Below are 56,008 nucleotides of genomic sequence, written 5' to 3' on the forward strand. Positions count from 1 at the left end.
ACGCCGAGCGCGCGCGGATGCCGGCGCACCAGCGTACGGGCGTAGCGGCGCACCTGGCGCGCGTCGGCGACCGGCAGTGCGGTGGCCATCAGTCCTCCCCCCGGCTGACCGTCGCCCGGTAGCGCGGCTCGCCGTCGAGCAGCGCGGTGTGCGCCCCCTCGGCCACCACCTTGCCGTCCTCCACGAAGATCACATGGTCGGCGCGGTTCAGCACGAGCGGGCTGGTGGTGCAGACCAGGGTGGTCCGGCCGGCCCGAGCCGCGCCGAGCCGCTCGGCGATGCGGGCCTCGGTGTGCGCGTCCACGGCGCTGGTCGGCTCGACCAACAGCAGGGTCTCCGGGTCGGCGACGAGCGCCCGGGCCAGCCGCAGCCGCTGCTGCTGGCCGCCGGAGAACTCCCGCCCCCGCTCGGCCACGGCGCTGGCCAGCCCGTCGGGCAGTGCCTCCACGATGTCCGCCGCGCTCCCCGCCGCCAGCGCCGCCGCGATCGCCGCCTCGTCGGCCCGGTCGTGCGGGTCCAGCTCCGCGCGCAGCGGGCCGGTGAACAGGTGCGCGTTGTTGTCGGCCACCAGGATCCGCTCCCGCACCGTCGCCAGCGGCAGCGCCCGCAGCGGTACGCCGTGCAGCGTCGCGTCCGAGTCGACGTACCGGCCGAGGCGGTCAACGATCGCCGCCGCGTCCTCGGGCGCGGTCGCGGCGAGCGCGGTGAACCGGCCGGGCCGCAGGGTCACGCCCGACTCCACGTCGACCAACTCACCGGGGCCGTCCGGCAGCGCCGCCGGCCGGGGCGGGTCCACGAGTTCCGGGTCGAGCCGCAGCAGCCGCACCACGCGCCGGGCGGCGACGTGCCCCCGGGTCAGCTTGTCCACCGCCTCGGTGAGCTGCCGCAGCGGGCTGACCAGGAACGCGGTGTAGCCGTAGAACGCCACGAGCTGGCCGGCGCTGATCTCGCCACGCAGCGCGAACCGGGCGCCGAGCCAGGTGACCAGCACCAGGAACGCGCCGGGGAGCAGCACCTGCGCCGCCTCCAGCAGCGACTCGACCCGGGCCACCCGGAGGCCGTCGGCGCGCAGCGCCTGGGACCGCGCGCGGTAGCGGGCGGAGAGCATCGGCTCGCCGCCGACGCCACGCAGCACCCGCAGCGCGGAGACGATGTCGCCGGCCCGGGTGGTCAGCGCCCCCTCGGAGTCCCGGTAGGCCTGCTGCTGCCGGTGCAGGGGCCGGATGAGCAGCCCGACCACCGCCATCAGCAGCGGCACGCCGAGCACCACGACCAGCCCGAGCGGCAGGGAGGCGCCGAGCAGGATCACCCCGACGGTCACGATCGCGACGACGGCGCCGGTGCCCCGGGCGGTGATGTCGATCGCCGAGCCGATCTGGTTGATGTCGGCCGTGCCGATGCTCACCACCTCGCCGGCGGCCACCCGGCGCGGCAGCGCGGCGCCGAGCCGGTTGGCCGCGCCCACGGTCAGCTGCACCGTCCGGTACGCCCCGGCGAGGAAGTTGTGCACCGCGCAGCGGTGCCGCAGGATCCCGGCGACCGCCTGGAGCACGCCCAGGCCCAGCAGCACCAGCCCCCAGGTGAGCAGCGCGTCCTCGTCCCCGCGGGTGAGCCCGTCGACGGCCCGGCCGACGGCCGCCGGCACCAGCGCCTGGGCGACCATCCAGACGACGCCGAGCAGGATGCCGACGGTGAACAGCACCTTGTGCCGCCCGGCCAGCCACACCAGGTAGCGGGTCGCCGAGCGGGTGTCGGGTGCGCCGGGGTCGCCGGCCGGTGAGAAACGCATGACCCACCGACGCTAGGCGGGGCATGGGCAGCGCCGCCAACCAATTACCAGTGCGACGTGCCCCGGCTCACGTCGAACGGCGGCGCCCCGACCCACGTCGAACGGCGGCGCGCGCCGGTCAGCGGTCGACCTGGGTGAAGTCCCACGAGTGCGGCGGGCGGGCGAGCAGCATCGCCGGCGGCTCCGGCAGCGGGCGGGGATTGCTGCGCCACTTGGAGATGACCACCACCCGGTGGTCCGTGGAGGAAAACACCTCGCTGGACAGGTGCATCGGGTCGTGCTCGAACTCCGGCAGCGCCGCGTCGCAGACCCAGGTGATCAGGTCGGCGACGCCGTACGGCTCGGCCCGCGCCTCCCACATCCGCACGATCACGTCATCCGTCCCTGAGTTCACACGCTGACGGTGGTCAGCGGCATGGCCGAGTCGGCGGGCAGGTCCAGCCGGCTCGGCGCGACACCCGAGGCGACCAGGTGCGAGCCGAGGGCGGCGACCATCGCGCCGTTGTCCGTGCAGAGCTTCGGTCGGGGCACCCGGACCCGGATGCCGTCCTTGGCGGCGCGGTGCTCGGCCATCGCCCGCAGCCGCGAGTTGGCCGCCACGCCACCGCCGATCACCAGCGTCTCGACACCGTTGGCCCGGCAGGCGTCCAGCGCCTTGCGCACCAGCACGTCGCAGACCGCCTCCTGGAAGGACGCCGCCACGTCGGCGACCGGCACCGGCTCGCCCGCCCGCTGCCGCGCCTCGACCCAGCGGGCCACCGCCGTCTTCAGTCCGGAGAAGGAGAAGTCGTAGCGGTGGGCGGCGAGGTCCTTGGCGGCGGTCAGGCCGCGCGGGAAGCCGATGGCGGCCGGGTCGCCGGCCCGGGCCTCCCGGTCGATGTACGGCCCGCCGGGGAACGGCAGGCCCAGCAGCCGGGCCACCTTGTCGAACGCCTCGCCGGCCGCGTCGTCGATCGTGGCGCCGAGCGGGGTGACGCCCCGGGCCAGGTCGTCGACGAGGAGCAGGGAGGAGTGTCCACCGGAGACCAGCAGGGCGATCGCCGGCTCGGGCAGCGGCCCGTGCTCCAGGGTGTCCACGGCGACGTGCGCGGCCAGGTGGTTGACGCCGTAGACCGGCTTCTCGGCGGCGAGCGCGTAGCCCTTGGCGGCGGCCACCCCGACCAGCAGCGCGCCGGCCAGCCCCGGGCCGGAGGTGACCGCGATCGCGTCGATGTCGGCGAGGGTCACCCCCGCCTCCTTCAGCGCCCGGTCCATGGTCGGCACGATGGCCTCCAGGTGCGCCCGGCTCGCCACCTCGGGCACCACCCCGCCGAACCGGGCGTGCTGCTCGACGCTGGACGCGAGCGCGTCGGCCAGCAGCGTGTGCCCCCGCACGATGCCGACGCCGGTCTCGTCGCAGGACGTCTCGATGCCGAGGACCAGGGGTTCGTCAGTCATCGCCCACCTCCCGGGTGCGCTGCATGACCAGCGCGTCGGTGTTGCTCGGTTGGTAGTAGCCGCGCCGCACGCCGATCGGCTCGAAGCCGTACGCCGCGTAGAGCAGTTGGGCCGGGGCGTTGTCCGCCGCGACCTCCAGCAGGGTGCTGCGGGCCCCGAGCCGGGCCGCCTCGGCGAGCAGCGCCTCCAGCAGCAGCCGGCCGACGCCGCGCCGCTGGGCGTCCCGGCGCACCGCGATGTTCTGCACCCACGCCTCGTCGGGCGGGGCCGCGGTGAGCCCGGCGTAGCCCAGCACGGTGCCGTCATCGTCGGTGGCGACCAGGTAGAAGTGCCCGTTGGCCAGCTCGTTCCAGAACATCGCCGCCGACCACTGCTCGGCGCCGAACAGGTCCGCCTCGATCGGCAGCACCTCGTCGATGTGCCACCACCGGAACCGTTGGAGGCGCACCCCGGTCATGGCAGGACCGGCTTGCGGGCCGTCGCCGCCACGGCGTCCGGCCGGCGCAGGTAGAGCGGGGTGAGCGCCTCGCCGGGGGCCCCGGCCCGGATCCGCTCGGCGGCCAGGGTCGCCAGCACGCCGGCGTCCGGGTAGCGCGGCTCGGCCCGCACGGGCAGGCCCAGGGTGTCCGCGTACCGGTGCGCGCCGTCGCCGACCGCGACCGTGACGGCCAAGCCGCGGGCGCGCTCGGCGGCGACCGCCGGGGCCGACACCTCCGGCCCGGCGATCCGCTGGCCCGCGCCGTCGTAGACCGCCCAGTAGATCTCCCGGCGCCGCGCGTCGCTCGCCGCCAGCACCGGCTCGCCGACGGCCGCCGGGTGGCCGACGGCGTCCAGCGAGCAGACGCCGTACGTCGGCACGCCCAGCACCTGGCCCATGGTGGCGGCGGTGACCAGCCCCACCCGGAGCCCGGTGAACGGGCCGGGGCCGAGCCCGGCGACGATCGCGCCCAGGTCGGCCGGGCGGGCGTCGACGTCGGCGAGCACCGCGTCGACCTGCGGGGCGAGCAGTTCGCCGTGGGCGCGGGCGTCGACCGTGCAGCGGTGCGCCCGGGTCGCGACGCCGTCCGCCGTGACCTCCACCAGCGCCGCCGTCACCGCGGGCGTCGAGCTGTCCACCACCAGTACGAGCACGGTAAGCCAGCCTAGCCGGCCCCCTCGTCGGCCCCGGCGACGCGGGTCAGCTCGGGGTACGGAACTTGCGCAGGAAGGCGGGCAGGAGCCAGGGGCGCCGCCCGCTGACGCGCACCTTGCCGGTGAGCACCGCCCGGGCCCGGCTGATCCGGCCGAACATCATCAGGTTGAGCGTGGCGGGGTCGTGGTCGACCACGGCGTCGGGCCGGGCGTCCGGCTCGGCGAACGACACCCGGCCCCGGTGCAGCAGCAGCCGGACCGGGGCCGCGTACGCCGAGCGGAACTCGACCACGATCCGGCGCTCACTCGGCGGCGGCCCGCCGTCGATCAGCCGCCCGTAGCCGTGCCGGACCACGCCGGCCAGGAACAGCTCCAGGAAGAGCACGGCGTGTGGGCTGGGCACCTCCCACGGCAGCCCGGTGGCGCGGGCGACGTCGTGGCCGTGGATGAGCACCTCGTTGACCAGGTGGGCGCAGAGACCGGCGAGGGGGACCTGCGCCCCGCCGAGCCACGACACCGTCTCGTCGGGGCGCCGCTCCTCGCAGGCGGCCAGGAACTGCTTCACGTCGGTCTGGAACCGGTCGAGCAGGACCTGCGGGTCGCGCTCGGTGAGGTGGCCGAGCAGCACGTCGTTGAAGCCCGCCACCGTGTCGACGCTGGTCTCGGGGAGCAGCCCGTCGAAGCCCGGCACCGGCGGGAGCGGGCGCTCCGGATCCACCAGGCAGACGTACAACCAGGCGATGGTGCCGACATGGGCGAGCGTGTCCGCCACCGACCAGTGGGCCGTGGCCATGGCCTGTGGCGGGGCGGCGCGGACCAGATCGACGAAGCGGTCGCTCTGGTCCGCCAGGGCCGTCCGCGCCACCCGCCACCGTTCGTCGCTGACCGTCGCCGTCATCCGCCGCCTCCCGGCTCGCCGACCGCTGGAGGCAACAGGCTACAGCGCACGGTCACCGCCCGGTGACGCGCAGCTTGCGGACTTCGTCAGCCGGCCGAGCGCTCCCAGTCGACCGTGGGCAGGCCCGCGTCGGCGAGGGCCTTGTTGGCCGCGCTGAACGGCCGGCTGCCCAGGAAGCCGCGCGGGTTCATCGGGCTGGGGTGCCCGGCCTCCAACACCACGTGCTGCGAGTTGGTGACCAGCGCGGCCTTCTTGCGCGCGTAGCCGCCCCAGAGCAGGAAGACCACCCGGGAGTCCAGCGCGTCGAGCGCCCGGATGGTGGCGTCGGTGAACTCCTCCCAGCCGCGGTTCGCGTGCGAACCGGGCGTGGCCTCGCGGACGGTGAGCACCGAGTTGAGCAGCAGGACGCCCTGCGCCGCCCAACCGCTCAGGTTGCCGCTGCGCGGCTTCGGCACGCCGACGTCCTCGCCGAGCTCCTTGAAGACGTTGCGCAGCGACGGCGGCACGCTCACGCCCTCCCGCACGCTGAAGCTGAGCCCGTGCGCCTGCCCCGCCTTGTGGTAGGGGTCCTGCCCGAGGATCAGCACCCGGCAGTCGGCCGGCGCGCAGAGCCGGTAGGCCGAGAAGAGGTCCTCGACCGGCGGGAAGACGGTGCTTGTCGCGTATTCCCCGGCGACGAACGCGGCCAGCTCGGCGGTGCGGGCCGGGTCGAGGTGCGGGGTGAGCACGGCACGCCAGTCCTCCGGCAGCAGCGCCAGCAGGTCCAGGGTGGGGGCGTCGTCGGGCATCGGCAACCTTTCGCCTGTCGAATCCGTCCCGCGCACTCTAGGCAGACAGTACGACAGCGCTCACCCGAGGGCGGCGAGGCGCTGCGCCCAGTCGCCGCCGACCGGCTCCAGCTCGACCACCCGGGTGTCGTCGTCGCGCCGGTTGACGCGCACCCGCAGGTGCGCCTCGACCAGTTGCTCGACCAGGCCCTCGCCCCACTCGACCACGGTCACCGACTCGTCCACCGAGGCGTCCAGGTCGAGGTCGTCGATCTCGGCGCGCGGATCTGCCGCGTCGCCCAGCCGGTACGCGTCGGCGTGCACCAGCGCCACCGTGCCGCCCCGGGCCGGGTCCGGCCGGTGCAACCGGGCGATCACGAAGGTGGGCGAGGTGATGTCGCCGAGCACCCCGAGCCCGGCCCCGATGCCCTGGGTCAACGCGGTCTTGCCGGCGCCCAGCGGCCCGGTCAGCAGCAGCAGGTCGCCGGCGCGCAGCAGCCCGGCCAGCCTCCGCCCGAACCCGTGGGTGTCGTCGACCGTCGGCAGCTCGACGACATGCGTCACAGCTCCTCCAGGAAGCGCGTCAGTGCCGCGTTGACCTCGTCGGCGTGCTCCAGCATCACCACGTGCCCGCTGTCGGAGATCTTGACGAACTCGGCGTGCGGCAGCCGCCGGACGATCTCCTCCGAGTGGGTCACCGGGGTGATCATGTCCTTGTCGCCGACGACCACCAGCACGGGGGTGTCCGCCAGCGCGGCGAGCGCCGGGAAGCGGGAGTGCGTCGCCAGCGTCCGCAGGTAGCGCGTCACCGTGTCGGCCGACGTGCGCGAGTTCATCGTCTCGACGTACGACACCAGGGCCGGGCTGGGGTGGCGGGTGCCGAAGCCGTACCTGCGGGTGAGCAGCCAGGCCACGTTGGTGGTGGACCTGCGGGCGCGGTCGATCACCGTGCCGCCGTAGCGGGTGACGTTGCCGACCATGTAGAGCACGGGCGCGCCGACCCGGCCGAGCAGAGCCGGCGCCACCAGCTTGGTCTCGGCGAGCAGGCCGCCCGAGGTGGCCATCAGCACGGTGCCGACGACCCGGTCGCCGAACAGCTCCGGGAACAGCTCGGCGAAGGCCATGATCGTCATGCCGCCCATCGAGTGGCCGACGAGCACCAGCGGCCCCTCCGGGGCGACGCGGTCGATCACCTCGCGCAGCGTCCGGCCGAGCGCGGTGAGGTCGTACTCGCCCGTCTCCAGCCGCCCGGACCGGCCGTGCCCCGGCTGGTCGTACGCGACGATCCGGAGCTCGCCCCGCTCGGCGAGCACCTTGCGCTGGAAGTGGAAGGTGCCCATGTCCAGGCAGAAGCCGTGCACCAGCACCACGGTCGGGTTGCCGGGCGTCGGCCGGGTCGGCTCGACCACCTCGACGTGGATGTCGGTGCCGTCGGGCATCTCCAGCCGGAACGCCTCGTCGTACCGCTGCTCGCCGAAGACCTCGTCGGCGTACCGGTCGGTGGGGTCGGACTTGAGCTTGCGGACCAGGGCGCGTTCGGTGGCGACGCCGGCCGCGAGCCCGGCGGCGGCGACCCCGACGGCGGCCAGCGCGCCCACGGCGGCCCGGGCGTGCCCGGAGCGGGGCAGCGGAATCCGGGAACGGGACGTCACGGGCGCTCGCCGTCGTAGACGCGGGGCACCCGGCTGCTGCCGAACCGGGTGACGATCTCGTAGTTGATGGTGCCGGCTGCCTCGGCCCAGTCGTCGGCCGTGGGCTCGCCGCCGGCGCCGCTGCCGAAGAGCGTGGCCACGTCGCCGGCGGCCACCGGGTCGTCGCCGCAGTCGAGCACGAACTGGTCCATGCAGACCCGGCCCGAGATCCGCCGCCACCGGCCGCCGAGCTGCACCGGCCCGCTGTTGGAGGTGTGCCGGGGCACCCCGTCGGCGTAGCCGAGCGGCACCACTGCCAGGTTCGCCTCCCGCTCGGTGGTGTAGGTGTGCCCGTACGAGACGCCGGAACCGGCGGGGACGCGCTTGGCGAGCATCACCCGGGCCCGCGCGGTCATCGCCGGGCGCAGCCCGTAGCTCTCGCCGACCACCGGGGAGAGCCCATAGACGGCGAGCCCGGGCCGGACCAGGTCGAAGTGCGCGTCCGGTCGGGTCAGCGTGGCGGCGGAGTTGGCCAGGTGCCGGTAGCGGGGCCGCAGGCCGGCCTGCTCGGCCATGCCGATGCCCTCGTGGAAGACGGCGAGCTGACGGTCGATGGTCGGGTGGCCGGGCGAGTCCGCGTAGACGAAGTGGCTCCACACCCCGACCACCTCGACCAGGCCGTCGGCCTGCGCCTTGGCGGCGGCGTCGAGCAGGGCCGGCCAGTCGGCGACGGTCGCGCCACCCCGGGACAGCCCGGTGTCGATCTTGAGATGCAGCCGGGCCGGTCGGCCGGCCGCGCGGCCCGCCTCGACCATCTCGTCGAGCTGGGGCAGGCTGGCGGCGCCGAGGTCGACCCCGGCGGCGACCCCCTCGTGCAGCGGCAGCCCGGGCGCGAGGAGCCAGGCCAGCACCGGCACGGTGATCCCGGCCCGGCGCAGCGTCAGCGCCTCGTCCAGCGTGCAGACGCCCAGCCAGTCCGCCCCGGCGTCCAGCGCGGCGCGGGCGGCCGGGACCATGCCGTGGCCGTAGCCGTCGCCCTTGACCACCGCCATCAGCTCGGCGGCGGTGCCGGCCCGCAGCCGGCTCACGTTCTCCCGGATCGCGTCCAGATCCACCCGCACCTCGGCCTGCCACATGCCCCCAGCCTACTTTCCGCGCTGATCTCCCCGGCCCAGGCCGGCGGAGCCAATGCGGTCAGCCGAGACGGGCGAGAACCGGGCGGAGGGCGTCGGCCACGTCGGGCGCGGTCACCGGCCCGCCCCGGGCCGCCTCCCGACCGGCCAGCCCGTGCAGGTACGCGGCCGAGGCCGCCGCGCGCTCCGGCGCCAGCCCCGCCGCGAGCAACGAACCGAGCAGCCCGGCCAGGACGTCGCCGGTGCCCCCGGTGGCCAACGCCGGGGTGCCGGTCGGGTTGACGTACGCCCGGCCGTCCGGCGTGCCGATCACCGTGCGGTCGCCCTTGAGCAGCACCACGGCGTTCATCCAGGCGGCCAGCCGCAGCGTGGCCGCCACCCGGTCGGCGCCCGGCGTCTCCCCGCAGAGCCGGGTGAACTCGCGGTCGTGCGGGGTGACCACGATCGGGGCGTCCCGCTTGCGCAGCCGGTCGGCGAGCGAGCCGTCGACCAGCAGGGTCAGCGCGTCGGCGTCGAGCACCACGGGCACCGGGGCGGCGAGCACCGCGCGCAGTTCCCGGGCCGCCTCCTCGCCGGTGCCCAGCCCGGAGCCGCAGACCCAGGCCTGCACCCGCCCCGCGTCGGCGACCCGGCCGGCCGCGATCACCGAGGGGTGCCGGTGCAGCACGTCGGCCCGGGCGGAGCCGGCGTAGCGGACCATGCCGGTCGGGCCGGCCAGCGCCCCGGCGACCGAGAGCACCGCCGCGCCGGGGTAGGTGGCCGAGCCGGTGGCGACGCCCACCACGCCCCGGGTGTACTTCTCCGACGCCGCGCCGAGCCGGGGCCACCAGTCCACGACGTCCGACCACTCGATCACGCGCAGCGTGGGGCTGCCGCGCAGCCACGGCTCCAGCCCGATGTCGACCAGTTCCACCTGACCGGCGAGCGGGGCGGCCGGGCCCACCACCAGCGCGGGCTTCAGCGCGCCGAACGCGACCGTCACGTCGGCGCGGACGGCGCTCGGCCGCCCGGTGGCGGTCAGCGGCACGTCCCCGGTGTCGACCGCGACACCGCTGGGCACGTCCACCGCGACCACGGTGGCGGGGGCGCCGTCGCGCCCGCAGTGCCGCACCAGGCTGGCGGCGAGCTGGTCGGCGGTGTCACGGAGCCCGCCCCGCCCGCCGATCCCGACGATGCCGTCCAGCACCATGTCGACCGTCGCCGGCGGCCGGTCCACGATCCGCCCGCCGGCGGCCCGCAGCGCGGCCAGCCCCTCGGCGTGCGCCCGGCCGGGGCTGAGCAGCAGCGCCGACACGGCCGCGCCGCGACGGGCCAGGTGCGCGCCGGCCAGGAGCGTGTCACCGCCGTTGTCGCCGGAGCCGACCAGCAGCAGCACCCGGGCGGCGTAGACCCCGCCCCGGTCGGCGAGCAGCAGCGCGCAGCGGCGGGCCAGCCCGGCGGCGGCCCGCTTCATCAGCGTCCCGGGCGGAAGGGCGGCCATCAGCGCCGCCTCCGCCGCGCGTACGTCCGCGACCCGCCACACCGGTCTCACGCCACCGCCCCCGTCCGAGCTTCCCGGCGCGCCAGGTCGGCGCGCTCCGATCACCGTTCCGCGACCACCATGGCCGAGGCGATCCCGCCGTCGTGGGACAACGAGAGATGCCAGCGGTTGACCCCGCGCTCGGTGGCCGCCGCCGCGACCGTGCCGGAGACGGTCAGCCAGGGACGGCCGTCCGGGTCCGGCACGATCTCGCAGTCGTGCCAGCTCAGCCCGGCCGGCGCGCCGAGCGCCTTGGCGACCGCCTCCTTGGCCGCGAACCGGGCGGCCAGCGACTCCGGCGAACGTGGGTTGCCGGAGCTGGTGTAGCGCTCGGCCTCCGTGAAGAGCCGGTCGGCGAGCAGCGGCGTCCGCGCCAGGGCCCGGGCGAACCGCTCGACCAGGACGACGTCGATGCCGACAGCGACGATCACGGGCTCACCCTACCGGCGCGGGCGGCCGCACATTAGCCGCCGGCTCGGGGCCGGGCAATGCCTGTGGACGACGGGTGTCCGTCCGCCGGGGCCGTCGTCCACAGGGTGCCTGCCGGGGTGTGGACGCCGCCTAGCGTTCCGGTCGTCGATGTTCCGCGAGGCACGGGGGCCGAGGATGACCGAGGAGCCGATCACCGTACGACCCGACGCGCTGCGCCGGGCGGCGAGCGCGCTCGGCGACGACGCGTACCGGCTGGGGCACGGGCTGGCCGGGGTGGCCGGGCTGGTGGTGCCGGCCCCGGAGTGGGCGGCCGGGGCGGCCCTGACCGGGCTGGAGTCGGCCGTGCACGCCTGGTTCGGTGCGCTCGGCGCCCGGGTGGCCGCGACGGCCGGTGCGGTGCGGGCGGCGGCCGAGGCGTACGAGTCGGTGGACGACCGGGCGGCCGGCCGGCTCGCCGCCCTCCCCCGGTGACCGCGCCGGCCCGACCGGCGGCGGGCGGAGCCGGGTCGGCACCACTGGCGGCCGGATCCGCGCCGGCACCACCAGCGGTGGGCCGAGCGGGCCCGACCGGCCGGCCGGCGCATCCCGCCGAGCGGGCAACGGGCCGAGCCGGGCCGTCCGGGCGGCCGGCGCACCCCGCCGAGCGGGCGCCGGCCGTGGGATACCGGCAGCTCTGGGCGGTCGACCCGGGTGCCTGGCGGGCCGCCGGGGCGGCCTGGCGGGGGTTGACCGACCGGGTCGGGCGCCGGGCCGACGAGTTGTCCGCCGGGGCGGCGGCGCTGCGCGCCGACTGGTCGGGCGGCGCCGGCGGGGCCGCCGACGCCCGGCTCGCGGCGCTGCGCACCGAGCTGACCACGGTCTGCCCCGCCCTGATCGAGGCCGATCAGGTGCTGGCCGAGTTCGCCGGTCGGCTGGGGGCGGCGAAGGCCCGGCTCGCCGCCGCGGTGACGCGCGCGGACGGCGCCGGGCTGCTGGTCGACCGACGGGGGCGGGTCGCCGCCGATCCCGCCCGCGCGCCGGCCTCCCCACGGTCGGGGCAGGTCGCGGCCGGGGTGGGCGCGGCGATCCGGGAGGCGCTGGCGCTGGCCGGGGCGGCCGACAGGGAGGCGGCCGACCGGCTGGGAGCCCTGTCCGCCGCCGCCCGGTCGACGTGGGTCGCCCCGCCGCCACCCGGCCGGCCTCCGCCCGGCGCCACCCCGGCCGCGGTGCGGGCGTGGTGGGCCGGGCTCACCCCCACGCAGCGGCGGTGGCTGGTGGCGCACGAGGCGGCGCTCGTCGGGCGCCTCGACGGGGTGCCGGTGGCCGCCCGCGACCAGGCCAACCGCCTGCTGCTCGGGGCGCGGCGGGAGGAGTTGCTCGCCGCGCGGCGCCGGCTGCTGGAGCGGGTGCCGCGCAGGCCGGTCGAGCTGGCCGGGCTGCTGCGGGTCGAGCGGGCACTGGCGGGGCTGGACGCGCTGACCGGGCGCCTGGCCGCCGGCGAGGCGCCCCGGGCGTACCTGCTGGGGCTGGGCACCGCCGGCGAGGGCCGCGCGGTCGTGGCGCTGGGCAACCCGGACCGGGCGGCGCGGACGCTGACGTACGTGCCGGGGATGACCGCCGGCCTGGGCGACGTGCCCGGCGAGCTGGGCCGGGCGGCGCGGGTGCTGTCCCGCTGCGCCGCCATCGCGCCGGAGGAGGAGACCGCCGCGGTGCTCTGGCTGGACTACGACGCCCCCGACTTCCTGCACGAGGCGGCCTGGCCGGGGCAGGCCCGGGACGCGGGCCCGGCGCTGCACCGGTTCCAGGAGGGGCTGCGGGCGACCCACGACGGGCCGCCGGGCCGGCAGACCGTGCTGGGCCACAGCTATGGCTCGCTGGTGGTCGGCACGGCCGCCCGCGACCACGGGCTGGCCGCCGACGCGCTGGTCTTCGTCGGCTCGCCCGGGGTGGGCGTCGCGCACGCCGCCGAGCTGGGCCTGCCACCCGGGCAGGTCTGGGCGAGCACCGCGCCGGACGACGTGATCCGGCTCGCCCGGCCGCCGGACGAGCTGGCCCGGCAGGCCCTGCTCGCCGCGTCGCCGCTCGGTGTGGCCGCCCGGCTGGCCGGCGGACCGGAACGCGAGCTGTGGTTCGGCCAGGACCCGGCCCACCCGGGCTTCGGCGGGCGCACCTTCCCCAGCGGCCGGCACGGGCACACCGGCTACTGGGCGGCCGACAACCCGGCGCTGGACGGCATGGCCCGCGTGGTGCTCGGCCGTTGACGTGGCGACGCCACGCGGGACCTCCGCGACGAACGGACCCCGGACGGGCGGCGGGTCCCCGGGATTCCGGGATTGGCCGGCGGCGCGGCGGGCGCCCCGCCGCCGGCCGGCGTCACTCGACCGTCACCGACTTGGCCAGGTTGCGGGGCTGGTCCACGTCGTGCCCCCTGGCGGCGGCGATCTCGGCGGCGAGGACCTGCAACGGCACGGTGGTGACCAGCGGCGCGAGCAGCGTCGGCGTACGCGGCACGTAGATCAGGTGGTCGGCGTAGCGGACGACCGCCTCGTCGCCCTCCTCCGCGATCACGATGGTCCGGGCGCCGCGCGCCCGCACCTCCTGGATGTTGGAGACCACCTTGTCGTGCAGCATGCCCCGGCCGACGGGCGACGGCACGATGCAGATCACCGGGGTGCCCTTGTCGATCAGGGCGATCGGGCCGTGCTTCAGCTCGCCGGCGGCGAAGCCCTCGGCGTGCATGTACGCCAGCTCCTTGAGCTTGAGCGCACCTTCCAGGGCCACCGGGTAGCCGACGTGCCGGCCGATGAACAGCACGGTCGGCTCGGTCTTGAGGTCGCGGGCCAGCTCGCGGACCGGCTCGATGCGGTCCAGCAGCTCGCGCAGCTTGCCCGGCATCCGGTGGAGCTGCTCGACGACGGCGGCCACCTCGTCGGCGAACTTGATCCCCCGCACCTGGGCCAGGTGCAGGCCGATCAGGTAGCACGCGACGAGCTGGGTCAGGAACGCCTTGGTCGAGGCGACGGCGATCTCGGGGCCACCGTGGGTGTAGAGGACGGCGTCGGACTCGCGGGGAATCGTGGAGCCGTTGGTGTTGCAGATGGCCAGGACGCGGGCCTTCTGCTCCTTGGCGTGCCGCAGCGCCATCAGCGTGTCCATCGTCTCGCCGGACTGCGAGATCACGACGATCAGCGTGGACCGGTCGAGAACCGGGTCGCGGTAGCGGAACTCGCTGGCCAGCTCCACCTCGCAGGGGATCCGGGTCCAGTGCTCGATGGCGTACTTGGCGACCAGGCCGGAGTGGTAGGCGGTGCCGCAGGCGACGATGAAGATCTTGTCGACGTCGCGCAGGTCCTGGTCGCTGAGGCGGACCTCGTCGAGCATGATCTCGCCGGTCTCGGTGAGCCGACCGAGCAGGGTGTCGGCGATGGCCTGGGGCTGCTCCTCGATCTCCTTGAGCATGAACCAGTCGTAGCCGCCCTTCTCGGCGGCCGAGGAGTCCCAGTCGATGTGGAAGTCCTTGCCGCTGGCGGGCTGGCCCGAGAAGTCGGTGATCTCGATGGTGTCGCCGGTGATGAGGACGATCTGGTCCTGGCCCAGCTCCACCGCGTCCCGGGTGTGCTCGATGAACGCGGCCACGTCGCTGGCGAGGTAGTTCTCCCCGTCGCCCCGGCCGACGACCAGCGGCGAGTTGCGGCGGGCGCCGACGACGGCGCCGGGCACCGCGGCGTCGACGGCGAGCAGGGTGAACGCGCCCTCCAGACGCTGGCAGACCACCCGCATGCCGGCGGCGAGCAGCTGCGGGCCCTCGGGGTGCCCGGCGGCGCGCAGGTCGGCCAGTGCGGCGGAGAGCAGGTGCGCCGCGCACTCGGTGTCGGTGTCGCTGCTGAACTGGACGCCGTCGGCCTCCAGCTCGGCGCGGAGCTTCGCGAAGTTCTCGATGATGCCGTTGTGGATCACGGCGACGCGGCCGTCGGGGGCGAGGTGCGGGTGGGCGTTGCGGTCGGTCGGGCCGCCGTGGGTGGCCCACCGGGTGTGCCCGATGCCGGTGGTGCCGTCCCCGATGCCGATGGGGCTGGCCGCGCAGGACGTCGGGTCCTCGGCGGCCCGCTCGGAGAGCACCTTCTCCAGGTTGGCCAGCTTGCCCGCCTTCTTCTCGGTCAGCAGCTCGCCGTCGCAGACGATGGCGACGCCGGCCGAGTCGTAGCCGCGGTACTCCAGCCGCCGTAGTCCGTCGAGCACGATTCCGAGCGCCGGGCGCGCGCCGGCGTAACCCACGATTCCACACATGTCCCGCAGCCTAACCCAGTTTCGCTCATCGCGTGTGCGCGAAAGCCGGGTAAACGATCACCGAATTTGAGCGATCGGGTAACGGCCGGGATCCGGGAGGACAAATGGCCGCCCCCCGTACGCCGGGGGCGAAACCGGCACGAGAAGTGGCTTGCCCGCGTCGGCCGCGTACGGCACCCTGACGGCCGCGCGCGGCCGAAGACACCATCACCGGCGGCGCGTGGCGACTGACCTGCGCCCCATGAGGACGTACCCGCCCGCGCCGTGAGGACCGACCGGCAGCCGGCATCGGATCGACGCCTGCCCGTCTAGAGTGAGCCGCCGGTCCACAGCGTGATCAACCGGCGACCAACCTGGACCCTTCGCGGCCGCCCCGCCCGCCTTCCCGGAGCACAGCCATGTCCCACGCCACGCCGTCGCCCGAGCCGACCCCGCCGGCAGGCCCGTCCGCACCCGATGCGGCCCCCGCCGGCCCGCGTGCGTCGGGCAAGCGCTCTCCCACGGTGGACCTCGGCGTCGCCGCCGGCGCCGTCGTCGTCTTCGGCATCTGCGCCTGCCTCGGCCTCGCCGACCGCCTTGTCAGCACCGTCGACGAGGGCGACCCGGACCGCCCGCTCGCCCACCTGCCCTACCCGTACCAGCAACCGCCTGGCGGCGGGTGGCCGACGGCCGAGCCGGCCCCGACGACCCCGCCAGCCACGCCGGCACGGACCGTCGCACCGGCACGGACGCCCTCCGACGGGCCGGGCACGGTCACCGTCGTCTACGAGGTGACCGGCCGCGGGCCAGCCGACGTGGAGTACTACGACGCCAACGGTGACTTCGTCCAGACCGAAGGGGTCACCCTGCCCTGGCGGATGCGGTTGCGCGCACACGACGCCGAGCGGGTGATGGTGCTGGCCACCGGCCCCGACCGGAACAGCGCGATCGGCTGCCGCATCACCGTCGACGGCCGGGCCGCAGCCGAGGACGGCGGCCGGTGGCAGGTCACCTGCAACAAGGGGACGACGGGTTGAACCCGGGCCGGGAGTCCGTAGGCTGGCGGGCGTGACCACCACCGCCGATGTCGACCCGCTGGTGGCGCGGATGCGCGCGTTCGGGACGACCGTCTTCGCCGAGATGTCCGCCCTGGCCGTCCGTACCGGCGCGGTCAACCTCGGCCAGGGCTTCCCGGACACCGACGGGCCGGCGGAGATGCTCGCCGCGGCGGCCGAGGCGCTGCGCACCGGGCAGAACCAGTACCCGCCGGGGCCGGGCGTCCCGGCGTTGCGCGCGGCGCTGGCCGCGCACCAGCGCCGGTTCTGGGGGCTGGAGTACGACCCGGACGGCGAGATCGTGGTGACGGCGGGCGCCACCGAGGCGATCGCGGCGGCGGTCCTCGGGCTCTGCGAGCCGGGCGACGAGGTGATCTGCTTCGAGCCGTACTACGACTCGTACGCCGCCTCGATCGCGCTTGCCGGCGCGGTCCGGCGCCTGGTCACGCTGCGTCCCGCCGCCGACGGCCGGTACGCCTTCGACCCGGCGGCCCTGCGCGCCGCGTTCGGCCCACGCACCCGGCTGGTGCTGTTGAACTCGCCGCACAACCCGACCGGCAAGGTGTTCACCCCCGACGAGCTGGCCCTGGTCGCCGAGCTGTGCCGGGAGCACGGCGCGTACGCGGTGACCGACGAGGTGTACGAGCACCTGGTCTTCACCGACGCCGCCGCCGGCCACGTGCCGCTGGCGACCCTGCCCGGCATGCGCGAGCGGACGCTGCGCATCTCCTCGGCCGGCAAGACGTTCTCCTGCACCGGCTGGAAGGTCGGCTGGGTGAGCGGGCCGGCGGCGCTGGTCTCGGCGGTGCTGCGGGTGAAGCAGTTCCTCACCTTCGTCAACGCCGCGCCGTTGCAGCCGGCGGTCGCGGTGGCGCTGGCCCTGCCGGACGACTACTTCACCGGCTTCCGGGACGGCATGCAGGCCCGCCGGGACCAGCTCGTCGGCGGGCTGACCGACGCCGGGTTCGAGGTGCTGGCACCGGAGGGCACGTACTTCGTCACCGCCGACGTCACCGCCCTGGGCGGGCGCGACGGCGTGGAGTTCTGCCGGTCGCTGCCCGAGCGGTGCGGGGTGGTCGCCGTCCCGACCCAGGTCTTCTACGACGACGCCGACGCCGGTCGCCGGCTGGTCCGCTTCGCCTTCTGCAAGCGCCCGGAGGTCCTGACCGAGGCCGTCACCCGGCTGCGTCGGCTCACCGACACGCGGTGACCGGCGCCTGCGCCTGACCGTCAGCCGGCGGCGCGGGTCGGGCCGCTCCCCCGCTTCGCCGACGTCCCCTCCGAGCGGGGCGCCCGGAGCCTGGCGACCATCGCGCCGCCGTCGGCGAGCAGCACCCCCTCGGCGTCGTCGACGAAGGCCAGGTCGGCCTCGACGTGCCGACTCGCCGCCGAGAGCAGCAGGCCGACCACCGGATCGTCGGCCCGGCGGCGCAGCCCGTCGAGGTTGCGCAGCTCCCGCATCAGGTGACCGCGTTGGTTGCCGAGCACCGTCCGCACGGTGGCCGGGTCGCCGGACCGGGCCGCGGCGGTCACCTTGAGGAAGAAGTCGTCCCGGAACCCGCCGCTGCGCGGGCTGGGCTCGGCGAGCCAGCGGTCCAGCTCGGCCCGGCCGTCCGGGGTGATCTCGTAGACCACCCGGTCGGGCTTGACCGGCTGGGGATGCCGTTCGGCCACCACCAGGCCGTCCCGGGAGAGCCGGTCGAGGATCTGGTAGAGGTGCCCGATGTTGAGCGGGCCCCACTGCGGGCCGACCGCCTCCTCAAAGGCGCCCTTCAGCTCGTAGCCGTAGCTGGGGCCGCCGGCGAGCAGGGCCAGGACCGCGTGCTGTATCGCCACCGTCTCCTCCGATCCGATCCGGACTGGCCCACCCCGGCGGGCCTTGCATTGTCACAATGTATCGCGCACAGTGTGTTCAGCACACGGGGAGGCGCGACATGCTCAACATCGTCTGGAAGCAGCTTCGCGGCCGTGCGGGACGGTCGGTGGCGCTGCTGGTCGGCGTGCTGGTGGCGACCACCGGCTTCGTCGTCCTGACCGGCGCCACCACCACCTCACGACTCGACGTCACCGGGGCCGTCGAACGGAACACCGAGGCCGCCTACGACATCCTGGTCCGCCCGAAGGGCGCCCGCACCCCGCTGGAGGCCGAGCGCCGGCTGGTCCAACCCAACTACCTCTCCGGCCTCTTCGGCGGCATCACCGCCGCGCAGTACGACCAGGTGAAGGCGGTAACCGGGGTGGACGTCGCCGCCCCCATCGCCATGCTCGGCTACTCCACCGCCCCCGTGCCGACCCCGCTGGACCTGACCGGGGCGGTGGACCGGTCGCTCGACCGGCAGGTCATCCGCGTCGATCCCCGGTTCGTCGCCGAACGCGGCCTCTCCGGCGCGCCGGGCCGGCCCCGCTACGTGTACGTCACCACCCACCCGTTGATCTACCCCCGCACGGACGTATCCCTCTCCAGCGACTCCACGCCGTACACCGACGGGCGCAGCTATCCGTGGGCCGACACCTGCGGTCCCTCGCCGCGCGAGGTGCTGCCCGACGGCCGCACCCGGCCCGTCTGCGACCCCCGGTACGCCCTGGGCAGCCCCGGCGCGTACTCCGAGCGCGAGGAGTGGTCGCTGGTGGCCGTGCGGCTGCTCCCCGACGGCCGGTTCGAGGCCGGCCGGGGCGTCTTCCCCGACAGGGGGATGGGGCCTTCCTCCACCTCGGACCGGCTGCGGATCGCGGTCAGCCTGACGGTGCCGCTCCTGCTCGCCGCCGTGGACCCGGCCGCCGAGGACCGCCTCGTCGGCCTGGGCGGGGCGGTGGTCGACGGGCGGACGCTGGGCCCGGACGACACCACGACCGTCAAGCGGACCGGCTCGGCGGAGATGCTCAACGTGCCGGTGCTCGCGACCAGCACCCCCTTCGTCGATGAGGAGCTGCGCGCCAGCTTCACGCGGCTGCCCGCAGCCCGACCGGCCGGCGTCGAACTCGACGAGCTGGAGCGGGCCCTCCGGCGCGGCCCCGAGCTCGCCGCCGGCGAAGCCCGGCACGACGTGGCCGCCGGCTGGCGTACCCAGCTCGCCACGGGCCTCTCCCCGGCCGGCTGCTGCTTCGGCCAGCTCCAGGCGATGGTCCAGGCGGGGCCGACGCGGTACGACCGGCTGCCCGACGGCACGCTGCGGGTCGGCGCGCTCCCGGCGGCCGATCCGGAGGTGTACGGCGACCAGGTCACGTTCAACCCCTTCCCGCGCCCCTGGCTTGCCGAGGACACGGGGGCGCGGTCGCTGCGCAAGCTCCCGCTGACGGAGGGCGCACCGGGTAACTTGTACCGGGGCTGGCGGGCCGTGGGGGTCTTCGACCCGGAGAAGCTGACCGGCTTCAGCGACCTCGGGCGGGTGCCGCTGGAGACGTACGAGCCGCCGTCGGCGCAGGGCGCGGACGCCCGCAGCCGGGACGCCCTGGGCGGTCGTCCGCTGGAGCCGGGCGGCAACCCCGCCGGTCATTTCTCCGCCCCGCCGCTGCTGCTGACCAGCCTGGACAGCGTGCCGACGCTGCTGGCGGGGGGCGGCAGTCCACAGGCGAAGGCCCCGATCAGCGCGATCCGGGTCCGGGTCGCCGACGTGGGCGGCTACAACGAACGCGCCGCCGAACAGGTCCGGCTGGTCGCCGAGCGGATCGCCCAGGTCACCGGGCTCGACGTCGACATCACGCTCGGTTCGTCCCCCACCCCGCAGGCCGTGGAGCTGCCCGCCGGGTCGTTCGGCCGGCCGGCGCTGCGGCTGACCGAGAACTGGTCGGCACTCGGGGTCGCCTCGGTGATCACGAAGGCGGTGGACCGCAAGAGCGTCGCACTCTTCGTGCTGGTGCTGGTGGTCTGCGCGCTCTTCCTCGGCAACGCGGTCGCCGCCGCCGTCCGGGACCGGCGGGGCGAGCTGGCGGTGCTCGCCTGCCTGGGCTGGCCGGCCCGGCGGATCGGCGCGCTGATCCTCGGCGAGGTCGCCGCCCTCGGGCTGGCGGCCGGGCTGCTCTCGCTGGCGCTGGCGGTCCCGCTCGGGGCCGGGCTCGGCATCGACGTGGGGTGGCGGCGGGCGGCGCTGGCCGTACCGGTGGCGCTGCTGCTGGCGCTGGTCGCGGGCCTGACGCCGGCCCTGCGGGCCGCGCGTGCCCACCCGGCCGCCGCGCTGCGCCCGGCGGTGGCGACGGCGCGCTGGGTACGCCGGCCGCGCACCCTGGCCGGCCTGGCCCTGGCCAACCTGGCCCGCACGCCCGGCCGCACCCTGCTCGGGGCCGGTGCCCTGGCCATCGGGGTGGCCGCGCTGACCCTGGTCGCCGCCGCCGGGTACGCGTTCCGCGGCGCCATCGTCGGCAGCCTGCTCGGCGACACGGTGTCGCTGAGCGTGCGCGGCGCGGACACCATGGCCGCCGTCGCGACGGTGCTGCTCGGCGCCGCCGCGGTCGCCGACGTGCTCTACCTGAACATCCGGGACCGGGCCGCCGAGCTGGCCACCCTGCGCGCGGTCGGCTGGAGCGACGCCGCGCTGGGCCGCCTGATCGGGTACGAGGGGCTGGCCCTCGGACTGCTCGGCGCGGTCACCGGCGCCGGCCTCGGGCTGGCCGGGGCGGCCTGGCTGGTCGGCGCCCTGCCCGGCACGTTGGTCACGGTCGCCGCGCTGGTGGCGGTGGCCGGTGTCCTGGTCACCTCGATGGCCGCCCTGGTCCCGGCCGCGCTGCTGCGCCGGCTGCCGACCGCACGACTGCTCGCGGAGGAGTGACGATGGAGACGACGACGGTGGGCAGCACGGTCCGGGTCGCCGGGCTGGTCCGACGGTTCGGGGCCGGCCCGCAGCAGGTGACCGCGATCGACGACGTGTCCGTGGAGATTCCGGCCGGGACGGTGGTGGCGCTGACCGGGCCCAGCGGCTCCGGCAAGTCCACGCTGCTGCACATGATCGGCGCGATCGAGCAGGTCGACGGCGGCACCGTCACGGTGGACGAACTGGAGATCACCGGGCTCGGCCGGTCGGCCCTGACCCGGTACCGGCAGCGGGTCGGCTTCGTCTTCCAGCGCTACCACCTGCTGCCCGCGCTGACCGTGCTGGACAACGTGATCGCGCCGGTGCTGCCCCGCCGGGGGCGGGCCGACCACGCCGCCCGGGCCCGGGAACTGCTCGACGCGGTGGGCCTGGCCGGGCGGGAGCGGGCCCTGCCGGCCCAGCTCTCCGGCGGTCAGCAGCAGCGGGTCGCGATCGCCCGGGCGCTGATGGGCTCCCCCGGGCTGCTGCTGGCCGACGAGCCGACCGGCAACCTCGACTCGACCACCGGCGGGCAGATCCTCGACCTGCTGCTGGACCTGCGCGAACGGCACGGCATGACGATCCTGCTCGCCACCCACGAGCGGGCGGTGGCCGCCCGGTGCGACCGGCTGATCCGCCTCGGCGACGGGCGGATCGTCGAGGACGTGGACCTCACCGACGGCGAGGACCCGGCGGCCACCTTCCGGCGCGCCGCGGGCCTGCGCCTGTAGACCGGCCGCCGGCAGCCGCCTCTGGCGGAGGGCTCAGGCCGGTTCCCGACCGCCCGGGAAAGGCGACGCCCGGGCCCGCCACAGGCGGGCCCGGGCCGAAGAGAGAGGTCAGGCGGTCGGGCTGGCGACGCGCACCGCGCCGGCGATGCGCTCGGCCGTCTCGCGGGCGACGTGCTCGGTGGCGGCCTCGACCATGACCCGGACCAGGGGCTCGGTGCCGGACGGGCGGAGCAGCACCCGGCCGGTCTCGCCCAGCTCCGCCTCGGCCCGCTCGACCTCGGCCCGGACGGCGGGCGCGGCCGCGCCGACCGTACGGTCGCCGACGGGCACGTTGACCAGCACCTGCGGCAGCCGGGTGAGCACGCCGGCCAACTCGGCCAGGGACTTGCCGGTCGCCGCCATCCGCGACATCAGGTGCAGCCCGGTCAGCACGCCGTCGCCGGTGGTGGCGTACGCGGGCATCACGATGTGGCCGCTCTGCTCGCCGCCCAGCGCCAGCCCGGACGCCCGCAGCTCCTCCAGCACGTACCGGTCGCCGACCTTGGTCTCGACCAGCCGGATGCCCTCGCGGGACATCGCCAGGCGCAGGCCCAGGTTGCTCATCACGGTCGCGACCAGCGTGTCCTGCGTCAGCGTGCCCGCCTCCCGCATGGCGAGGGCGAGGATCGCCATCACCTGGTCGCCGTCGACCTCGTCGCCGTCGGCGGTCACCGCGACGCACCGGTCGGCGTCGCCGTCGTGCGCGATGCCCAGGTGCGCGCCGTGCTCGACCACGGCGGCCCGCAGGGCCTCGATGTGGTTGGAGCCGCACTCGTCGTTGATGTTCAGGCCGTCGGGCTCGGCGTGGATGGCGACGACCTCGGCCCCGGCCTCCCGGTACGCCACCGGCGCCACCTCGGCGGCCGCGCCGTTGGCGCAGTCGACCACGACCTTGATCCCGTCGAGACGGTGCGGCACGGTGCCGACCAGGTGCTGCACGTAGTGGTCGGCGCCGTCGAGCAGGTCGTGCACCCGGCCGACGCCGGCGCCGATCGGCCGCTCCCAGGCGGTGGTGGCGTTCGCCGCGACGGCCGACTCGATCTGCATCTCGATCTCGTCGGGCAGCTTGTGCCCGCCGGCGGCGAAGAGCTTGATCCCGTTGTCGGGCATCGGGTTGTGCGAGGCGGAGAGCATGACGCCCAGGTCGGCCTTGGCCTCGGCGGTGAGGAACGCCACGGCCGGCGTCGGCAGCACGCCCACCCGCACCACGTTGGCGCCGGCACTGGTGAGACCGGCCACGACGGCGGCCTCCAGCATCTCGCCGCTGGCCCGGGTGTCGCGGCCGACCACGGCGAGCGGGGGATGGCTCTTGTCCGACTCGGCGAGCGTGTGCGCGGCGGCGACCGCCACCGCGAGCGCCAACTCGGGCGTGAGATCCGCGTTCGCCCGCCCGCGTACGCCGTCCGTGCCGAACAACCGACCCATACCCGACAACCTCCGATGAAACGGTCCAGGGAAAGGCGAACGGCCGGGCCGCCTCCCGTCGAGGGGAGGCGACCCGGCCGTTCGTCAGAAGTACAACGTGCCGCTGAAGGTCAGCGCTTCGAGTACTGGGGAGCCTTACGGGCCTTCTTGAGGCCGTACTTCTTGCTTTCCTTGACCCGGGCGTCCCGGGTGAGGAAGCCGGCCTTCTTCAGCGCCGGGCGGTCGTCCGGCTCGCTGACGATCAGAGCCCGGGCGATGGCCAGCCGGAGCGCGCCGGCCTGACCGGTGGTGCCGCCGCCGCGCAGGTTGGCGATGACGTCGAACGCCTCCGGCTTCTCGGCGGTGACCAGCGGGTCCTTGATCAGCTGCTGGTGCACCTTGCTCGGGAAGTAGGCCTCGAGGTCCCGACCGTTGCAGGTGATCTTGCCGGTGCCCGGCACGATGCGGACCCGGACGATGGCCTCCTTGCGGCGACCCACGGTCTGGATCGGCCGGTCACCACGAGGCGCGCGGGCGACGGGCGCCGGCGCCTCGGTGGCCTCCTCGGGGGCAACCTCGGTGGCGGTGATGTCGGTCATGCTGATTCCTTCGCCCGCGCTCACTGCGCGATCTGCTTGATCTCGAACGGCACCGGCTGCTGCGCGCCGTGCGGGTGCTCGGCACCGGCGTAGACCTTCAGCTTCTTGATGAGCTTACGGCCGAGCTTGTTGTGCGGGAGCATCCCCTTGACGGCGAGCTCGATGGCCCGCTCGGGACGCTTGGTCAGCAGCTCGTCGTAGCCGACCTGCTTCAGACCACCCGGGTAACCGGAGTGGCGGTAGGCGATCTTCTGCTGCCGCTTGTTGCCGGTCAGCGCCACCTTGCCCGCGTTCACGATGACGACGAAGTCGCCCGTGTCGACGTGCGGCGCGAAAGTCGGCTTGTGCTTGCCGCGCAGCAGCGTGGCGGCGTGGGTGGCCAGGCGGCCCAGCACGACATCAGAGGCGTCGATGACGTGCCACTGACGCTCGATCTCACCCGGCTTCGGGCTGTACGTACGCACAGGTATACCTTGTCTCGTCGTCGGTCTGGGGTCGCGCGCCGAGGTTACCGGGCGCGCACGAACGACCAAGCGTACCTCAGGCGGCACGCCTCTGGATGTCGTACAACAGCAGGCAACGATACCCGCCGCCCCGTCGGCAGGTCAAAACGGGGTACCGCCCCGCCTGACCCGCCACGGAGCATGGCCGGGGTCACACCCCGACCAACCGGCGCGGGCCCGGCCGCAGGTAGACCGACCAGGTCACCCCGAAACACGCGGCGTACGCCACGACGAAGGCGACGTACGCCGCGTCCGCGCTGCCCAGGGTGAGGAACGACTGCCGGAAGGCGATGTTCACCAGCACCCCGCCGGCGGCCCGACCGCCCCGGCGATGCCGATCAGCGCCCCGGTCATCCGCCCGGCCCAGCACTGGGCGACCGCCGCGTCCCGCCGGCCGGCGTCCACCGCGGAGGCCGCCCGGGCCCGGAAGATCGCCGGGATCATCTGTACGGCGACCCTCCTCGTCGGTGTGACCTGGAGGGACGCCAGGAACCGGGGATTACCCCGCGGTGCCCGTCGCGGGTCGGGCCGGAAACGAGGAGCGCACTTCGGCCGGGCCGCGCCGGTGAGATGTCAGAGCTGTTGCAGGATGCGCAACGCCCGGCCGACCCGGAGCATGGTCTCGGTGTCAGCGACGTCCACGCACTCGGTGAACCACTTCTTCATCGGCGAGGAGAGCCGGTCGGGCATCACCACGTAGGCGCCCATCGGCACCGCCAGGGGCGAGTCGCGCAGCAGCGCCTCCTCGACCACCTCGGCCACGATGACGATCGGCACGTCGGTGGAGTTGTAGACGTCGGAGCTGATCACCAGCCCGAGCCGTTCCCGGGCGCCGTCGATGCGCCAGACCTCGCCCCTACGCAGCACGCGGGCGCCCGCCGAAGAGCACGTCGTCGACCATGCCGACCTCGCGGGCGTCGGCGAGGGCGGCGGATTCGAGGTCGAGCCCGGCCCGGCCGACGGCGGCGGCGTGCGCGGTGAAGACCTCGCGCAACGCCTTCTCCCGGGCCGCCTGGTCCATCCACGCCGACAGGGAGAGCCCTTCGCGCTTGGCGAACCGCCGGGCCTCCTCGATCGTCTCGTCCGAGAACGACAGGGTCACCTTGGCAGTCATGCCGTGCAGACTACCCAGCGGTGTGACCAGCAGTCATCCCGCTTGCCGCCAGCCGGCAAACCAGACAAAGCCCCCCAGTCGGCCCATGGCGACCCGTCAGCCGGCTGCCTCGGCGTCGTGCCCGCGTCGGCCGCCGAACACGGCGAAGCGCCACTGCTTGAAGAAGCAGTCGACGTCGGCCAGTCCCGCCTCGGCCAGCCAGCGGCACTGGGCGGCGACCGGCGCCGGTCGGTCGTACGCCATCCGGCCCTCGGCGGCGGCGATCTCCTCGGCGTCGGAGCCCAGCGTGGCGACCTGCGCCAGCCACACCTCGTGGTAGCGCCGGTCGAGTTCCGGGGTCGGACCGGCGACCTGCTCGGCGTTGACGAACACGCCGCCGGGCGCCAGCGCCGCCGCCGCACGCCGGTAGAGCGTTCGCTTGCCGGCGTCGTCGAGGTGGTGGATGGCCAGCGCGCTGACCACCGCGTCGTAGCGACCGGCGGGCAGCGGGTCGGCCAGGTCGGCCGTCACCGTGCGGTGTGGCACCGACCGGGCCCGCAGGTGTTCGGCGGCGACCGCGAGCATGGCCGGCGCGGCGTCGACCAGGGTCAGCCGCACCCCCGGCACCGCCGCCGCGAGCAGCAGCGACAGCAGCCCGGTGCCCGCACCCAGGTCCAGCACCTCGGGGGTACGCCCCGAGGCCAGCGCGGCCCGCAACGGCGGCGCGGCCACCTCCACGGCCGTGCCGTAGAACGCGTCGAAGCAGGGCACCAGCCGCCGGCGTGCCTCGTCGTAGCTGCCGGCCACCGCGTCGAAGACCGCACTCACACCCATGTCGCTACTCCCAAATTCCGGGACAGTTGTCTCATATTGTAAGCGCCGCGATTCGGTCCGCCGCTCCGGTGCGGTGTGAGGGGCTCTTGACAGGACCGAAACAAACGGGACCCGGACCGGAAACCGCCCGCCGGCACGCTTTGCCGACATGACGGACGGTGCACGGGCGACGACCCGACCGGGGCGGACGCCTCAGGAGGTGGCGACGCACTGCCCGTACTGCGCCCTCCAGTGCGGCATGACGCTGCGCGAGGAGGACGGCCGGGTGGCGGTGCTCCCCCGGCAGTTCCCCACCAACCGGGGCGGCCTCCGCCAGAAGGGCTGGACGGCCGCCGAACTGCTCGACCACCCCGAACGGTTGACCACCCCGCTGCTGTCGAGGGGCATCGTCGGCAGCCGGCGACAGGAGGGTGAATGCGCGACGAACTGGCCGGCTTCACCATCGGGGTGACCGCCGACCGTCGGCGGGACGAACTCGCCGCACTGCTCCAGCGGCGGGGCGCCCGGGTGGTGATCGCCCCGGCCCTGCGGATCGTGCCGCTGGCCGACGACACCGACCTGCGCGAGGCCACCCGGGCCTGCCTGGACCGGCCACCCGACATCCTGATGGCCAACACCGGCATCGGGATGCGCGGCTGGCTGGAGGCCGCCGAGGGCTGGGGGCTGGCCGAGCCGCTGCGCGGCGTCCTCGCCGACGCGTACGTGGTGGCCCGGGGCCCCAAGGCGCGCGGGGCGATCCGCGCCGCCGGCCTGCACGACCAGTGGTCACCAGAATCGGAGAGTTGCGACGAGGTGGTCGACCACCTGTGCCGGCGCGGCGTCGCCGGGCAGGTGATCGCCATGCAGCTGCACGGCGAGCGGCAGCCGGAGTGCACGATGGCGCTGGAGGCGGCCGGGGCCACCGTGATCGAGGTGCCGGTCTACCGGTGGGCGGCGCCGACCGACCCGGCCCCGCTGCACCGCCTGATCGACCTGGTCACCGGCCGGCTGGTCGACGCCGTCACGTTCACCTCGGCCCCGGCGGCGGAGGCGCTGCTGCGCGCCGCCGGGGACCGCGGCGACGCGGTGCTGGACGCGTTCCGGCGCGACGTGCTGGCCAGTTGCGTGGGGGCGGTCACCGCGGAGCCGCTGCTGCGGCGCGGGGTGCCGGTCAGCACGCCGTCCCGGGCGCGGCTGGGCGCCCTGGTCCGGACCATCGTGGACGAGTTGCCGCGCCGCACGGTCACCCTGAAGGCGGCCGGCCACCTGCTCACCCTGCGCGGGCACGCCGCCGTGGTCGACGGCGAGCTGCGTCCGCTGGCCCCGGCGCCGATGGCCGTGCTCCGAGCACTGGCCCACTCCCCCGGCCGGGTGCTGTCCCGGACCGCGCTGTTACGGACACTGCCGCGCGGCGCCGACGAGCACGCGGTGGAGATGGCGGTCGCCCGGCTGCGCGCCGGGCTGCGGGCGCCCCGGGTGGTGCAGACCGTCGTCAAGCGCGGCTACCGGCTCCGGGTCGACTGACGCGGCAGGGCGGCCCCTGCCGCCCGCACCGGGGCGGCCACGGGCACCGTCCAGCCGTGGACGTTCTCAGCCGACCCGAGCCGGGAAGCCGCGGCCGTGCTCGGACTGGAGGCGGATCATGGCGTGCTCCACGACGGTCACCAGCACCTGCTTGACCGACTCCCGGTGCCGGGCGTCGGTCAACACCAGCGGCACGTCCGGCGAGATGGCCAGCGCCTCCCGGACCTCCTCCAGCTCGTACTGCGGCGCGCCGTCGAACCGGTTCAACGCCACCACGTACGGCAGCCTGCGGTTCTCGAAGTAGTCCAGCGGCGCGAAGGCGTCGGTGATCCGGCGGGTGTCCACGAGGACGGCCGCGCCCACCGCGCCCTTGATGATCTCGTCCCACATGAACCAGAACCGGGTCTGGCCGGGCGTGCCGAAGAGGTACAGGATCAGGTCCTCGGCCATGGTGATCCGGCCGAAGTCCATGGCGACCGTGGTGGTCTGCTTCCCCGGCACCTTGGACGGGTCGTCGATGCCAACCCCGGCCGCGGTCATCACCGCCTCGGTTCTCAGTGGGGTGATCTCCGAGATCGCGCCGACCAGGGTCGTCTTGCCCACGCCGAAGCCGCCCGCGACCACGATCTTCGCGGAGATGATTCCCCGGCTCTGGCGGGCCCCGGCGGGGTCATAGCCTGCGAAGTCCACTTAGCACCCTTCCAAGGATTTCCATCCGCTCCTCGAACCCCTCGGCGGGAGCGGCAGTGTGTAGCGTCAGCAGGCTCTCGGCCACCATGTCGGCGACCAGCACCCGGGTGACGCCCAGCGGCATCCGGGTGTACGCGGCGATCTCGGCCAGCGACTGCGCCCGCCCCTCGCAGACGGTGGCGATGCGGTGCTTGTCGTGCCCCGCGAAGCGGGACTCCGCGACCTGGGTGGGGGTGGCCGACAGGACCGCCTCCAGGGCGATGTCCAGCTGCGCCTCGGTGCGACCGCGGGTAACCGCGTACGGCCGTACCAGCGCGCCGCGCGGGTCCGCGCGCCGTTGGTCCATCCGCGATCACCTCCCCTTCCCGGCCGGGCCCTCCTGGCACCGGTCTCCTCGTCCCCTCGTCGACGCGGAGCCCGCGTCGCAACCCGGCTACGACCGCACGGCGTCCCGGGGCAGCGGCACCAGCGCCGCGCCGACCCGCTCGACCAGGAGCGCCATCTCGTAACCCACCTGCCCGACGTCGCAGCTGCGGGCCGCCAGCACCGCCATCGACGAGCCGTCGCTGATCGACATCAGGAAGAGATAGCCGCTGTCCATCTCGATGACCGTCTGCAGCACACCGCCGGCGCTGAACATCCGGGCGGCGCCCTCGGTCAGGCTGACCACGCCCGAGGTGATCGCCGCGAGCTGGTCCGCCCGGTCCGCGGGCAGGTCCCGCGAGGAGGCGAGCAGCAGCCCGTCGGCGGACACCGCCACCACGTGGGCGATGCCCGCCACGCTGTCGGCGAAGTTGGTGAGCAACCAACTCATGTCCTGCATGGCCGCTGGCCTGTTCATCGACTCGTCTCCTTGGTCGAGGTGCTGTTCTGGTCCGTTCCGGCCGCCCGGCCGCGCTGCACGCCGCGGTGGTAGGCCGACAACAGACCTCGTACTTCGTCGGGGGTGCGCCGGCTGCGGTCGCGGCCGCCCTGGGGCTCGATCCCGCCGGGCACGAGCTGCGCCTGCGGCACCCGCTTGGGCAGCCCGGAGCGGGTGGTGCCGGCGGCGGCCGGCTCCGCGGCCCGGCTGGCCCGGGACCAGCCCTCGTCGGCCGCCGTCCGCCAGGCGTCCGCGTCCGCCGCGGGCGCCGCCGGCGGTGGGTCCGCGGCCGGCGTCGCGGGAGGCGTGTCCAGCGTCACGGGCCGCGCCGGGGCCGCGGCCGGGGCCGGCGGGGTGTACGACGGCGGCGGCGGCTGCGCGGGCGGCGGGGTGGCCGTGCTGCCCGGCGTACGCGTGGGCAGCCGTGGCGGGCGCGACTCACCTGTCGTCGGCTGCGCCGCGGCCGGCTGGGCCGAGGCCGGCTGGCCGGCGGCCGGCTGGGCCTGCGGCGACTGGCTGAAGTCCGGGCGGGCGAAGATGGCGGTGGCGTCGTTGCCGTGCGAGCGGAACCACACCGCCTCCATCTCGCGGAAGATGGGCGCCTCGGCCGGCAGTTCGGCGCGCGGGGTGATCGGCGCGGCCGGGGTGATCGGCGCGGCCGGGGTGGTCGGCGCGGCCGGGGCGGTGGCAGCCAGGTTGGCCCCGAGGCCACGGCCCGCACCTGCTCCGAATCCGCTCGCCGCGGCGGGACCGGCCGGCAGCGGGGTGGTGGCCGGCTGGCCGGCGACCGGGCCGGCCGGCAGCACCGGCGCGGACGGCGCGGCGGCCTCCGCCGCGGGGACGCGCTTGGGCAGCGGCTCGACCGCGGGGTAGGCGACGGTCGGCGTGCCGACCGAGACCCCACCGCCGGTGAAGGTCGGCTGGGCCGGCGTCGCCGGAGGGGCCGACGGCGTCCCGGTCAGGCCGCCGGCCTGCACCGGCGACGCGGCGTCCCGCGCCTGCTCGGGCGCCTGCCACGGCGCCGGCGCGGACCGCCACTGGTCGGTGAGGGTGGCGGTACGCCCCGTTCCGGCGAGCGGCTCGCCGAGACCGACGGGGGTGAGCGGCGTCTGCTCGACGGCGAGCGGCTGCCGGGGCCGGGTGATCTGCTGGTCGCGGCTGGGGAGCTGCGGCAGCACCACCGTCGCGGCGGGGAGCGTCACCTGGGCGACGGTGCCGCCCTCCACGTTCCGGCGCAGCTCCACCCGGATGCCGTAGCGGGAGGCGAGCCGACTGACCACGGCCAGACCCATCAGCCGGAACGCCGCGACGTCGACGCTCGGCGGGGCCGCCAGCCGGCGGTTCAGCGAGTCCAACTGCTCGTCGGTCAGGCCGAGGCCCCGGTCCTCCACCTGGATCAGCACGTAGTCCCGGATGCGCCGGCCGTCGGCGACCACGGTCGTCGTCGGCGGCGAGAAGCGGGTGGCGTTGTCGAGCAGCTCGGCGACCAGCCGGACCACGTCGTTGACCGCGTGCGCGGCCACCGAGATGTCGGTGTCGACGGTGCCGAACTCGATCCGGTTGTAGAGCTCGACCTCGGACTGCGCGGCGCGCAGCACGTCCACCAGGAGGGCGTCGTCGCGGCGCGGCACGGCCGAGTCGGCGCCGGCCAGGACGAGCAGGTTCTCGTCGTTGCGGCGCATCCGGGTGGCGAGGTGGTCCAGCTCGAAGAGCTGCGCCAGCCGCTTCGGGTCCTCCTCGCCGCGCTCGATCGCGTCCAGCTCGCCGATCATCCGGTCGACCAGGGTCTGACTGCGCCGGGCCAGGTTGAGGAACATCGCCGAGACACTGGTGCGCAGCGCGGCCTGCTCGGCGGCCACGCGGACCGCCTCGCGGTGCACGACGTTGAAGGCGAGCGCCACCTGCCCGACCTCGTCGCGGCTGTTGAGCTGGATCGGGTCGCGCACCTGCCGGACGATCTCGTCGACGCCGCCGTCGCCGACGTTGCCGACGTTCTGGAGCCGCTGCACCGCGTCCGGCAGGTCGTGGTTGGCCACCATGAGGGCGCCCTCCCGCAGCCGGCGCAGCGAGCGGTTGAGCGAGCGGGCCAGCACCACGGCGAGGCTGACCGCGATGACGAGCGTGAGCAGCACCAGCACCGACTCGACGACGGCCTGCCGGATGACGTCCGAGAGGGCCTGGTCAGCCTGGTCGAGCAGCCGGTCCTGGAGCCGGATCTCGGCCCACCGCATGAGGTCGTTGACCGCGCCGACGGCGGCGGTGGCGTCCTGGGCTTTCACCAGCGGGCGCTGCCCGACCGAGCGGGTGATGTCGGCGGCGACCCGGTCGGCGAGGGTCACGGCGTCGCCGGAGACGGTGCTGTCGACGAGGGCGCGCTGGGCCGGGTCGGCGGCCAGGGAGAAGGCGAGCAGCGCCTCCTGCTGGCTGGTCAGGGTGGCGACGAAGGAGGAGAACTGCTCCTCGTCGAGCTGGCCGGCGGTCAGCGCGGTGAAGGCGACCGACTGCTCCTCGGCGACGGCCGCCTTGGCGCGGGCGAACGCGGCGACCGCACGCCGGGCGTCGGCCAGCCGCTCCTCGCCGGGCAACTGGGCTAGCCCGTCGCCGTACGCGACCAGGTCGGTGATGATGACGCCGTAGCGCAGCGCTGCCTCGGCGACCGCCATCTGCTGGCGGTCCAGCACCTTCTGCCGGGTGCCGGCGAGCGTCTCCAGGTGCTCGTCGATGCTCGCCAGCCGGTCCCCGACGGCGGCCGGGACGTCGCCGATGCGCCCGCGCTCCGCCCGGTAGGCGTTGATCCGCTCGTCGGTGCTGCGCACCCGCAGGTTGTAGGCCTCGGCCTTCTGCTGCGGCGTGGCCAGGAAGGCGGACGCCGCCATCCGCTCGGCGTGCAGGTCCTGGGTCATCGCGGAGATGTCGATGGAGAGCGCGGTCAGGGCCCGGGCCTGGGTCGCGTCGTAGGCGCCCTCGCCGACGGAGATGAGCCGGACGGTGGCCAGCGCGATCACCGCGGCGACCGGCACCACCAGGATCAGCGCGAGCTTGGAGCGGATCCGCGCGTCGCGCAGCCGGGGCATGCGCCGGCGCTTCGGCTGCTCCCTCTCGCCGCCGTCGGGCAGGGTCGTCGGTCCGGTGCTCACGACATCGCCTCCGTCGTTTCTTCCACGCCTGCCCCGCCGACTCGCGCCCGGTGCAGCGGACTGCGCCACACGCGGCACGGCCGCGATTTCATCAGAAGCGATCCTGTTTGGGAAGCCGCAGTGGGGAAGGAAACGGTCGGAGGGCACGCATCCCGAGATCCGGTCAACTAATACCTTCAATTCTTCATGCCCGTGAACAGGGCATGTAACTCCAGGGTGGTCGTCCATGTCGGATTAGTAAGCGCTGGCAAACTTCTCGCGGCCCCACCATGTGGGATACGCGTCCCGAAACGCCTCCGACGCCCGCGCTTGACCACAGGGCCCGGCGTTGGCAAGGTTTTGCAGGCTTCGCGCACACCGTACGGCAGACCGATACCGTTCCTCTACTGAGGACGGAAACAACCCGGCGGTGACCGGGCAGCGCCCGGGCCGCATCTGGAGGACTGAGTTGAGCACCATCCGCTCCGCGACCGCCGCGGCGCTCGCATCGGCCGTGCTGGCCACCACGCTCACCGGCTGCCAGTTCGGCGCGGACGAGCAGGACACCAGTCCCATCGTCATCGCGGCGGACCTCGAACTCTCCGGCGCGGCGGCGACCGTCGGCAAGACGTACCAGCGGGCGCTGGAACTGAAGATCGAGCAACTTAACTCCTCGGGCGCGCTGAACGGCCGGAGGATCGAACTCAGGGTGAAGGACAACCGGTCGGACCCGGCCGAGTCGTTGCGCAACATCGGTGACTTCAGCGACGATTCCCAAGTCAGCGCGATCATCATGGGCGGCTGCAACGAATGCGCGGTCGGCGCCGTCCGGGCCATCAACGAGAAGCGAATTCCCACCATTGCGCTCGCCTCGTCCGGCGCGGTGGCCAGCCCGATCGCCGACCGGCGATACGTGTTCAAGCTCGCCCCGAACGCGGCCGACAGCGCCGCCGCCCTCGCCGTCGAGATGCGCCGCAAGGGCGTCAAGACGGCCGGCGTGCTGTACAGCGACGACGACTACGGCCGCGAAGGGCTGGCCGCGCTGCGCAGCGAGTTCGCGAAGAGCGGCATCAAGCCACCGCGCGCGGAGTCGGTCAAGACCACCGACACCGAGGTCGGCGAGCAGGTCAAGACGCTGACCGAGGACGAGCCGGACGCGCTGGTGGTGTGGACCCCGCCGGAGCAGGCGGCGCTCGCCGCCACCGCGGCCCAGCAGGCCAAGTTCAAGGGATCACTCTACTTCGACGCGGCGGCCGCCAGCGATCTCTTCCTCGGCGCCGCCGCCGGGGCGACCGAGCAGGCGACCATGGTCTTCACCCAGACCATGGTGATCGACGACGTCATCGCCACCACCCCGGCGAAGGCGGCCCGCCGGCAGTGGTTCCAGGACTACACCGCCCGGTTCGGCGGCTACAACGGCTCGTCCTCGTTCGCGGCCGACGCCGTGCAGCTCATCGCCGACGCCGAACTGCGCGCCGGCGGCGAGCCCGGCCGGGTCGACCGCGACGGCATCCGCGACGTGCTGGAGACGTCGCAGATGGACGGCCTGTCCGGCCCGATCCGGATGACGCCGGACAACCACTCCGGCCTGATGCCCCAGGCCCTGACCACCCTGGTCGCCCGCAACGGCCGGTGGCGCCTCGCGGGGTGAGGGTGGTGGGGCGGTGTGGCCCGCCGTACCCGGCTCCGGGCGGTCAGGCTTGATCCCTACGCCGGGTACGGCGGGCCACACCTTGGCTGGTCTAGCGGGTGATCGGCTGGTCTAGCGGGTGACCGGTCACCCGTAGACGACGGTCACCGGGCCGACGTGGTGGCCCGGACCCAGGGCAGCGCGAGGCGCTCGACCAGGGACAGGGCGCTGTAGAGCAGGATGCTCATCAGCGCGATCAGCACGATCGCCGCCCAGGCGGTCGCGGTGTCCCCGATGCCGTTGTACTGCAGGATCTGGTAGCCCAGCCCCGGCTTGTCCGAGTAGAACTCCCCGATCACCGCGCCGATCGCCGCCAGCGGCATCGCCACCTTGAGGCCGACGAAGACCTGCGGCAGCGCGGCCGGGAAGCGCACCTTGCGGAACGCCTGCCACCACGAAGCGTTCAGCGACCTGGCCAGCTCGGCCAGGTCCGCCGGGGTGGTGGTGAGACCCGTCGCGGTGGAGAGCACGATGGGGAAGAAGCACAGCAGGAACACCATGGTCAGGATGGGCTTCTCCCCCCAGCCGACCGAGACCACCAGCAGCGGGCCGAGGGCGATCTTCGGCACCGCGTTGACCGCCACCAGCAGCGGCGCGAACATCCGCTCGATGCGGCGGGACGCGGCCAGGGCCATCCCGATCAGCACCCCGGCGACCGCCGAGAGCAGGAAGCCGACCAGCGTCAGCAGGGTGGTCACCCCCAGCGCCGGCAGCAGCACGTCGGCCGACGCGGTCAACGAGTTCCACACCGCCTGCGGCGGCGGCAGGGACGCCGGGTGCACCAGCTCCAGCACCGACGTCACCAGCCACCAGGCGGTCAGTGCGATCACCGCGCCGAGCAGCGGCAGGCCGACGGCCGCCGGGCGTACGCCGGATCGGCGGGCGGCCGCCGCGACCGGCGGCGTGGTGGGCGTCGCCACCCCGGGCGCGCCGGCCGGGGCCGGGACGACGGCCTCGCGCCCCGCCTCGGTGGGGCCGGACCGGGTACCTGTCGTCTCCGTCACAGGTCCTCCTCTCCTGCCGGCCAGGGCCGGCACGCGGCGGGGGTGCGCCCTCCGGTCATCCCGGTGGGTCGCACCCCCGCGGCACTGTCGGCGTCGATCAGGCCTTCGGCGCGAGGCTGAAGTCGATGATCTGGTCGGGGGTGATGTTCTGCTTGAGCTGGCCGGCGCCCTGCAGGATCGCGATGCTCTTGGCCACCCGGCCGCTGTCCAGGGCGCCCAGCTGGGTGCCGGAGTTGCTGGACCGCACGTAGGCGGCCATCAGCTGCAGCTCGGCGGCGGCCGCAGCCACGTTGGCGGCGGCCACGTTCTTCTTCAGAATCTCGCCCGCCTCCTGCGGGTTGGTCAGCGCGTACTCCAGGCCCTTCATCAGGGCCTGCGTGAACCGCTTGACCATCTCCGGCTTCTCCTTGGCGACCTTCGAGGAGGTGATCAGCACGTTGCCGTAGAGGTCCTGCATCACGTTGCTGTAGGGCAGCAGGACCGCCTTCTTCTGGGTCACCGTCTCGATGGTGGGCTGGCCGACGACGAACTGGCCGATGCCGTCCACCGTGCCGGCGGCGAGGGTGCCAATCAGCGCCTGCGCATCACCGTTGACCCAGGTCACCTTGCTGGCGTCCACACCGGCCAGCCGGGCGTACGTCGGGAAGAGGTTGCGGACGACGGAGGTGGGGGTGTCGGCGAGCTTCTTGCCCTCCAGGTCCTTGGGCGACGCGATGCCCTTGCCCTCGACGGTCGCGATGGCGGCCATCGTGCGCTGCTGGATCGCGGCGACCGCGACGAAGTCCTTGGCCTGGCCGTTGCCGAACTGGAGCAGACCGCCGGTGAGGTCGATCGGGCCGAAGTCGGCCTGCCCGCCGACAATCGTCTGGATCACCATGCCGGTGCCCTGGCCCGGCTTGATCTCGACGTCGAACCCGGCCTCCTTGAAGAAGCCCTTCTCCTTCGCGACCCAGGCGTAGGAGTCACGGCCGAAGTTGCCGAACGAGGTGAGGTAGGTCACCTTCTCCAGCGCCCCGCCGTTGCCGCCCTTGGCGTCGTCGCCGGAGTCCGAGCCGCTGCACGCGGAGACCAGGGCGAGGGCGGTGGCCAGCGCGGCTGTGGCGACCGTACGGGTCAGCCTTCTCATCAGTGCACCATGTCCTTTCCGACCGGTACGGCTCGCCGCCGCCCGGTGGGGGTTGTCTGGCGGGCCGGCGGAGGGGTTGCCGGCTCCACCGTCGTGAGGGGATCCATCGCGGGCACAGCGTACGAGAAAACAACCTTTGCGGTGCCAGGCGTACCGGGTTGCGGTACGGACACAACTCGTGTCTGCCCGTGACGGCCCGCCGCCATCCACTGCGGATTGGCCAGGTGATCCACCCCGGACGCTGCGACGCGGAGGCAGGCCGGCTACCCTGTGCCGCGACTGCTGATCGCTGAGTCAGGGAGGCCGCCGGAGATGATCCGCCTGTCCGGGGTGTCCCGCACCTTCGACGGCCGCAGCGGCCGGGTGGAGGCGCTGCGCGGCATCGACCTGCACGTCGCCGAGGGCGAGTTCGTGGCGGTGCTCGGCCGCTCCGGGTGCGGCAAGTCCACGCTGCTACGCCTGATCGCCGGTCTCCTGCCGGTGTCCGACGGCGAGATCACCGTGGCCGGTACGCCGATCACCAGGCCCCGCCGCGACATCGCCATGCTGTTCCAGCGGCCGGCCCTGCTCCCCTGGCGCACGGTGCTGGACAACGTCCTGCTCCCGGTGGAGATCTTCGGCTGGAAGCGGGCGAAGCACCGCGAGCGGGCCCGGCAACTGCTGGACCTCGCCGGGCTGGGCGGCTTCGAGAAGCGGCTGCCGCACGAGCTCTCCGGCGGCATGCAGCAGCGGGTCTCGCTGTGCCGGTCGCTGATCGGCGAGCCCCGGGTGATGCTGATGGACGAGCCGTTCTCCGCACTCGACGCGCTCACCCGCGAGGAACTCTCCGGCGAACTCCAGCGGGTGCACATGGAGTCCCAGCCCACCGTCGTCTTCGTCACCCACTCGATCGACGAGGCGGTGCTGCTGGCCGACCGGGTGGTCGTGCTCAGCCCCCGGCCCGGCCGGATCCGCAAGGTGGTCGACGTGGACATCCCCCGGCCGCGCACCCTCGGCCGCAACGCGCACCTGGCGGACGTCGCCCGGGTCAACGCCGACCTGCACGAACTCCTCATGGAGCGAGACCTGCCGGCCACGGCCGGCGCGGAGGGACGATGAGCATGCGGGTTTCCGTGTTCACGGAGCCGCACCGGGGCGCCACCTACGACGACCAGCTCCGCTTCGCCCGGCTGGCCGAGGCCGGCGGGTTCGAGGGCTTCCACCGCGCCGACCACTACCAGGCGTTGGGCGACAACGCCGGGCTTCCCGGCCCGACCGACGCCTGGCTGACACTGGCCGCGCTGGCCCGGGAGACCACCCGGATCCGGCTCGGCACCCTGGTCACGTCGGCGACGTTCCGCCTGCCCGGCCCGCTGGCGGTGATGGTGGCCCAGGTCGACCAGATGAGCGGCGGCCGGGTCGAGCTGGGCATCGGCGCCGGCTGGTACGAGCGGGAGCACACCTCCTACGGCATCCCGTTCCCCCGGATCGGCGAGCGCTTCGACCGGCTGGCCGAGCAGTTGGAGGTCATCACCGGGCTGTGGCGGACCCCGCCGGGCGAGACGTACAGCTTCACCGGCGACCACTACCGGCTGGTCGACGCCCCCGCGCTGCCGAAGCCCGTGCAGGTGCCCGGGCCGACGGTCATCGTCGGCGGACGCGGCCCGAAGCGCACCCCCGACCTCGCCGCCCGCTACGCCGACGAGTTCAACATGCCGTTCAAGACCGTCGAGGAGACCGCCGAGGCGTACGAGCGGGTGCGGGAGGCCTGCGACCGGGCCGGCCGGGCCGAGTCCGGGCGCGGCCCGCTGACGCTCTCCGCCGGGATCGTGGTCGCGATCGGCCGTACCGACGCCGAGGCACAGCGCCGGGCCGCCCCGCTGCACGCCAAGAGCGCGCTGCCGCCGGAGGACCCGGTGGTCGGCTCGCCCGCGCAGCTCGTCGACCGGATCGGGGAGTTCGCCGCGATCGGCGCCACGCGGGTGCACCTCCGGCTGATCGACCTCGCGGACCTCGACCACCTGGAACTCATCGCCGCCGAGGTGCTCCCCCGACTGGACGGAACCCGATAACCGACGCGCAGCTCGACGGGACCGCGATCGACGCCGACGAGCCGACCGGCGGGGTGGTCTACCGGGACCCGGGCGCCGTGCACATGCTGACCAACGTCGGCGACACGACGTACCTGGCGGGCTGGTCGAGCTGAAGTAACCGCTGGCCAGGCGGCCGACCCCGTTCGCGGCGCGCCGGTGGCGACCTGCCCAACAGGTGCGTAACGTGCCGGACATGGCCTATCGGACCTGGGGCAGACTGCTGCTCACGGCGCTCGGGGTGAGCCTGCTGGCCGGGGCCGGTCAGCTCGGCGTCGCGTTCGGCTTCGGCGTCGTCCGGCTCGCCGGCACCTTCACCGGCGCCACCGTCAACCAGTGGCCGGCCCAGCTCGTCTGGGCGGGCTGGTTCGCCGCCAACGCCGCCGTGGTCGGCGCGGTGCTCACCGAACGCCTCGCCCGCCGGGACGGCATGGTGGCCGGCACCGGCCACCACCTCGCCGTCGCCAGCGGCGCCGCACTGGGCGCGACCGTCGTCGCGCCGCTCTGCATGCAGCCCGCCCGGGCCGCCGAACTCGTCGCGATGGACCCGGTCTGGGCCGTCGGCATCTGCGCCATCCTCGGCGCGCTGGCCGGCGCGGGCGCCGCACTCGCCGTCCTGCTCCGGCCGCCGGTGGGATGGAACATGGCGGCGGTCGCGGGCGCGGTCTGGCTGCTGGCGCTGCTGTCGACGGCGCCGTCGGTCGCCTCGACCGGGCCGCTGCCCAGCGTACGACTCGGGGTGCTGGAGCCGGCCTGGCTCGACGCCGGCGCGGCCCAGCGACTGGCCCTGGTGATCCTGCCCCTGGTGGCGCTGCTCGCCGGCGCGGCGACCGGCGGGCTGGCCCGGTGGCGCGGTCACCCGCCGCTGGTCAACGGCGCGATCGGGGTGGCGGGTCCGGTGCTGGTGGCGTTCGCCTACCTGACCGCCGGTCCGGGCGACGCGACCGACCGCTACCAGCTCACGCCGTACTACGGGGCGCTGTTCGCGGTGGCCGCCGGCGCGCTCGGTTCGGCCGCCGCCGCGCTGCTGCGCTGGCCGCTCGTCACGCGCACCGCCCCCGGCGGCGCCATCGAGCCGACCGACATCCTGCGCCCGCTGCCCGCCGGTCCCGCGCTGCCGCACGCCCCGGAGCCGGCCGCCGGGGCCGACGAGCCGGCGACGGTCGACCTGGCCGACGCCGGGCGCGTCGCCGCCGACCGGCTCGGGGGTACGGACTCCGGCGGGACCGCCGGCGACGACGCCCCGCCGCCCCGAGCCGTCCCGGCGCACTGGGACTGGCCGGCCGACGGCACCACCGTCCCGCCGACACCCGCCGCCGCTCCGGCCCCGACTTCCGTGACCCCGACTTCCGTGGCCCCGGACCGGGCCGCAGGATCGCCCCCGGAGGTTGCGGGCGCGGCACACCCGACCGGGGCACCGGCGACGGCGGACGCGGCGTCCTCTGCCGGATCGCCGGCCCCGCCGGTCGCCGAGGCGGCACAGCCGGCCAGGTCGCGGACGACAACGGATGCGGCGGCCTCTGCCGAGTCATCGGCGGCGACGGATGCGGCGCCATCGGCCGAGCCGCCAGCGGCAACGGATGCGGCGCCATCGGCCGAGCCGCCAGCGGCAACGGATGCGGCGCCATCGGCCGAGTCGCCAGCGGCAACGGATGCGGCGGGATCGCCGGTCCCGGCGGCTACGGACGCGACGGGAGCGGCCGGATCGCCGCCCCCGGTGGAGGCCGTGCCCGCCGCCAGGCGGGACCGCGCCGACGAGGGCGCCCAGGCTCGTACGGCTACGGGCGAGCACCCCACGGTTGCGGCCGAGGCCGCCGCGCCCCCCGCGCAGCCGGCCGTCCCGGCCGCCCCCAAGCCGCGCCGCACCCGCAAGCCCCGGTCGACGAAACAGCCGGCGGCCGCGGCGGCGAACAGCGCCGACCCGACGCCCGCGGTCATCGACTCCCCCGCCGATCCGGCGACCCCACCGGCGGCACCGCGTGCCGGCGCTCAGGCCACGGCACCGACCACCGCCGCGGCAGGGACACGGTCGGCCGGGGCCGACGCAACCGCTCAGACGGCGAGCAGTGCCGCCGGACCGGCCCCGGCCACCGAGGTGGGTCCGGCCACCGAACCCGGCCCCACCACCGAACCCGGCCCCACCACCGAACCCGGCCCCACCACCGAACCCGGCCCCACCACCGAACTCGGTCCAGCCGCCGAAGCGGATCGGATCGACGAAGCGGAGCGGATCGACGGAGCCGCCCCGACCACCGGGGCCGCCGACCTGTTCGGCACGACGTCCGGGGCCGCCTCCCACGTGCCGGATCCGGACGGCAGCGGTCCGCGCGCGGCGCCGCTCCTGCCCACCGACGAGCCGGCGGCTGGTCGGGGCGGCGAGCCGGACCCGGCGCCCCGGCCGGCCTGGCGGCCCGCACCGGCGTGGCCGGCAGCGCCCCGGGTCGGGCCCGACGACGCCCTCGACGCGCCCCGCCCGGCCGCCGCGGAGCCCACGCCCGAGCCGGCGCCCCGGCCCCGACACCGGGCCCCGCTGCCCGACCTGGCCCGGGCGGCGAACTGGGACGCCCTCGCCACCGCGCGACCCGGGGGCCCCGCGCCGGCGCCGGTGGACGCCGCCTCGGGAAACGGGACCGCCGCCGTTGAGGCACCCGAGACGCCGGCCGGCGGCGAGGCGCCGGGCGGCCCGGCCGAGCAGCCCGGGGGCCGGAACCGTGGTCGGCTGGGGCTGTTCCGGCGCAACCGGTCCCGAGCCGAGGACGCTCCGGCGGACCGGGAGTCCGAGCCGCTGACGGCACAGGACGAGGAGTACGTGGACTGGGTCGCCGGCCTGAGCGGCCCGATCGCGGACAACGAACCCGAGCAGGAGCGCGGTCGGCGGTCGTTGCGGTCGACCGGCCGCCACCATCGCGACTGACCCGGACCAACCCGAGCGGCGGCCCGCCCCCGAACCACGGGGCGGGCCGCCGCTTCGGGTCAGGCCAGCGGCAGGTAGACCCGGCCGCCCGAGGAGACGAACTCCTCCGACTTGTCCTTCATGCCGCGCGCCGCGTACTCCTTGAGCTCCTGGGTGATCTTCATGGAGCAGAACTTCGGCCCGCACATCGAGCAGAAGTGGGCCGTCTTCGCCGGCTCGGCGGGCAGAGTCGCGTCGTGGTACGACCGCGCGGTCTCCGGGTCCAGCGAGAGGTTGAACTGGTCCTCCCACCGGAACTCGAACCGCGCCTTGGAGAGCGCGTCGTCCCACGCCTGCGCACCGGGGTGCCCCTTGGCCAGGTCGGCCGCGTGCGCCGCGATCTTGTACGCGATCACGCCGGCCTTCACGTCGTCCCGGTCCGGCAGCCCGAGGTGCTCCTTCGGGGTCACGTAGCAGAGCATCGCGGTACCGAACATACCGATCATGGCGGCGCCGATCGCCGAGGTGATGTGGTCGTACGCCGGGGCGATGTCCGTGGTCAGCGGGCCGAGCGTGTAGAACGGCGCCTCGTGGCACCACTCCTGCTGGAGGTCCACGTTTTCCTTGATCTTGTGCATGGGCACGTGTCCCGGGCCCTCGATCATCACCTGGACGTCGTGCTCCCAGGCGATTTTCGTCAGCTCGCCCAGGGTGCGCAGTTCGGCGAACTGCGCCTCGTCGTTGGCGTCCGCGATCGAGCCGGGGCGCAGCCCGTCGCCGAGCGAGAACGTCACGTCGTAGCGGGCCAGGATCTCGCACAACTCGGCGAAGTTCGTGTAGAGGAAGTTCTCCTCGTGGTGGGCCAGGCACCAGGCGGCCATGATCGAGCCACCCCGCGACACGATCCCGGTGACCCGGTCCACCGCCAGCGGCACGTACGGCAGCAGCACCCCCGCGTGCACCGTCATGTAGTCGACGCCCTGCTCGGCCTGCTCGACGACGGTCTCCCGGAACACCTCCCAGCTCAGCTTCACCGGGTCGCCGCCGACCTTCTCCAGCGCCTGGTAGATCGGCACGGTGCCGATCGGCACCGGCGAGTTCCGCACGATCGCCTCACGGGTCTCGTGGATCCGCTTGCCGGTCGACAGGTCCATCACCGTGTCCGCGCCCCACCGGGTCGCCCAGGTCAGCTTCTCCACCTCCTCCGCGACCGAGGAGGTGACCGCCGAGGTGCCGATGTTGGCGTTCACCTTGACCAGGAACGCCTTGCCGATGATCGCCGGCTCGCACTCGGGGTGGTTGACGTTAAGCGGCAGCACCGCCCGCCCGGCGGCGATCTCGTCCCGGACGAACGCCGGAGCCATGCCCTCCCGGATCGCCACGAACTCCATCTCCGGCGTGACGACTCCCGCCCGGGCGTACGCGAGCTGCGTCGGGCGCTTCCCGTGCGCCCCGGCCAGCGGGGTGCCCGCGCCGCGCACCGGGGCCACGTCCCCGCGCTCGGCGATCCACGGCCCGCGCAACGGCGGCAGCCCGACCTCCGGGTCGGACCCGGGCCCGGAGGTGTCGTAGAGCCGGACCGGCGCGTTGTCGCCGGTCAACTCCACCTCGGCGAAGGGCACCCGGACATCCGGCCGGGACCCCTCCACGTAGACCTTCCGACGTGCCTGCATGACAGCCTCCCGTGTGCTCATGCGGACCACCCGAAGTGGTCCAGCGGGCCGCGTCCCGCGCCCAACTCCCAGTCCCGCCCGCCGGTCAGCGCGCGGAAGACGTACTCCTTGGCGGTGGCGACCGCCGTCGGCACCGGGTCGCCCAGCGCCAGCCGGGCGGCGAGGGCCGCCGAGAACGAGCACCCCGTGCCGTGGTTGTGCCGGGTGGCGACCCGGGGCGCGCGGAGCAGCGTGGTGACCCCGTCGCCGTGCAGCACGTCGACCGCCTCGCCGCCGAAGTTCACGTCGCCGCCGGTCACCACCACGTGCTCCGGCCCGCCGGCCGCCAGCGCCTCGGCGGCGGCCACCATCTCCTCGACCGTGGTCACCGGGCGTCCGATGAGGACCGCCGCCTCCGCGCAGTTCGGCGTCGCCACCCGGGCGTACGGCAGCAGCCGCTCGACTGCGGCGACCGCGCCCAGCCGGCGCCCGCTGGTGGCGACGAGCACCGGGTCGACGACGAGGTGCGGCAGCCGACCGTCCCGGGCGGCGTCGGCGACCGCGTCGGCGATGGCCGGGGTGCCCAGCATGCCCGTCTTGACGGCCCGTACGGCGAAGTCGGCGAGCACGCTGTCGAGCTGCTCGGTGACCGTGCGCGGCGGCAGCGGCAGGACGGCGTCGACGCCCCTCGTGTTCTGCGCGGTGACCGCGGTGATCACGCTGGTGCCATACGCGCCGAGGGCGGCGAAGACCTTGAGGTCGGCCTGGATGCCCGCTCCGCCGCCGGAGTCCGAGCCGGCGATGGTGAGCACGGTGGTGGGTGTCATCGGCCCCCCAGGGTGGTTGGGGTCGGGGGCTGCGGCACGGTGGCGCTTGGGGGCTGCGGCCGACCGTGCCCACTCCGGTCGGTCAGGCTTGATCCCTGCGTGGGCACGGTCGGCCGCAGCCCCGTACCGGAGACCTCCGCGCGGTCCTGCGCGGTACGAGGCGGCGGGGAGACCGCCGACCGGAAGGCGGCGGTCAGCGTGGCGGCGACCTCGGTCGGGTCGTCGGCGCGCATGATCGCGCCGAGCACCGCCACTCCCGCCGCTCCGGCCCCGGTGCAGGCGCGTACCTGCTCGGAGGTCTGCACCCCGCCCAACGCGAGGACCGGCACAGGGCTGGCCTCGATCAACTCCTGGAGCCCCTCCGGGCGCAGAGGTGGGCCGTAGCCGGGTTTGCTGCGGCTGGGGAAGACCGGCGACAGGGTGACGTAGTCCTCGCTGGTGACGCGGCGCAACTCGGCCTCGTCGTGACAGGAGCGCCCGACCAGGCCGAGACGCGGTGGCGGGTACGGGCCGGCCGACGGCAGGTGCACCGCGTCCCCGTCGAGCGGGTCGAGCCCGGCGACGACCAGGGTGCCGCCCGCCTCGGCGAGGATCGAACGCAGGTCGGCGGCGATGGCGGCGCGCTCGGCGCGGGGCAGGTCCTTCTCCCGCAGCACCACCCACCGCACTCCCCCGGCCACCGCCCCGGCGACCACCTCGGTCAACGGCCGCCCCGCCTGCCACCGGTCGGTCAGCAGCACGACGCCGGACGGCCCACGCGGGATCCTGGTACGGAACGGCCCCGCCAGGGGCGCTTCCGCACCAGGATCCGCCGGAACGGGACCGGGGCGGGTCACAGGTCCGGCCGTCCGTCGTCGGGGGTGGATGCCAGCGCGTGGAAGCGGCGGGCGATCCGGCCCGCCCCGTACGCGAGCCGTCCCGCCTCGACCGCGTACCGCATCGCGGTGGCCATCGCCGCCGGGTCGGCGGCCCGGGTGACCGCGCTGGCCAGCAGCACCGCGTCGCAGCCCAGCTCCATCGCCAGCGCCGCGTCGGAGGCGGTGCCGATGCCGGCGTCCAGGATCACCGGCACGTCGACGCTCTGCCGGATCAGCCGGATGTGGTGCGGGTTCGACACGCCCAGGCCGGAGCCGATCGGCGCGCCCGCCGGCATCACCGCGGCGCAGCCGACGTCGGCCAGCCGGCGCGCCAGAATCGGGTCGTCCGACGTGTACGGCAGCACCACGAACCCGTCCGCGACGAGTTCCTCGGCGGCGCGCAGCAGCTCCACCCCGTCGGGCAGCAGCGTGCGCTCGTCGCCGATCACCTCCAGCTTCACCCAGTCGGTGCCGAACGCCTCCCGGGCCAGGTGGGCCACCTTGACCGCCTCGCCCGCCGTGTAGCAGCCGGCGGTGTTCGGCAGCAGCCGCACCCCGCACCGGTCGAGCAGGTCCAGCAGCCCGCCGGCGGTGCCGGGGGCGGTGTCGACACGGCGCAGGGCCAGGGTGACCAGTTCGGTGCCGGAGGCGCGGATCGCGTCCTCCAGCACGCGCAGGTTGGCCGCGCCGCCGGTGCCGAGGATCAGCCGGGACGTGAGACGCACGCCGCCCAGGTCGAGGCTCACCGCGTCACCCGCCCTGGGCGGCGCTGAGCACCTCGACCCGGTCGCCGTCGCGCAGCACGGTCGCCGGCCAGCCGGTACGCGGCACGACCTCCCCGTTGACCGCGACGGCCAAGCCGCGCTGCTGGTCGGTGACCGCGCGGACCAGGTCCGCCACGGTCGAGCCGCCGGGCAGGCTGCGCCCGGCGCCGTTCACCGTCAGTTCCACGTGTGCTCCTCCTCGGGTGCGAAGGCGCCGGACCGGTCGTCGGCGGCCCGGACCACCGGCCCGGCGCTGCCGGCCTGACCGGCGGTGACAGCCGGATCGGCGGTGGCGGCCGGATCGGCGGTGGCGGCCGGCGCGAACCGGTGCGGGGTGAAGGGGGCGAGCAGCGGGTCCGCCGTACCGGTGACGACCAGGTCGGCGACCAGGTCGGCGGTGACGGGGGTGAGCACGATGCCGTGCCGGTGGTGCCCGGTCGCGACGAGCACGCCCGGCCGGCCGGGCAGCGGGCCGAGGATCGGGGCGTTGTCCGGGGTGCCGGGGCGCAGGCCGGCGAGGGTCTCGACGAGGTCGTACTCGGCCAGCTCCGGCAGCAGGTCGACGGCGGCGCGGAGCAGGCGCAGCACCGCCCCGGCGGAGACGTCGGTGTCGGCGCGCTCCTCGACGGTCGCGCCCACCACCACCTCCCCGCTGTCGCGGGGCACGAGATAGACGTGCTCGCCGTCGGCGTACCCCCGGATGACGTGCCGGAAGCCCGGCGCGCCGCCGCCGGGCGCGCGGAGCCGCAGCACCTGGCCCTTCACCGGCCGCACCGGCAGCCCGGTCAGGGCCGCCGCCCCGCAGCCGGCCGCCACCACCGTGACGCGCGCGTCCACGTCGGACAGCCGGCGCACGGCGGCGGGCACCAGCGTGGCACCGGCCCGTTCGGCGGCCGCGCGCAGCGCCGGCACCAGCCGGCGCGGGTCGACCTGGTGGTCGGTGGCGGCGAGCGCGCCGCCGCGCACCCGGGGCGCCAACGCCGGCTCGCGGTCCCGCAGCGCCGAGGGGCGCAGCGGCGTCACCGGCAGTCCGAGGCCCTGCTGGTACGCCCACAGCCGCCGCGCCTCGGCCAGGTCGTCGGCGGTGAGCCCGACCATCAGCGTGCCCTCGGTGCGGTAGCCGACGTCCGCGCCGGTGGCGGCGGTCAGCTCGGCGGCGAAGGCCGGCCAGCGGGCGGCGGAGGCGGTCAGCAGCCCGGTCAGCTCGTGCTCGCCGAAGTACGCCTCGGCGACCGGGGCGAGCATCCCGGCGGCGACGTGCGACGCGCCGGAGCCCGGGGCGGGATCGTGGACGACGACGCGGAGCCCGCGCGCCGCGCAGCGCCACGCGATGCCCAACCCGACCGGTCCCGCCCCCACCACGGCGACGTCCGGCCGGCTCAGCACCCCAGCGCTCCCAGCAGCTCCGCCGTCGCCCGGGCCGGATCGGCCGCCCCGGACAGGGCCCCCACCACCGCCACCCCGTACGCCCCGGCGGCCAGCAGCGCGGGCGCGTTCGCGGCGGTCACCCCGCCGATCGCGACCACCGGCACGTCCACGGCGGCGGTGACGGCGCGCACCCCGGCCGGACCGATCGGTGCCGGCAGGCCACTCTTGGTGCTCGTGGCGTGGCAGGGGCCCACGCCCAGGTAGCTGGCCCCGGCGGCGACCGCCTCGGCGGCCGTCCCCGGCTCGCGGGCGGTGGCCCCGAGCACGGCGGTCGCGCCGAGCACCCGGCGGGCCGCCCCGACCGGCAGGTCCGCCGCGCCGACGTGCCCGCCGGCGGCGCCCACCGCCAGCGCCACGTGCAGCCGGTCGTTGACGAGACAGGAGACGTCGTACGGCGCGCAGAGCGCGACCACCCGGCGGGCCAGGTCGTACGCCTCCCGGTCGGTGGCGTCGTCGGTGACGCGGACCTGCACGACCAGCTCGGCGCGGGCCACCGGAAGGGCGGCCCGCAGCACAGCCAGCGGATCCCGCCCGGGTCGGGTGTCGGTGATCAGATGCAGTCGCCCCAGGGACGGCACGGCAACACTCCTCCCTGCGCCGGCATTACCCGGATCAGGTTCGACGGTCGGGGGCTCTCAGCCCCCCTCTCAGCCCGGTGCACCGGGCTCCCGTGGGTCACTTGCGCGTGTCACCGTACGACGGATCGCCGGATCCGCCAAGGGCGGGACGCGGATTTCACACCGACCGTCCGAAGCCGACGACCGGGGCGACGCGTGACCGACCCGTCACGCGATGCTGTCCGGATGCCCTCCCCCGCCCGGGTCCCGCCCCGGCTCGCCTTCCTGCCGTTCCGCGGCAGCGCCGCGATCGCGCAGGGGCTGCTGACCCGCGCCATGCTGCGCGGTCCGACCTGGCAACGCCTGCTTCCCGACGTGTACGTGCACCGGGACGCCCTGCGCGCAGCCGACCATCGGCTCTGGTGCGCCGCCCGGCAGGCCCATGGGACAGCCGCCCGTCCCGGCCGGCCGGGACGGGCGCGCGGGAAGGGTGACGGGAGCGGGTGGAACACCAGGGCTGCCTCCCGGTGTCGGAGACGTGCGTGGTGTTCCACCCGTGGCGACCCGGGCCTGGGCGGGCGCGCGGGGACGGGTGGACGTCGACACCGCCCCGGCACCGTTACGGGGTGCCGGGGCGGTGTCGACGTGGCTCAGAGGATGGCGCGGAGGGCGTCGAGGTCCTCGTCGGTGGGCTGCCAGGCGCCCGCCTCCGCGTTGGAGCGCACCTGCTCGGGCGTGGTGGCGCCGGCGATCACCGAGGTCACCGCCGGCAGGGCGGCCAGCCCGCCGATGGCCACCTGGAGCATCGACAGCCCCCGCTCGTTCGCGTACGCCTCGATCGCCTCGATCGTGTCCCAGTCGGCGGCGGCGAGGCGCTGGGCGTACCGGCCGCCTCCGGCGAGGCGGCTGCCGGCGGGCGGGGCCTGGTCGCGCTTGTACTTGCCGGTCAGCAGGCCGTTGGCCAGCGGGAAGAACGGCAGCAGCCCGAGGCCGAACCGCTCGCAGGCCGGCACCACCTCGGCCTCGGCGGAGCGTTCCAGCAGGCTGTAGTGGTTCTGCGCGCTGATGAACCGGGACCGGCCGTTGGACGACGCCACCCAGTCCGCGTCGGCGATCTGCCACCCGGCGAAGTTGGAGTTGCCCAGGTAGCGGACCTTGCCGGCGCGGACCAGGTCGTCCAGCGCGGCGAGGGTCTCGTCGATCGGGGTGCCCGGGTCGGGCTCGTGCATCTGGTACAGGTCGATGTGGTCGGTGCCGAGCCGGCGCAGTGATGCCTCCACGGCGCGGGCGATGTAGCGCCGCGCGCCCCGTGCGCCGAAGTCGGGGCCGTTGAGGCCGTGCATGTCCATGCCGAACTTGGTGGCCACCACCACGTCGTCGCGGCGGCCCTTGAGCGCCTGGCCCAGCAGTTCCTCGGAGCCGCCCTGCGGCTCGCCGTAGATGTCGGCGGTGTCGAAGAAATTGATCCCGGCGTCCAGCGCGGCGTCGACCACCGCCCGGGTCCCGTCGAGGTCGAGCTTGCGGCCGAAGTTGTTGCAGCCGATGCCGACGACGGACACCACGAGCCCGGAGTCGCCCAACCGGCGGTAGGTCATCTCAGTCACGAGATCCACCCTATGCCGGCCGGCCCGACGCCCGGGTTCGCCTCAGCCAACGTCCCAGACCGGCTCGGGGGTCTCCACCACCTCGTTGTCACCGCGGAAGAGGACGAACCGGTCGAACGAGCGGGTGAACCAGCGGTCGTGGGTCACCGCGACCACGGTTCCCTCGAACGCCGTCAGCCCGGCCTCCAGCGCCTCCGCCGACGCCAGGTCGAGGTTGTCGGTGGGCTCGTCGAGCAGCAGCAGCGTCGCGCCGGACAGCTCCAGCAGCAGCACCAGGAACCGCGCCTGCTGCCCGCCGGAGAGGGTGCCGAAGCGCTGGTCGCCCTGCCCCGCCAGCTCGTACCGGGACAGCGCCGCCATCGCCGCGTGCCGGTCCATGCCGGCCCGGTGGTCGTCCCCCCGCCAGAGGATCTCCACGAGGGTCTTCGCCATCAGCTCCGGCCGGTCGTGGGTCTGCGAGAAGTGCCCGGGGCGCACCCGCGCGCCGAGCCGGGCCACCCCGTCGTGCGCGACCGGCGCGAGCGCCGCCGCGCCGTCGACCGGGCCGTTGGCCGGGTCGGGGTCGCTGCCGCCGCGGGCGAGCAGCCGGAGGAAGTGCGACTTCCCCGTGCCGTTGGCGCCGAGCACCGCCACCCGGTCGCCGTACCAGATCTCCAGGTCGAACGGGTAGGTCAGGCCGTCGAGTTCGAGCTGCTCGCAGACCACCGCGCGCTTGCCGGTCCGCCCGCCGGTCAGGCGCATCCGGATGTCCTGGTCCTTCGGCGGTACGGGCGGCGGTCCGGCCTCCTCGAACTTGCGCAACCGGGTCTGCGCGGCCTGGTAGCGCGAGGCCATCCCGTCGTTGTACGCGGCCTTCTGCTTGTACATCAGCATCAGCTCGCGCAGCTTCTGGTGCTCCTCGTCCCAGCGCTTGCGCAGCTCGTCGAGGCGGGCGTGCCGGGCCACGCGCGCGGAGTGCCAGCTCGCGAAGCCGCCCGGGTGCACCCAGGCGCTGCCGCCCTCCACGGCGACCACCCGGTCGGCGGTGTGCGCCAGCAGCTCCCGGTCGTGCGAGACGTAGAGCACCGACTTGGCCGACTCACGCAGCCGCCCCTCCAGCCAGCGCTTGCCCGGCACGTCGAGGAAGTTGTCCGGCTCGTCGAGGAGCAGCACCTCGTCGGGGCCGCGCAGCAGCAGTTCGAGGGCGAAGCGCTTCTGCTGGCCGCCGGAGAGGGTCCGGACGGGTCGCTCCCGGGCGCCGTCCCACGGGAGGCCGAGCACGATGGTGGCGACGGTGTCGAAGAGCACCTCGGCGTCGTACCCGCCGGCTTCGCCCCAGGCCGCGAGCGCGTCCGCGTACGCCAGCTGGGCCTTGCCGGCGGCGGTGCTGTACTTGCCGCGGACCTCGGCCGCCCGCATGGCCGCCTCGGTCTCGGCGAGCCGGCGGCCGGCGTCGCGCAGCGCCGGCGGGGCGAGCGACAGCGCCAGGTCGGCCAGTGTGGACTCGTCGCCGATCATGCCGATGAACTGGCGCATCACGCCCAGCCCGCCGGCTCGCGCGATCGCGCCGGTCTTCACCGGCAGGTCGCCGGCGACCATCCGCAGCAGCGTCGTCTTGCCGGCGCCGTTCGGCCCGACCAGGGCCACCTTGGCGCCCTCACCGACCCGGAACGAGACGTCGGTGAAGAGTTCCCGCCCGTCGGGGAGGAGGTGCCCGACGGCTGCCACGTCCACGTATCCCACGCCGGCATCCTGCCCGAGCACCCGCCGGGCGGCCCAACCATTTACCGGGTGACGCGCAGCACCCGGTAGCCCTTCTGGCTGGCGTGCCGCTCGACCTGCCAGCCCTGGTCGGCCAGCCAGCGGTGCAGCGAGTCGCCGCCGAGGTGGCGGGCGACCACCAGCCAGGCGACGCCGTCCGGGGCGAGCCGGGGCAGCCAGCGCAGCAGCATCCCGTGCAGCTCGTCCTTGCCGACCCGGATCGGCGGGTTGGACCAGAGCTGGGCGAACGTCACGTCGGCGGGCACGTCGTCCGGCGCGGCGACGCGTACCCTGTCGGCCGCGCCGACCCGCGCCGCGTTGGCCGTGGTCAGCTCCCGGGCCCGCTCGTTGACGTCGACGGCCCAGACGGTCGCCGACGGCGCCGAGGTGGCCAGCACGCAGGTGATCGGCCCGAAGCCACAACCGAGGTCGAGCAGGGCGCCGGCCGTGTCGGCGGGCGGCAGTTCGGCCTTGCGCAGCAGCACCGCCGTGCCGGGGTCGAGGCGGGCGGCGGAGAAGACCCCGCCGGAGGAGGTCAGGGTGTAGTCGCGGCCGGCGACGGCGAACTCGACCTCACGCGGGTGGGCGGCAGTCGCGGGTTCAGCGGTGAAGTAGTGGTCGCCGGTCACGCCGGCAATTCTCGCACCGCCCTCACCACCGTCCGGTCCGGGGCCGAGGAGCGGACACAGCACGACACGAAACAGCCAGGCACCCAATTTCCCGTTATTACCCCCTAAAGGGACAATGTCCTCCTACCCTGGGCGACATGGTGTATCGGTACGAGTCCGATGAGGAAGCATTCATGGAGTACCCGCAGCCCCGGTCCGGCCGCCCGGTGCTCGGTGCCGGTCCGCCGGCCGGTCCCTCCCCGTCCCGCTTCCCGACGCCGTCGCTGCCCCGGCCCAACCGGGTCGCGCCGCCCCCCGCCGAGCCGGAGCCGGTCCGCGCCTCGGCCCCGGTGTCCCCCGCGCAGCCCGCGCCAGCACCACAGGCGCCGCAGGCACCACAGGGGCCGCAGACGCCACCACCAGCACCACAGGCGCCCCCAACGCCACAGACAGAGGTACGACCCGACCCACCGGCCCCGCAGGTTCCGCCGGACCCAGCAGGCCCGCAGGCCCCGCCCGCCCCGCAGGCACGGTCGGACGTGCAGGTGCCCTCGGACGTGCAGGTGCCCTCGGACGTGCAGGTGACCTCGGACGTGCAGGTGACCTCGGACGTGCAGGTGACGCCGGCACCGGCCGAGCCCGCCGTAGCGGCCGCACCCGTGGCCACCGAGGCGCTCATAGCCACCGAGGCACCCGTGGCGGTCGAGCGCCCCGTGCCGCGGCGGGGCAGCGGCCGGCTGTGGCAGGTGCTGGTCGGTGGCGCGGCCGTGCTCGTGCTGCTCGCGCTCTGCGGCCTCGGCGCCGCCGCCCTGCTGGTCGAGCGCGACCGGACGCCGCAGGCCACGCCCACCGGCCAGCCCCAGGTGGCCGAGTCGGCCGAGGGCGGGGCGCACGACCTCGACTCCCGGGACACCGACCAGGCGCCGCTGACGGCCAAGGAGCTGTTCCCCGGCACGCAGCTCGTCGTCGCCGACGGGCAGCCCGCGTACCGGGTGCTGAAGACCCACTCCAGCGCCAGCTGCGCGGTCGCGGCCACCGGGGAGGTCGCCGACCTGCTGGTCCGGCTCGGCTGCAACCAGGTGGTCCGGGCCACCCTGCGCACGCCCGACGGCAACCACCTGGTGACCACCGGCCTGTTCAACCTGACCGACCACGCCAGCGCCGAACGCGCCCGCGACCGGATCCGGCAGATGCTCGACGAGCGGCAGGGCCGGTTCCGGGGCATGCCGGCCGACAACGGCACCGAGGCGATCGCCACCGCGCCGGCGCGGGTCGGCTGGCAGGTGCGCGGCCACTACCTCGCGTACGCGCTGGTAGTCCGCGCCGACGGCGCGACGATCAGGTCGGGCGACACGAAGGCCAGAGAGATCCTCTTCGACATGATCGAGCTGCACCTCAACCAGGGTGTGCTGGAGCGCCGGGCGGACGGTGGGACGGCCGGCCAGCCGACGGACGAGGGCGCGGACCGCACCGGCACACAGGACGGGAGCGAGCTGCCGGGCGAGTGACGAGCCCCGGGTGTGGACGGGTGCGCGGGCCATCGGGCCGCGCACCCGTTCTCTTCGGCACCCCGACGGGGTCACCCGCCCAGGTCGACCCGGCGCGTCGGCGGCAGCGCCAACATCCGGTCGGGCGAAACGGCGTACCTGACCCGTCCCGGAGCCACGACCCGACTGGCGCGCGTCGAACCGGCCGCCCCCGAGCGGGCCCGGGACGACGGCCGGCACCCTGGCCGGGTCGGCGCCGACCCGCCGCGATGGCGCACGTCGGACGCGTCCCTGCGGTCAACCCTCCACGGGGACGCGCAGCCGGCGGGTCGCCTCGGCGCGGCGGGCGTACTCGGCCGGGTCGTCGGGGTAGCCCACGGCGACCAGGGTCAGCCCGTGCGCCGGGGCCACGGTCACCTCGCTGGAGCGTTCCCGGCGGGTGAGCAGGCTGCCCGGCCACCCGACCGGACGGCGCCCGTCCCCCGCGACCAGCATCGCGCCGACCAAACTGCGCACCATCGCCTGGCAGAACGCGTCGGCCTGCACGGTGGCCACGAGGAGCCCGTCGGGGTCGCGCCGCCAGTCCAGCCGGGTCACCTCGCGCAGCGTGGTGGCGTTCTCCTTGCGCCGGCAGTACGCGGCGAAGTCGTGCTCCCCCACCAGCCCCGCTGCGGCGGCGTTCAGCGCGTCCAGGTCGAGCGGCTTCGGCCAGGCCAGCACCTCGTGCCGGCGCAGCGGCTCGGCGCCCCACGGCGCGTCGGTGACCCGGTACTCGTAGCGGCGGAAGGTGGCCGAGAACCGGGCGTCGAAGTCGGCGGGCACCTCGGTCATCGCCCGCACCCGCACGTCGGTGGGGAGCAGCCGGGCCAGCCGACGCAGCAGCCGGCCTTCGTGCTCCCGCCACACGGCGGTGGGCAGGTCCACGTGGCAGACCTGCCCGGTGGCGTGTACCCCGGCATCGGTGCGGCCCGCCACGGTCAGCCCCGTCGCCGTCCCCGCTCCGAGCACCAGGTCGAGGGTCTGCACGAGCACCCCGGCGACCGTACGCCGCGTCGGCTGGGCGGCCCAGCCGGAGAACCCGCTGCCGTCGTACGCGACGTCCAGCCGCAGCCGGGTGCGCTCGTCCACTCGTACCTCCGCCTCACGGGGTCGGGCCCGGCACCCCACGTGGGGTGGCGGGCCCGACGGTGGCCTGGATCAGGCCGTGTGGTTCTCGCCGGCCTCGTCGCTGTCCTCGCGGGCGGCGGCGGTGTCGCCGGACGCCGACACGGGCGCCTCGGCGTCCTGGTCGCCCGTGTTCGACTTCGGGGCCTCCTCGGCCGGGGCGAGCGCCTCGACCTTGTCCTGCTGCGCGGCCTTGCGGGCGGCGGTCTTCTTGTTCGCCTTCGGCTCGGCGACCTGAAGCTCCTCGACCAGCTCGATGATCGCCATCGGCGCGGCGTCACCCTTGCGCGGACCGGTCTTCACGATCCGGGTGTAGCCACCGTTGCGGTTGGCGTACCGGGGCGCGATCTGGTCGAACAGGGCGTAGACCACGTCCTTGTCCTTGACGACGCCCAGCACCCGCCGGCGGGACGCCAGGTCGCCGCGCTTGGCCTTGGTGATGAGCTGCTCGGCCAGCGGACGCAGCCGCCGGGCCTTCGTCTCGGTGGTCTGGATCTTGCCGTGCTGGAACAGCGCAGTGGCCAGGTTGGCCAGCATCAGCCGCTCGTGCGCGGGGCTGCCGCCGAGGCGGGGGCCCTTGGTGGGCGTGGGCATGCTTGGTGCTCCTCAGGTGTGGCGGCAGCGCGGACTAGAGCTGCTCGGTCTCGCGGTAGTCGTCGGTGTCGTAGTCGGCCTCGCCGAAGGTGTCCACGACGTGCGCCGGGTCGAAGTTCGGGGCCGAGTCCTTCAGCCCCAGACCCATCCCGGCGAGCTTCATCTTGACCTCGTCGATCGACTTCTGACCGAAGTTGCGGATGTCGAGGAGGTCGGCCTCGGTACGCCCGATGAGCTCACCAACGGAGTTGATGCCCTCGCGCTTGAGGCAGTTGTAGGAGCGGACGGTCAGGTCCAGCTCCTCGATCGGCAGCGCCAGGTCCGCCGCGAGCTGGGCGTCCTGCGGGGACGGCCCGATGTCGATGCCCTCGGCGGTCTCGTCCAGTTCCCGGGCCAGACCGAACAGCTCCACCAGCGTCGAGCCGGCCGAGGCCAGCGCGGTACGCGGGCCCATCGACGGCTTGGTCTCGACGTCGATGATCAGCCGGTCGAAGTCCGTCCGCTGCTCGACACGGGTCGCCTCGACGCGGTAGGTCACCTTGAGCACCGGCGAGTAGATCGAGTCGACCGGGATCCGGCCGATCTCGGCGCCGGCCTGCTTGTTCTGCGCCGCCGTGACGTAGCCGCGACCCCGCTCGACGGTCAGCTCCATGTCGAGCCGACCCTTGCCGTTGAGGGTGGCGAGCTTCAGGTCGGGGTTGTGCACCGAGACGCCGGCCGGCGGCTGGATGTCACCCGCGGTCACGTCGCCGGGGCCCTGCTTGCGCAGGTACATGCTGACCGGCTCGTCGTGCTCGGAGCTGACGCAGAGCTCCTTGATGTTCATGACGAGCTCGACCACGTCCTCCTTGACACCGGGGATCGTGGTGAACTCGTGCAGCACACCGTCGATCTTGATCGAGGTGACCGCCGCACCCGGGATCGACGACAGCAGCGTACGCCGCAGCGAGTTGCCCAGGGTGTAGCCGAAGCCCGGCTCCAGCGGCTCGATGGTGAACCGGGACCGGGTCTCGTTGATCGACTCCTCGGAGAGGGTCGGTCGCTGGCTGATGAGCATGTCTTCTCTTCTCTTCCGGGGCGCCCGCCATATGACGCCCACGACAAACTGTTCCGGTGGCCCGCCCGTGTCGGGCGGGCCACCGCAACGAGCTCCGACTACTTGGAGTAGAGCTCGACGATCAGCTGCTCCTGGACCTGCGTGTCGATGACCTGGCGGGCCGGGAGCGAGTGCACGAGGATCTTCATCTGGCTGGGGATCGCCTCGAGCCACGCCGGAACCGACCGCGAGCCGGCCTCGGCCTGCGCCACGATGAACGGGGTGAGCTCCTTGCTCTTGCCCCGGACCTCGATGATGTCGTGCTCCTTGACGCGGTACGACGGGATGTCGACCTTCTTGCCGTTCACCGTGAAGTGACCGTGCTTGACCAGCTGGCGGGCCATGTCCCGGGACTTGGCGTAGCCGGCCCGGTAGACCACGTTGTCCAGCCGCGACTCGAGGATCTGCAGGAGGACCTCACCGGTCTTGGCCTGCTTGGCCACGGCCTCCTCGTAGTAACCGCGGAACTGCTTCTCCAGCACGCCGTAGACACGGCGGGCCTTCTGCTTCTCACGGAGCTGGAGCAGGTACTCCGTCTCCTTCGTGCGACCGCGGCCGTGCTGCCCGGGCGGGAACGGCCGGGACTCGAACGGGCACTTCGGGCCATCGCACTTGCTGCCCTTGAGGAACAGCTTCATCTTCTCCCGCCGGCA

Annotated in this window: 54 protein-coding genes, 3 pseudogenes and 1 riboswitch (2 of these 58 only partly in view); of the genes and pseudogenes, 14 read left to right on the top strand and 43 right to left on the bottom strand. The window is 74.7% G+C overall.

Annotated features, from left to right (window positions below):
* From ACGF5C_RS03315 to ACGF5C_RS03375, 13 genes are all read right to left on the bottom strand, one after another.
* Positions 1 to 89: the start of an ABC transporter ATP-binding protein gene (locus tag ACGF5C_RS03315; protein WP_393296274.1), read on the bottom strand. It extends 1,678 nt beyond the left edge of the window; only the first 89 of its 1,767 coding nucleotides appear in the window; its start codon is at positions 87 to 89; its stop codon lies off the left edge, out of view.
* Positions 89 to 1,789: an ABC transporter transmembrane domain-containing protein gene (locus ACGF5C_RS03320; RefSeq protein WP_393296276.1), complete on the bottom strand. Its 1,701-nt coding sequence runs from the start codon at positions 1,787 to 1,789 to the stop codon at positions 89 to 91. Before ACGF5C_RS03320 ends, ACGF5C_RS03315 begins: the two co-directional genes overlap by 1 nt.
* A 118-nt stretch (positions 1,790 to 1,907) precedes the next feature.
* Positions 1,908 to 2,162 carry a hypothetical protein gene (locus ACGF5C_RS03325; RefSeq protein WP_357703579.1) on the bottom strand — a complete coding sequence of 85 codons (255 nt, stop codon included), beginning with the start codon at positions 2,160 to 2,162 and terminating at the stop codon, positions 1,908 to 1,910.
* Between the two features lie 17 nt (positions 2,163 to 2,179).
* Positions 2,180 to 3,226 (bottom strand): tRNA (adenosine(37)-N6)-threonylcarbamoyltransferase complex transferase subunit TsaD, encoded by a 1,047-nt coding sequence (gene tsaD / locus ACGF5C_RS03330; protein ID WP_393296278.1) that lies wholly within the window; start codon positions 3,224 to 3,226, stop codon positions 2,180 to 2,182.
* On the bottom strand, positions 3,219 to 3,683 hold the full coding sequence (gene rimI, locus ACGF5C_RS03335; RefSeq protein WP_393296280.1) for a ribosomal protein S18-alanine N-acetyltransferase: 465 nt from the start codon (positions 3,681 to 3,683) through the stop codon (positions 3,219 to 3,221). The genes tsaD and rimI overlap by 8 nt, the downstream gene beginning before the upstream one ends.
* Positions 3,680 to 4,357: a tRNA (adenosine(37)-N6)-threonylcarbamoyltransferase complex dimerization subunit type 1 TsaB gene (tsaB, locus tag ACGF5C_RS03340; protein ID WP_393296282.1), complete on the bottom strand. Its 678-nt coding sequence runs from the start codon at positions 4,355 to 4,357 to the stop codon at positions 3,680 to 3,682. The genes rimI and tsaB overlap by 4 nt, the downstream gene beginning before the upstream one ends.
* A 46-nt stretch (positions 4,358 to 4,403) precedes the next feature.
* Positions 4,404 to 5,255, bottom strand: coding sequence for a maleylpyruvate isomerase family mycothiol-dependent enzyme (locus ACGF5C_RS03345; protein WP_393296284.1), 852 nt, complete (start codon positions 5,253 to 5,255; stop codon positions 4,404 to 4,406).
* Between the two features lie 86 nt (positions 5,256 to 5,341).
* Positions 5,342 to 6,043: a uracil-DNA glycosylase gene (gene ung, locus ACGF5C_RS03350; RefSeq protein ID WP_393296286.1), complete on the bottom strand. Its 702-nt coding sequence runs from the start codon at positions 6,041 to 6,043 to the stop codon at positions 5,342 to 5,344.
* Between the two features lie 60 nt (positions 6,044 to 6,103).
* A complete protein-coding gene (tsaE, locus tag ACGF5C_RS03355) occupies positions 6,104 to 6,586 on the bottom strand; it encodes a tRNA (adenosine(37)-N6)-threonylcarbamoyltransferase complex ATPase subunit type 1 TsaE (protein WP_393296288.1) in 483 nt (160 codons plus the stop codon).
* A complete protein-coding gene (locus ACGF5C_RS03360; protein ID WP_393296290.1) occupies positions 6,583 to 7,674 on the bottom strand; it encodes an alpha/beta fold hydrolase in 1,092 nt (363 codons plus the stop codon). The genes tsaE and ACGF5C_RS03360 overlap by 4 nt, the downstream gene beginning before the upstream one ends.
* Positions 7,671 to 8,789: an alanine racemase gene (gene alr, locus ACGF5C_RS03365; RefSeq protein ID WP_393296292.1), complete on the bottom strand. Its 1,119-nt coding sequence runs from the start codon at positions 8,787 to 8,789 to the stop codon at positions 7,671 to 7,673. Before alr ends, ACGF5C_RS03360 begins: the two co-directional genes overlap by 4 nt.
* A gap of 58 nt (positions 8,790 to 8,847) precedes the next feature.
* Positions 8,848 to 10,317 (bottom strand): NAD(P)H-hydrate dehydratase, encoded by a 1,470-nt coding sequence (locus ACGF5C_RS03370; RefSeq protein ID WP_393296294.1) that lies wholly within the window; start codon positions 10,315 to 10,317, stop codon positions 8,848 to 8,850.
* A 50-nt stretch (positions 10,318 to 10,367) separates the two neighbouring features.
* Complete coding sequence (locus ACGF5C_RS03375) at positions 10,368 to 10,736, bottom strand: holo-ACP synthase (RefSeq protein ID WP_350704088.1); 369 nt, start codon at positions 10,734 to 10,736, stop codon at positions 10,368 to 10,370.
* 175 nt (positions 10,737 to 10,911) lie between these two features.
* On the opposite strand from ACGF5C_RS03375, the gene ACGF5C_RS03380 reads away from it, so the two are divergent.
* The gene (locus tag ACGF5C_RS03380; RefSeq protein ID WP_393296296.1) at positions 10,912 to 11,208 is read left to right on the top strand and encodes a hypothetical protein; all 297 of its coding nucleotides are present in this window, start codon (positions 10,912 to 10,914) and stop codon (positions 11,206 to 11,208) included.
* Between the two features lie 185 nt (positions 11,209 to 11,393).
* Positions 11,394 to 12,977: an alpha/beta hydrolase gene (locus tag ACGF5C_RS03385; protein WP_393296298.1), complete on the top strand. Its 1,584-nt coding sequence runs from the start codon at positions 11,394 to 11,396 to the stop codon at positions 12,975 to 12,977.
* Positions 12,978 to 13,089: 112 nt separating this feature from the next.
* Here the strand turns inward: ACGF5C_RS03385 and glmS are convergent, their stop codons facing one another.
* The gene (gene glmS, locus ACGF5C_RS03390) at positions 13,090 to 15,003 is read right to left on the bottom strand and encodes a glutamine--fructose-6-phosphate transaminase (isomerizing) (protein ID WP_393296300.1); all 1,914 of its coding nucleotides are present in this window, start codon (positions 15,001 to 15,003) and stop codon (positions 13,090 to 13,092) included.
* 503 nt (positions 15,004 to 15,506) lie between these two features.
* On the opposite strand from glmS, the gene ACGF5C_RS03395 reads away from it, so the two are divergent.
* Together ACGF5C_RS03395 and ACGF5C_RS03400 are read left to right on the top strand one after the other, a co-directional pair.
* Positions 15,507 to 16,019 (top strand): MmpS family transport accessory protein, encoded by a 513-nt coding sequence (locus tag ACGF5C_RS03395; RefSeq protein WP_393296302.1) that lies wholly within the window; start codon positions 15,507 to 15,509, stop codon positions 16,017 to 16,019.
* 31 nt (positions 16,020 to 16,050) lie between these two features.
* Complete coding sequence (locus ACGF5C_RS03400) at positions 16,051 to 17,247, top strand: pyridoxal phosphate-dependent aminotransferase (protein ID WP_393296304.1); 1,197 nt, start codon at positions 16,051 to 16,053, stop codon at positions 17,245 to 17,247.
* 20 nt (positions 17,248 to 17,267) lie between these two features.
* Here the strand turns inward: ACGF5C_RS03400 and ACGF5C_RS03405 are convergent, their stop codons facing one another.
* A complete protein-coding gene (locus ACGF5C_RS03405; protein ID WP_393296306.1) occupies positions 17,268 to 17,873 on the bottom strand; it encodes a PadR family transcriptional regulator in 606 nt (201 codons plus the stop codon).
* A gap of 98 nt (positions 17,874 to 17,971) precedes the next feature.
* On the opposite strand from ACGF5C_RS03405, the gene ACGF5C_RS03410 reads away from it, so the two are divergent.
* Both ACGF5C_RS03410 and ACGF5C_RS03415 read left to right on the top strand, forming a co-directional pair.
* The gene (locus ACGF5C_RS03410; RefSeq protein WP_393296308.1) at positions 17,972 to 20,800 is read left to right on the top strand and encodes an FtsX-like permease family protein; all 2,829 of its coding nucleotides are present in this window, start codon (positions 17,972 to 17,974) and stop codon (positions 20,798 to 20,800) included.
* A 2-nt stretch (positions 20,801 to 20,802) separates the two neighbouring features.
* The gene (locus ACGF5C_RS03415) at positions 20,803 to 21,552 is read left to right on the top strand and encodes an ABC transporter ATP-binding protein (RefSeq protein ID WP_393296310.1); all 750 of its coding nucleotides are present in this window, start codon (positions 20,803 to 20,805) and stop codon (positions 21,550 to 21,552) included.
* A gap of 108 nt (positions 21,553 to 21,660) precedes the next feature.
* Here the strand turns inward: ACGF5C_RS03415 and glmM are convergent, their stop codons facing one another.
* From glmM to ACGF5C_RS03455, 8 genes are all read right to left on the bottom strand, one after another.
* On the bottom strand, positions 21,661 to 23,016 hold the full coding sequence (gene glmM, locus ACGF5C_RS03420; protein ID WP_350704106.1) for a phosphoglucosamine mutase: 1,356 nt from the start codon (positions 23,014 to 23,016) through the stop codon (positions 21,661 to 21,663).
* Between the two features lie 110 nt (positions 23,017 to 23,126).
* Positions 23,127 to 23,594, bottom strand: coding sequence for a 30S ribosomal protein S9 (rpsI, locus tag ACGF5C_RS03425; protein WP_350680952.1), 468 nt, complete (start codon positions 23,592 to 23,594; stop codon positions 23,127 to 23,129).
* A 20-nt stretch (positions 23,595 to 23,614) separates the two neighbouring features.
* Entirely contained in the window at positions 23,615 to 24,058 is a 444-nt protein-coding gene (rplM, locus tag ACGF5C_RS03430; protein ID WP_018720634.1) for a 50S ribosomal protein L13, read from the bottom strand.
* A gap of 190 nt (positions 24,059 to 24,248) precedes the next feature.
* Positions 24,249 to 24,395 carry a hypothetical protein gene (locus ACGF5C_RS03435; RefSeq protein ID WP_393296312.1) on the bottom strand — a complete coding sequence of 49 codons (147 nt, stop codon included), beginning with the start codon at positions 24,393 to 24,395 and terminating at the stop codon, positions 24,249 to 24,251.
* Positions 24,392 to 24,541, bottom strand: a complete 150-nt coding sequence (locus tag ACGF5C_RS03440) for a hypothetical protein (RefSeq protein ID WP_393296314.1) — start codon at positions 24,539 to 24,541, stop codon at positions 24,392 to 24,394. Before ACGF5C_RS03440 ends, ACGF5C_RS03435 begins: the two co-directional genes overlap by 4 nt.
* A gap of 129 nt (positions 24,542 to 24,670) precedes the next feature.
* Positions 24,671 to 24,964 (bottom strand): type II toxin-antitoxin system PemK/MazF family toxin, encoded by a 294-nt coding sequence (locus ACGF5C_RS03445; RefSeq protein ID WP_350680954.1) that lies wholly within the window; start codon positions 24,962 to 24,964, stop codon positions 24,671 to 24,673.
* Positions 24,954 to 25,211, bottom strand: a complete 258-nt coding sequence (locus ACGF5C_RS03450) for a DUF6364 family protein (protein WP_208417965.1) — start codon at positions 25,209 to 25,211, stop codon at positions 24,954 to 24,956. The genes ACGF5C_RS03445 and ACGF5C_RS03450 overlap by 11 nt, the downstream gene beginning before the upstream one ends.
* Before the next feature lie 96 nt (positions 25,212 to 25,307).
* Positions 25,308 to 26,024, bottom strand: a complete 717-nt coding sequence (locus ACGF5C_RS03455; RefSeq protein WP_393296316.1) for a class I SAM-dependent methyltransferase — start codon at positions 26,022 to 26,024, stop codon at positions 25,308 to 25,310.
* Positions 26,025 to 26,172: 148 nt separating this feature from the next.
* Here ACGF5C_RS03455 and ACGF5C_RS03460 point away from each other — a divergent pair.
* Positions 26,173 to 26,427: pseudogene (locus ACGF5C_RS03460) on the top strand (nitrite reductase); the annotation flags it as partial.
* Between the two features lie 11 nt (positions 26,428 to 26,438).
* Positions 26,439 to 27,527 carry a uroporphyrinogen-III synthase gene (locus ACGF5C_RS03465; RefSeq protein WP_393296318.1) on the top strand — a complete coding sequence of 363 codons (1,089 nt, stop codon included), beginning with the start codon at positions 26,439 to 26,441 and terminating at the stop codon, positions 27,525 to 27,527.
* Between the two features lie 66 nt (positions 27,528 to 27,593).
* Here ACGF5C_RS03465 and ACGF5C_RS03470 read toward each other — a convergent pair whose 3' ends face one another.
* The 4 genes from ACGF5C_RS03470 to ACGF5C_RS03485 all read right to left on the bottom strand — a co-directional run bounded on the left by ACGF5C_RS03470 (position 27,594) and on the right by ACGF5C_RS03485 (position 32,216).
* Positions 27,594 to 28,217, bottom strand: coding sequence for an ATP/GTP-binding protein (locus ACGF5C_RS03470; RefSeq protein WP_350704111.1), 624 nt, complete (start codon positions 28,215 to 28,217; stop codon positions 27,594 to 27,596).
* Entirely contained in the window at positions 28,198 to 28,563 is a 366-nt protein-coding gene (locus tag ACGF5C_RS03475; protein ID WP_350680968.1) for a DUF742 domain-containing protein, read from the bottom strand. Before ACGF5C_RS03475 ends, ACGF5C_RS03470 begins: the two co-directional genes overlap by 20 nt.
* An 87-nt stretch (positions 28,564 to 28,650) precedes the next feature.
* Positions 28,651 to 29,058 (bottom strand): roadblock/LC7 domain-containing protein, encoded by a 408-nt coding sequence (locus ACGF5C_RS03480; RefSeq protein ID WP_067359650.1) that lies wholly within the window; start codon positions 29,056 to 29,058, stop codon positions 28,651 to 28,653.
* Positions 29,055 to 32,216, bottom strand: a complete 3,162-nt coding sequence (locus tag ACGF5C_RS03485; RefSeq protein ID WP_393296321.1) for a nitrate- and nitrite sensing domain-containing protein — start codon at positions 32,214 to 32,216, stop codon at positions 29,055 to 29,057. Before ACGF5C_RS03485 ends, ACGF5C_RS03480 begins: the two co-directional genes overlap by 4 nt.
* A gap of 448 nt (positions 32,217 to 32,664) precedes the next feature.
* On the opposite strand from ACGF5C_RS03485, the gene ACGF5C_RS03490 reads away from it, so the two are divergent.
* The gene (locus ACGF5C_RS03490) at positions 32,665 to 33,846 is read left to right on the top strand and encodes an ABC transporter substrate-binding protein (RefSeq protein WP_393296323.1); all 1,182 of its coding nucleotides are present in this window, start codon (positions 32,665 to 32,667) and stop codon (positions 33,844 to 33,846) included.
* Between the two features lie 143 nt (positions 33,847 to 33,989).
* Here the strand turns inward: ACGF5C_RS03490 and ACGF5C_RS03495 are convergent, their stop codons facing one another.
* Positions 33,990 to 34,805 carry an ABC transporter permease gene (locus ACGF5C_RS03495; protein ID WP_393296489.1) on the bottom strand — a complete coding sequence of 272 codons (816 nt, stop codon included), beginning with the start codon at positions 34,803 to 34,805 and terminating at the stop codon, positions 33,990 to 33,992.
* Positions 34,806 to 34,986: 181 nt separating this feature from the next.
* Positions 34,987 to 36,015, bottom strand: coding sequence for an ABC transporter substrate-binding protein (locus tag ACGF5C_RS03500; protein ID WP_393296325.1), 1,029 nt, complete (start codon positions 36,013 to 36,015; stop codon positions 34,987 to 34,989).
* Positions 36,016 to 36,327: 312 nt separating this feature from the next.
* On the opposite strand from ACGF5C_RS03500, the gene ACGF5C_RS03505 reads away from it, so the two are divergent.
* The 4 genes and pseudogenes from ACGF5C_RS03505 to ACGF5C_RS03520 all read left to right on the top strand — a co-directional run bounded on the left by ACGF5C_RS03505 (position 36,328) and on the right by ACGF5C_RS03520 (position 40,998).
* A complete protein-coding gene (locus ACGF5C_RS03505; RefSeq protein WP_393296327.1) occupies positions 36,328 to 37,113 on the top strand; it encodes an ABC transporter ATP-binding protein in 786 nt (261 codons plus the stop codon).
* A 2-nt stretch (positions 37,114 to 37,115) separates the two neighbouring features.
* A complete protein-coding gene (locus ACGF5C_RS03510; protein WP_393296491.1) occupies positions 37,116 to 38,066 on the top strand; it encodes an LLM class F420-dependent oxidoreductase in 951 nt (316 codons plus the stop codon).
* A gap of 11 nt (positions 38,067 to 38,077) precedes the next feature.
* Positions 38,078 to 38,205, top strand: a pseudogene (locus ACGF5C_RS03515) (cupin); the annotation flags it as partial.
* Between the two features lie 75 nt (positions 38,206 to 38,280).
* Complete coding sequence (locus ACGF5C_RS03520) at positions 38,281 to 40,998, top strand: hypothetical protein (RefSeq protein ID WP_393296329.1); 2,718 nt, start codon at positions 38,281 to 38,283, stop codon at positions 40,996 to 40,998.
* Positions 40,999 to 41,057: 59 nt separating this feature from the next.
* Here the strand turns inward: ACGF5C_RS03520 and thiC are convergent, their stop codons facing one another.
* The 10 genes and pseudogenes from thiC to ACGF5C_RS03570 all read right to left on the bottom strand — a co-directional run bounded on the left by thiC (position 41,058) and on the right by ACGF5C_RS03570 (position 51,035).
* Complete coding sequence (thiC, locus tag ACGF5C_RS03525; protein ID WP_393296330.1) at positions 41,058 to 42,650, bottom strand: phosphomethylpyrimidine synthase ThiC; 1,593 nt, start codon at positions 42,648 to 42,650, stop codon at positions 41,058 to 41,060.
* 17 nt (positions 42,651 to 42,667) lie between these two features.
* On the bottom strand, positions 42,668 to 43,456 hold the full coding sequence (gene thiD / locus ACGF5C_RS03530; protein WP_393296332.1) for a bifunctional hydroxymethylpyrimidine kinase/phosphomethylpyrimidine kinase: 789 nt from the start codon (positions 43,454 to 43,456) through the stop codon (positions 42,668 to 42,670).
* A 167-nt stretch (positions 43,457 to 43,623) separates the two neighbouring features.
* Positions 43,624 to 44,220, bottom strand: a pseudogene (locus tag ACGF5C_RS03535) (thiamine phosphate synthase); the annotation flags it as partial.
* A gap of 68 nt (positions 44,221 to 44,288) precedes the next feature.
* On the bottom strand, positions 44,289 to 45,059 hold the full coding sequence (locus ACGF5C_RS03540; RefSeq protein WP_393296334.1) for a thiazole synthase: 771 nt from the start codon (positions 45,057 to 45,059) through the stop codon (positions 44,289 to 44,291).
* A gap of 4 nt (positions 45,060 to 45,063) precedes the next feature.
* The gene (gene thiS, locus ACGF5C_RS03545; protein ID WP_132230919.1) at positions 45,064 to 45,264 is read right to left on the bottom strand and encodes a sulfur carrier protein ThiS; all 201 of its coding nucleotides are present in this window, start codon (positions 45,262 to 45,264) and stop codon (positions 45,064 to 45,066) included.
* Positions 45,255 to 46,463: a glycine oxidase ThiO gene (gene thiO / locus ACGF5C_RS03550; RefSeq protein WP_393296336.1), complete on the bottom strand. Its 1,209-nt coding sequence runs from the start codon at positions 46,461 to 46,463 to the stop codon at positions 45,255 to 45,257. Before thiO ends, thiS begins: the two co-directional genes overlap by 10 nt.
* Positions 46,457 to 47,083, bottom strand: coding sequence for a thiamine phosphate synthase (gene thiE / locus ACGF5C_RS03555; protein WP_393296338.1), 627 nt, complete (start codon positions 47,081 to 47,083; stop codon positions 46,457 to 46,459). The genes thiO and thiE overlap by 7 nt, the downstream gene beginning before the upstream one ends.
* Positions 47,078 to 47,186: riboswitch (TPP riboswitch) on the bottom strand. (Overlaps the previous gene by 6 nt.)
* Before the next feature lie 526 nt (positions 47,187 to 47,712).
* Positions 47,713 to 48,675, bottom strand: coding sequence for an aldo/keto reductase (locus ACGF5C_RS03560; protein ID WP_393296340.1), 963 nt, complete (start codon positions 48,673 to 48,675; stop codon positions 47,713 to 47,715).
* 33 nt (positions 48,676 to 48,708) lie between these two features.
* Positions 48,709 to 50,388, bottom strand: coding sequence for an ATP-binding cassette domain-containing protein (locus ACGF5C_RS03565; protein ID WP_357460265.1), 1,680 nt, complete (start codon positions 50,386 to 50,388; stop codon positions 48,709 to 48,711).
* A 41-nt stretch (positions 50,389 to 50,429) separates the two neighbouring features.
* Positions 50,430 to 51,035, bottom strand: a complete 606-nt coding sequence (locus ACGF5C_RS03570) for a class I SAM-dependent methyltransferase (RefSeq protein ID WP_393296342.1) — start codon at positions 51,033 to 51,035, stop codon at positions 50,430 to 50,432.
* Positions 51,036 to 51,553: 518 nt separating this feature from the next.
* Between ACGF5C_RS03570 and ACGF5C_RS03575 the strand changes: the two genes are divergently transcribed.
* Positions 51,554 to 52,522, top strand: coding sequence for a hypothetical protein (locus ACGF5C_RS03575; RefSeq protein ID WP_393296344.1), 969 nt, complete (start codon positions 51,554 to 51,556; stop codon positions 52,520 to 52,522).
* Positions 52,523 to 52,798: 276 nt separating this feature from the next.
* Here the strand turns inward: ACGF5C_RS03575 and truA are convergent, their stop codons facing one another.
* From truA to rpsD, 4 genes are all read right to left on the bottom strand, one after another.
* The gene (gene truA / locus ACGF5C_RS03580) at positions 52,799 to 53,629 is read right to left on the bottom strand and encodes a tRNA pseudouridine(38-40) synthase TruA (protein ID WP_393296346.1); all 831 of its coding nucleotides are present in this window, start codon (positions 53,627 to 53,629) and stop codon (positions 52,799 to 52,801) included.
* 69 nt (positions 53,630 to 53,698) lie between these two features.
* Positions 53,699 to 54,259, bottom strand: coding sequence for a 50S ribosomal protein L17 (gene rplQ, locus ACGF5C_RS03585; RefSeq protein WP_393296348.1), 561 nt, complete (start codon positions 54,257 to 54,259; stop codon positions 53,699 to 53,701).
* A 34-nt stretch (positions 54,260 to 54,293) separates the two neighbouring features.
* Entirely contained in the window at positions 54,294 to 55,316 is a 1,023-nt protein-coding gene (locus tag ACGF5C_RS03590) for a DNA-directed RNA polymerase subunit alpha (protein WP_091079335.1), read from the bottom strand.
* A 98-nt stretch (positions 55,317 to 55,414) separates the two neighbouring features.
* Positions 55,415 to 56,008 carry the 3' portion of a 30S ribosomal protein S4 gene (rpsD, locus tag ACGF5C_RS03595; RefSeq protein ID WP_350711525.1) on the bottom strand. 33 nt of this gene lie beyond the right edge of the window, so only the last 594 of its 627 coding nucleotides appear in the window; the start codon falls outside the window, past its right edge — the gene reads right to left on this strand; its stop codon occupies positions 55,415 to 55,417.

Source organism: Micromonospora sp. NPDC047620 (genome assembly GCF_043205005.1).
Taxonomy (GTDB): Bacteria; Actinomycetota; Actinomycetes; order Mycobacteriales; family Micromonosporaceae; genus Micromonospora.

Coding starts and splice junctions, on each gene's coding strand:
- ACGF5C_RS03320 (WP_393296276.1), bottom strand. CDS start 1,789: ATGCGTTTCTCACCGGCCGGCGACCCCGGCGCACCCGACACCCGCTCG.
- tsaD (WP_393296278.1), bottom strand. CDS start 3,226: ATGACTGACGAACCCCTGGTCCTCGGCATCGAGACGTCCTGCGACGAG.
- rimI (WP_393296280.1), bottom strand. CDS start 3,683: ATGACCGGGGTGCGCCTCCAACGGTTCCGGTGGTGGCACATCGACGAG.
- ACGF5C_RS03345 (WP_393296284.1), bottom strand. CDS start 5,255: ATGACGGCGACGGTCAGCGACGAACGGTGGCGGGTGGCGCGGACGGCC.
- ung (WP_393296286.1), bottom strand. CDS start 6,043: ATGCCCGACGACGCCCCCACCCTGGACCTGCTGGCGCTGCTGCCGGAG.
- alr (WP_393296292.1), bottom strand. CDS start 8,789: ATGTGGCAGGCCGAGGTGCGGGTGGATCTGGACGCGATCCGGGAGAAC.
- ACGF5C_RS03380 (WP_393296296.1), top strand. CDS start 10,912: ATGACCGAGGAGCCGATCACCGTACGACCCGACGCGCTGCGCCGGGCG.
- glmS (WP_393296300.1), bottom strand. CDS start 15,003: ATGTGTGGAATCGTGGGTTACGCCGGCGCGCGCCCGGCGCTCGGAATC.
- ACGF5C_RS03410 (WP_393296308.1), top strand. CDS start 17,972: ATGCTCAACATCGTCTGGAAGCAGCTTCGCGGCCGTGCGGGACGGTCG.
- ACGF5C_RS03415 (WP_393296310.1), top strand. CDS start 20,803: ATGGAGACGACGACGGTGGGCAGCACGGTCCGGGTCGCCGGGCTGGTC.
- glmM (WP_350704106.1), bottom strand. CDS start 23,016: ATGGGTCGGTTGTTCGGCACGGACGGCGTACGCGGGCGGGCGAACGCG.
- rpsI (WP_350680952.1), bottom strand. CDS start 23,594: ATGACCGACATCACCGCCACCGAGGTTGCCCCCGAGGAGGCCACCGAG.
- ACGF5C_RS03440 (WP_393296314.1), bottom strand. CDS start 24,541: ATGATCCCGGCGATCTTCCGGGCCCGGGCGGCCTCCGCGGTGGACGCC.
- ACGF5C_RS03450 (WP_208417965.1), bottom strand. CDS start 25,211: ATGACTGCCAAGGTGACCCTGTCGTTCTCGGACGAGACGATCGAGGAG.
- ACGF5C_RS03455 (WP_393296316.1), bottom strand. CDS start 26,024: ATGGGTGTGAGTGCGGTCTTCGACGCGGTGGCCGGCAGCTACGACGAG.
- ACGF5C_RS03465 (WP_393296318.1), top strand. CDS start 26,439: ATGCGCGACGAACTGGCCGGCTTCACCATCGGGGTGACCGCCGACCGT.
- ACGF5C_RS03475 (WP_350680968.1), bottom strand. CDS start 28,563: ATGGACCAACGGCGCGCGGACCCGCGCGGCGCGCTGGTACGGCCGTAC.
- ACGF5C_RS03480 (WP_067359650.1), bottom strand. CDS start 29,058: ATGAACAGGCCAGCGGCCATGCAGGACATGAGTTGGTTGCTCACCAAC.
- ACGF5C_RS03500 (WP_393296325.1), bottom strand. CDS start 36,015: ATGAGAAGGCTGACCCGTACGGTCGCCACAGCCGCGCTGGCCACCGCC.
- ACGF5C_RS03505 (WP_393296327.1), top strand. CDS start 36,328: ATGATCCGCCTGTCCGGGGTGTCCCGCACCTTCGACGGCCGCAGCGGC.
- ACGF5C_RS03510 (WP_393296491.1), top strand. CDS start 37,116: ATGCGGGTTTCCGTGTTCACGGAGCCGCACCGGGGCGCCACCTACGAC.
- ACGF5C_RS03520 (WP_393296329.1), top strand. CDS start 38,281: ATGGCCTATCGGACCTGGGGCAGACTGCTGCTCACGGCGCTCGGGGTG.
- thiC (WP_393296330.1), bottom strand. CDS start 42,650: ATGCAGGCACGTCGGAAGGTCTACGTGGAGGGGTCCCGGCCGGATGTC.
- thiD (WP_393296332.1), bottom strand. CDS start 43,456: ATGACACCCACCACCGTGCTCACCATCGCCGGCTCGGACTCCGGCGGC.
- rplQ (WP_393296348.1), bottom strand. CDS start 54,259: ATGCCCACGCCCACCAAGGGCCCCCGCCTCGGCGGCAGCCCCGCGCAC.
- ACGF5C_RS03590 (WP_091079335.1), bottom strand. CDS start 55,316: ATGCTCATCAGCCAGCGACCGACCCTCTCCGAGGAGTCGATCAACGAG.